The organism is Phocaeicola vulgatus ATCC 8482 (assembly GCF_000012825.1).
In the GTDB taxonomy this organism is placed as follows: Bacteria; Bacteroidota; Bacteroidia; order Bacteroidales; family Bacteroidaceae; genus Phocaeicola; species Phocaeicola vulgatus.
Map to the genome: position 1 here is coordinate 807399 of NC_009614.1, position 57671 is coordinate 865069.

The 57671-nt window shown below is 42.3% G+C and carries 36 protein-coding genes (2 of these 36 cut by a window edge); 12 read left to right on the forward strand and 24 right to left on the reverse strand.

Annotated features, from left to right (window positions below; all coding sequences use genetic code 11):
* The 6 genes from BVU_RS02880 to BVU_RS02905 all read left to right on the forward strand — a co-directional run.
* Positions 1-1102 carry the 3' portion of a VapE domain-containing protein gene (locus BVU_RS02880; protein ID WP_011964805.1) on the forward strand. Its footprint begins 50 nt before the window's first position, so the window shows 1102 of its 1152 coding nt (coding positions 51-1152); the start codon falls outside the window, past its left edge; the stop codon is at positions 1100-1102.
* A gap of 336 nt (positions 1103-1438) precedes the next feature.
* Positions 1439-4840 (forward strand): SusC/RagA family TonB-linked outer membrane protein, encoded by a 3402-nt coding sequence (locus BVU_RS02885; protein ID WP_011964806.1) that lies wholly within the window; start codon positions 1439-1441, stop codon positions 4838-4840.
* A 21-nt stretch (positions 4841-4861) separates the two neighbouring features.
* Positions 4862-6775, forward strand: a complete 1914-nt coding sequence (locus BVU_RS02890; protein ID WP_011964807.1) for a SusD/RagB family nutrient-binding outer membrane lipoprotein — start codon at positions 4862-4864, stop codon at positions 6773-6775.
* A gap of 226 nt (positions 6776-7001) precedes the next feature.
* On the forward strand, positions 7002-8195 hold the full coding sequence (locus tag BVU_RS02895; protein ID WP_011964808.1) for an ATP-binding protein: 1194 nt from the start codon (positions 7002-7004) through the stop codon (positions 8193-8195).
* 192 nt (positions 8196-8387) lie between these two features.
* Positions 8388-11543, forward strand: coding sequence for a SusC/RagA family TonB-linked outer membrane protein (locus tag BVU_RS02900; RefSeq protein ID WP_005850778.1), 3156 nt, complete (start codon positions 8388-8390; stop codon positions 11541-11543).
* A gap of 21 nt (positions 11544-11564) precedes the next feature.
* On the forward strand, positions 11565-13535 hold the full coding sequence (locus BVU_RS02905; RefSeq protein WP_011964809.1) for a SusD/RagB family nutrient-binding outer membrane lipoprotein: 1971 nt from the start codon (positions 11565-11567) through the stop codon (positions 13533-13535).
* 313 nt (positions 13536-13848) lie between these two features.
* Here the strand turns inward: BVU_RS02905 and BVU_RS02910 are convergent, their stop codons facing one another.
* From BVU_RS02910 to BVU_RS02935, 6 genes are all read right to left on the reverse strand, one after another.
* Positions 13849-14313: a hypothetical protein gene (locus BVU_RS02910; RefSeq protein ID WP_005850774.1), complete on the reverse strand. Its 465-nt coding sequence runs from the start codon at positions 14311-14313 to the stop codon at positions 13849-13851.
* 44 nt (positions 14314-14357) lie between these two features.
* Positions 14358-16010, reverse strand: coding sequence for an AMP-binding protein (locus BVU_RS02915; RefSeq protein WP_005850772.1), 1653 nt, complete (start codon positions 16008-16010; stop codon positions 14358-14360).
* Between the two features lie 83 nt (positions 16011-16093).
* Positions 16094-16648 carry a helix-turn-helix domain-containing protein gene (locus BVU_RS02920; RefSeq protein ID WP_005841081.1) on the reverse strand — a complete coding sequence of 185 codons (555 nt, stop codon included), beginning with the start codon at positions 16646-16648 and terminating at the stop codon, positions 16094-16096.
* Between the two features lie 177 nt (positions 16649-16825).
* Positions 16826-17245 carry a DUF1893 domain-containing protein gene (locus BVU_RS02925; RefSeq protein WP_011964810.1) on the reverse strand — a complete coding sequence of 140 codons (420 nt, stop codon included), beginning with the start codon at positions 17243-17245 and terminating at the stop codon, positions 16826-16828.
* 17 nt (positions 17246-17262) lie between these two features.
* Positions 17263-18789: a 4Fe-4S binding protein gene (locus tag BVU_RS02930; RefSeq protein ID WP_011964811.1), complete on the reverse strand. Its 1527-nt coding sequence runs from the start codon at positions 18787-18789 to the stop codon at positions 17263-17265.
* A gap of 35 nt (positions 18790-18824) precedes the next feature.
* Positions 18825-20207 carry an aldo/keto reductase gene (locus tag BVU_RS02935; RefSeq protein ID WP_005841075.1) on the reverse strand — a complete coding sequence of 461 codons (1383 nt, stop codon included), beginning with the start codon at positions 20205-20207 and terminating at the stop codon, positions 18825-18827.
* A gap of 236 nt (positions 20208-20443) precedes the next feature.
* Between BVU_RS02935 and BVU_RS02940 the strand changes: the two genes are divergently transcribed.
* Positions 20444-20740, forward strand: a complete 297-nt coding sequence (locus BVU_RS02940; RefSeq protein ID WP_041174395.1) for a hypothetical protein — start codon at positions 20444-20446, stop codon at positions 20738-20740.
* 391 nt (positions 20741-21131) lie between these two features.
* On the opposite strand, the gene BVU_RS02945 is transcribed toward BVU_RS02940, so the two are convergent.
* The 14 genes from BVU_RS02945 to argR form a co-directional block, all read right to left on the reverse strand.
* Positions 21132-23015, reverse strand: a complete 1884-nt coding sequence (locus BVU_RS02945; protein ID WP_011964813.1) for a sodium:solute symporter family protein — start codon at positions 23013-23015, stop codon at positions 21132-21134.
* A 17-nt stretch (positions 23016-23032) separates the two neighbouring features.
* Entirely contained in the window at positions 23033-23911 is an 879-nt protein-coding gene (locus tag BVU_RS02950) for an alkaline phosphatase (RefSeq protein ID WP_371133269.1), read from the reverse strand.
* A 181-nt stretch (positions 23912-24092) separates the two neighbouring features.
* Positions 24093-25271, reverse strand: coding sequence for a glycoside hydrolase family 130 protein (locus tag BVU_RS02955; RefSeq protein WP_005850758.1), 1179 nt, complete (start codon positions 25269-25271; stop codon positions 24093-24095).
* Between the two features lie 113 nt (positions 25272-25384).
* Positions 25385-27184 (reverse strand): aryl-sulfate sulfotransferase, encoded by a 1800-nt coding sequence (locus tag BVU_RS02960; RefSeq protein ID WP_011964815.1) that lies wholly within the window; start codon positions 27182-27184, stop codon positions 25385-25387.
* 201 nt (positions 27185-27385) lie between these two features.
* Positions 27386-29152 carry a RagB/SusD family nutrient uptake outer membrane protein gene (locus BVU_RS02965; protein WP_008667554.1) on the reverse strand — a complete coding sequence of 589 codons (1767 nt, stop codon included), beginning with the start codon at positions 29150-29152 and terminating at the stop codon, positions 27386-27388.
* A 26-nt stretch (positions 29153-29178) separates the two neighbouring features.
* Positions 29179-32208 (reverse strand): SusC/RagA family TonB-linked outer membrane protein, encoded by a 3030-nt coding sequence (locus BVU_RS02970; protein ID WP_011964816.1) that lies wholly within the window; start codon positions 32206-32208, stop codon positions 29179-29181.
* A gap of 830 nt (positions 32209-33038) precedes the next feature.
* Positions 33039-34553: a glycoside hydrolase gene (locus BVU_RS02975; RefSeq protein ID WP_011964818.1), complete on the reverse strand. Its 1515-nt coding sequence runs from the start codon at positions 34551-34553 to the stop codon at positions 33039-33041.
* 332 nt (positions 34554-34885) lie between these two features.
* Entirely contained in the window at positions 34886-35776 is an 891-nt protein-coding gene (locus tag BVU_RS02985; protein ID WP_005841048.1) for an AraC family transcriptional regulator, read from the reverse strand.
* Positions 35777-35958: 182 nt separating this feature from the next.
* The gene (proC, locus tag BVU_RS02990) at positions 35959-36732 is read right to left on the reverse strand and encodes a pyrroline-5-carboxylate reductase (protein ID WP_005841046.1); all 774 of its coding nucleotides are present in this window, start codon (positions 36730-36732) and stop codon (positions 35959-35961) included.
* 183 nt (positions 36733-36915) lie between these two features.
* Positions 36916-38040 carry an aspartate aminotransferase family protein gene (locus BVU_RS02995; protein WP_011964819.1) on the reverse strand — a complete coding sequence of 375 codons (1125 nt, stop codon included), beginning with the start codon at positions 38038-38040 and terminating at the stop codon, positions 36916-36918.
* Positions 38041-38053: 13 nt separating this feature from the next.
* Complete coding sequence (gene argC / locus BVU_RS03000) at positions 38054-39022, reverse strand: N-acetyl-gamma-glutamyl-phosphate reductase (RefSeq protein ID WP_011964820.1); 969 nt, start codon at positions 39020-39022, stop codon at positions 38054-38056.
* Positions 39023-39027: 5 nt separating this feature from the next.
* Positions 39028-40236, reverse strand: a complete 1209-nt coding sequence (locus BVU_RS03005) for an argininosuccinate synthase (protein WP_005850744.1) — start codon at positions 40234-40236, stop codon at positions 39028-39030.
* Between the two features lie 100 nt (positions 40237-40336).
* Entirely contained in the window at positions 40337-40894 is a 558-nt protein-coding gene (locus tag BVU_RS03010) for a GNAT family N-acetyltransferase (RefSeq protein WP_005841037.1), read from the reverse strand.
* Positions 40895-40916: 22 nt separating this feature from the next.
* Entirely contained in the window at positions 40917-41393 is a 477-nt protein-coding gene (gene argR, locus BVU_RS03015) for an arginine repressor (protein ID WP_005841035.1), read from the reverse strand.
* A 306-nt stretch (positions 41394-41699) separates the two neighbouring features.
* On the opposite strand from argR, the gene rhaB reads away from it, so the two are divergent.
* The 5 genes from rhaB (at position 41700) to BVU_RS03040 (ending at position 47187) form a co-directional block, all read left to right on the forward strand.
* Positions 41700-43178 carry a rhamnulokinase gene (gene rhaB, locus BVU_RS03020; protein WP_011964821.1) on the forward strand — a complete coding sequence of 493 codons (1479 nt, stop codon included), beginning with the start codon at positions 41700-41702 and terminating at the stop codon, positions 43176-43178.
* A gap of 39 nt (positions 43179-43217) precedes the next feature.
* Positions 43218-44474 carry an L-rhamnose isomerase gene (locus BVU_RS03025; protein WP_085930143.1) on the forward strand — a complete coding sequence of 419 codons (1257 nt, stop codon included), beginning with the start codon at positions 43218-43220 and terminating at the stop codon, positions 44472-44474.
* 92 nt (positions 44475-44566) lie between these two features.
* Complete coding sequence (rhaT, locus tag BVU_RS03030; protein ID WP_005850740.1) at positions 44567-45586, forward strand: L-rhamnose/proton symporter RhaT; 1020 nt, start codon at positions 44567-44569, stop codon at positions 45584-45586.
* A gap of 85 nt (positions 45587-45671) precedes the next feature.
* Positions 45672-46481, forward strand: coding sequence for a rhamnulose-1-phosphate aldolase (rhaD, locus tag BVU_RS03035; protein WP_005841025.1), 810 nt, complete (start codon positions 45672-45674; stop codon positions 46479-46481).
* Positions 46482-46689: 208 nt separating this feature from the next.
* Complete coding sequence (locus BVU_RS03040) at positions 46690-47187, forward strand: DUF4251 domain-containing protein (RefSeq protein WP_011964822.1); 498 nt, start codon at positions 46690-46692, stop codon at positions 47185-47187.
* A 106-nt stretch (positions 47188-47293) separates the two neighbouring features.
* Here BVU_RS03040 and BVU_RS03045 read toward each other — a convergent pair whose 3' ends face one another.
* The 4 genes from BVU_RS03045 to BVU_RS03060 form a co-directional block, all read right to left on the reverse strand.
* Positions 47294-48808 (reverse strand): right-handed parallel beta-helix repeat-containing protein, encoded by a 1515-nt coding sequence (locus tag BVU_RS03045; protein ID WP_011964823.1) that lies wholly within the window; start codon positions 48806-48808, stop codon positions 47294-47296.
* Between the two features lie 168 nt (positions 48809-48976).
* Positions 48977-50596 carry a RagB/SusD family nutrient uptake outer membrane protein gene (locus tag BVU_RS03050; protein ID WP_005841019.1) on the reverse strand — a complete coding sequence of 540 codons (1620 nt, stop codon included), beginning with the start codon at positions 50594-50596 and terminating at the stop codon, positions 48977-48979.
* 11 nt (positions 50597-50607) lie between these two features.
* Positions 50608-53679 carry a SusC/RagA family TonB-linked outer membrane protein gene (locus tag BVU_RS03055; RefSeq protein ID WP_005850734.1) on the reverse strand — a complete coding sequence of 1024 codons (3072 nt, stop codon included), beginning with the start codon at positions 53677-53679 and terminating at the stop codon, positions 50608-50610.
* Positions 53680-53819: 140 nt separating this feature from the next.
* Positions 53820-57671: the 3' portion of a hybrid sensor histidine kinase/response regulator transcription factor gene (locus tag BVU_RS03060; protein WP_008667576.1), read on the reverse strand. It continues 309 nt past the right edge of the window; only the last 3852 of its 4161 coding nucleotides appear in the window; its start codon lies beyond the right edge, outside the window; it ends in the stop codon at positions 53820-53822.

Here is a 57671-nt window from a genome sequence, read left to right on the forward strand (position 1 = left end):
TTCATTCCTCACCACTCATTATTCCTTTCGTTACAACCAAATAACAGAACAATGCGAATTTCATGACAAGCACAAGTTCGATAAATACCGTGTGGTGGATGAGCGGGAATTCAACACATTGGTTATTAATGCAATAGAGGAAGGCGTGAACTGTATGGACCGTGATATGCGCCGTTATCTGGGTTCGTCACGCATTCCTTCTTTTCACCCCGTGACAGCCTATTTGGAACATCTGCCACACTGGGACGGGCACGATAGAGTAAGCGAGCTGGCACGCTCGGTAAGCGATGAAACGCAATGGGTGGAGGTGTTTCATATCTGGATGCTGGGCATGGTGATGCAATGGAGCGGTAAAAACCGGATGCATGGCAACTGCCTGATTCCCATTTTGGTTAATCCCCTTCAGGGCCTGAAGAAGTCTACCTTTTGTCGGTCGCTCCTTCCACCAGCGTTACGTGGATATTATACCGATGACTTCGATGTAACTCGCGAGGGGGATGCCCTGCGCAAAATGCGCTCTTTGGCTCTTATCAATATAGACGAATTCAATCGGATGGAAGAAGGTAAACTGGCACGGCTGAAGAATCTAGTCCAAATGAGCGGTCTTAGTATGCGCCGTCCGTTTCAAAGCAGCTATAGCCAGCAACCGCGCCTTAGTTCATTTATTGGCACTTCCAATTTTTGCGATCTGCTGACCGATTCTTCCGGTAACCGCCGTTTTTATCCGGTGATGACCAAAGGGAGTATCCGTTTGCCTCGCATCAATTATAAACAACTTTATGCTCAGTTAAGAGATGAACTAAAACATAACCGCCGCTATTGGCTCTCACCCAAAGAAGAACAGGCTGTCAGCTTGCGTAATGACGCATTTTTGCGCCGTCCCATAGAGGAAAGCCTCTTTTATAGCTGCTTCAGTCTGCCCCGGGATGAGGAGAAGTTTCAAAGATGGACTATCGGCCAGATTTATGAAGTGATGAAAAAGGCCAGTCCTGAAACCATGCGTGATGTCAAGATGAGAGCCTTCGGAAAACATTTGGCTCTGATGGGAGTGAAGAAATTACATACCCGCTATGGCGACCAGTATCTGCTGAACCGGCTCTAACTGATAAACCATTTCGAGGAAATACTGAAAGTTCTGTCACCATATAATATTGAAGTCCAGCGATATGTGGTGACAGAATAAAAAGTATTACAATACAATATTTATTAACCCTATCCTAATTTAAATTTGACTATGGTAACGGGATGGCAGCTAGTAGAAAACTGGTAGAAATCGCAAATTTATTTCCTGTTTGTAAATTCAAGGACAAAGATCATCTTAAAATTACCAAAGTACATATGCTCTGATTATCAGATATATAGCTGCAAGAGTAGTTCTGAAGGAACTAAGGAAACGGAATTACTTGATTTTCAATAAACTTTAAAAAAAATCACAGCTATGTTAAAACGACTAAAATCAGTCAGTATGTTGCTGTTCCTAATGGGTGCCTCTACAGGAGCAGCATACGCGGTCGCCAATCCCGGCGTTGCCGATGTGAAAATCACACAACAGACAGGGACGTGCACGGGTATCGTCAAGGATGCTACGGGAGAAGGCGTTATCGGCGCATCTGTAGTAGTGAAAGGAACTACGAATGGTACTATCACAGGGCTTGACGGTGACTTCTCTTTAAGTAATGTAAAGGAAGGGGATATCATTGTTATTTCTTTCGTAGGTTATGCTACTCAAGAAATAAAATGGACCGGGAAACCTCTAGATGTTCTTTTGAAAGATGATACTCAATTACTGGGTGAAGTAGTAGTTACCGCTTTAGGAATGAAGCGTGAAGAAAAAGCTTTGGGTTATGCAGTAACCGAATTAAAAAGTGAGGAGTTGTATACCAATACGGTCAATCCGGTTGCATCATTGCAAGGAAAAGTAGCTGGTGTAGAAATATCGAATTCAGACGGTGGTATCTTTGGCTCTGCTAAAATCCAAATTCGTGGTGCGTCAACCTTAGGAAGCAATAACCAGCCTATATACGTTGTCGATGGTGTCATTCTTGATAATTCCACTCAAGGACGTGATATGGATGGTGAAGAAATTGATGCGATTGACTATGGTAATGAATTGAAAAACTTGAACCCGGATGACTTTGAAACTGTATCTGTACTGAAAGGTGCCGCAGCCACAGCGCTCTATGGCTCTAGAGGTTTGAACGGCGCCGTGGTCATTACCACCAAAGGTGGAGGAAAGTTCAAAGGATTCGGTGTAGATGTCACTCAAACATTAGGTATCGACCACGCCTACAAACAACCCGGAATTCAAACTGTATATGGACCGGGAGCCCGTCCAGGTAGAATCGGATATGGAGAAAATGGCAATACTTGGATTCCTACTTATTATACCAACGCAAAGGGAGAACCTTCATTAATCGGAGCATCTACTTTAGGATGGGGGCTCCCCTACGACAGTTCGGTAATGATTGAAGACTATGATGGACGCAAAGTACCTTATTCTCCAATCAAAAATAACATGTTAGATATGTATCAATTAGGTTTTAACACTAATACTAATGTATCAGTACGTGGCGGTAATGAAAAAACATCATTCTATAGTTCTGTTTCTTACAAGAAAGTGAATGCCACCACTCCTAATAATACATTTGAACGTTACGCTTTCTTGGTAAAAGGTAGCCATAAAATCAGTGATAGAGTAGATGTTGCCGCCTCCGTCAGTTTCGCCAACTCCAAGCCACGCAATGCTGCTCGTGCCGTAGGTGAATATTTCTACCAGGGATTAACCCCATTATATGACGCTAAGTACTATCGTGATAAATATTTAAGTGAACAAGGCGGTATTGCACGTTCTGGAGATACTTATGCCAATGTACCCGAATCCAGCAAAAGTTATTGGTTTAATATTGACAATATGGACTACAACCGTAAAGAAACCGTAGTACGTCCTATTTTAGAAGTCAATGTAAAAATAGCCGATTGGGTCCGTTTCAAAGGAGAAGGCAATATGAACTATGTATACATTCGTGAAGAAAATAAAGAACTTGGAACCGGAGTTGCTTACGAAGGAGGTAACTATAAATTAGCACAACAAACTAAAGAACAAACCACCTTTGCAGGAACTTTTACTTTTGATAAAGCAATAAAAGATTTCAATCTGGGTGGCTTTATTCGTGGTGAATATTACAACAACTATCAGACTGCTTATTCTGTAGAAACTGATGGTTTGATTGTACCTGGGCAATTTTTCATAGGCAACAGTAAACGACAGGTCAAAGCAAGTGGAAAAATAGAAGGAACTAAACGGATGTTATCTGCGGTATTTGCTTTCAATGCTTCTTGGAAAAATCAATTATATTTAGATGTAACCGGGCGTAATGACTGGTCTTCAGCATTAGTTTATGCTAATAAGAACGGTAATTACTCATACTTCTATCCTTCAGTTTCCGGTTCTTGGCTGATCAGTGAAACATTCAAAGACAAAATGCCCTCATGGATTTCGTTTGCAAAAATTCGTGGTTCATGGGCACAAGTAGGTAATGATACAGGCGCTTACACTATTAATTCCGGTTACAATGTAGGTAATTTGCAGTTAATAGATGGTAGTTATGTATATACAAATTCATTCTCAAGCACAGCCATTTCACCCAACTTAAAACCAGAACGGAAAAATGCTTGGGAAGTTGGTCTGGATTTACGTTTCCTAGACAATCGTATCAACCTAGACGCAACTTACTATAAAGAAAATACAAGAGATCAGATTATGAACATCTCTACACCATCCATTTCTGGTGTTAGCAATCAATTAATTAACGCCGGTAATATTCAAAACAGTGGTGTGGAAATAGCTTTAAATACGATTCCTTTCCGTAATAAAGATTGGGAGTGGAACTTAGATTTCACCTTTACAAAGAATAATAACAAGATTATCGAATTACACCCTGACGCTGCCGAATATATTGGCTTACGTGGTTCTACAGGATGGGGTAACATGCGTATCCAATCGGCAGCCAGAGTTGGCGGACCTTATGGCGTATTGATTTCCGATATAACTCCTAAAAGAGATGACAACGGCAATATCATTCTGAAATGGAGCGATTCTGACCGCTCTGCCTATGCTGATAGAAGCTTGAAAAATGAAGTGATCGGTGATATGAATCCAGACTTCTTAGGTTCTGTCTCGACCGGATTGACTTGGAAAAACTTAAGTTTCAGAATGGCCTTGGATATGCGTTTTGGTGGTAAAGTAGCTGTTTATGGTAATCGCTATGGCACAGCTTACGGATGGACAGAATCTTCTTTAAAATTCCGGGATGAGGCTCATGGCGGTATGACATGGACCAGCCAATATTTAAATGCGGATGGAAGTCAATCAGGAAGTTACGGTGTTACTTATCATGATGGTATGATCCCTCAAGGAATATTTGCTTCGGGCACTCAAGTTACAGGTATAGATGGTAAAACTCATGATGTAAGTGGTATGTCCTATCAACAAGCTTATGAAAATGGAATCCTTGAACCAATGCATGCTGCATCGTATTATAATTATGCCAACCAATGGTCAACAGGTGTAACCAATGACGGATGGATACATGATTTGAAATATATTGCTTTGCGTGAAATTACCGTTGGGTATACATTCCCATCAAATATTGCAGGCAAAATTGGAGCAAAAAGATTGGGAGTAAGTTTCTCTGCACGTAATCTAGGATATCTATATAATTCACTGCCTAACGATGTAAATCCTGAAGGTGTGCGTGGTAATTTGAGTGGTGAATTCCGTATCCGTAGTTTCGACCCATATACAGCTAATTACACAATGACTATAAATGTAGGATTCTAAACTTATAAAAAATTGAAGATTATGAAATTAAAATATATAATGGCAAGCTTTTTAATTGGCAGCTGTGCTTTTATAAGCAGCTGCAAAGATGATTTTGCCGATATCAATACCAATCCGACTATCGTTTCAAAACCAGATCCCCGCTATTTGTTTACTCAAGCATTAGCAAATTTTGATGGTCATGACTATTTTGCCTGGTATTACGATTACAATAATATGCTGAGATGGTCTCAAACAGTAGCTTCAACAGGAGGTAATGAAAACCTGATGACTACCATGTCCAATTCAGGCAAAATGGGATCGCAAGTTTACAATGTAATGAACCAAGTAAATGAACTGACTTATATTGTAAATACAACCTTAGAGGGAGAAGAACAAGCAAAATATACTTATCTAAAAGCACTTTGTCAACCTTTAATGATTTACTTGGCTATGTGGGATACTGATATGTATGGCTCCATGGCATACACAGAAGCCTATCAAGCACGTTACGGAGGAACGCTCACTCCAAAATATGACACACAAGCCGAATTATTTGATTTGTGGGAAAAACAATTGAAAGAAACTGTTGAAACATTAGCCAATGATGTTACTATTGATGGAAATAAAGTAACACAGCAGTCTTTAGGCTCACAGGATATCATCTACCAAGGCGATTATACCAAATGGTTGAAATTTGCCAACTCTCTTCGTCTAAAGCTAGCAGTTCGTTTAATCAACGAAGATAAGGATCGGGCATTGAATATTGTAAGAGATGCTGCCAAGTATCCTATTATGGATGGTTTGGAAGATGACTTCTTCTATAATAAAAGTGCTACAGACCGTCATATGCCTGGTGGAAATTCTATGGATAACCGTGGTGCAGGATCAATGCAATTAATCAACTTCATGCTTGAACATTTTGATCCACGTATCCGTGTCTTTTTTGAAAAGAATGATTATAATTCAATTGTCGTACAAGCATTCTATGACAAAGGACAAAGGCTACCTTCATTTGTAGAAGAAAATGTCATATCAGAAGAAGTTAACGGCAAAAAGGTTTTCAAAGGTTGGAAAGCTCCTGGTGAACCTTGGGTACGTTATTACGGTTTACCGACAGAAGTAGAAGCCGGCTTAGCCGACCAGCACCCGGAATATGCTGATTATTTTGACAAGGCTGGCAAGCTGTGGAAAGTTTCAGATAAAGATGGCAATGGAGAAACAACTTATTATCCATATTCTCCATTAAATCAATATATGTTTGACAAAAAAGTCATTATAGACTATCCGGTTGCTCCAAGTGCGCCAAAAGTTCAGATTACAGATTTATACGCATGGTATGGATTGTATCTATCCACAGCAGAAGTAAACTTGTATCTGGCAGAACTTAAGTTATTAAGCCAAGGACAAGATATAGGTTTCTCAGGAAACGCAGAATCCTATCTGAAAAAGGGAGTAGAATATTCAATGCGTGCTTATGACAAGTTGGCAGGTTTAAATCATATTCCCTATTATGACAATACATTTGGACAAGACAAATTTGATGTAACCATTAAGTTGCAGGAAAATGAAGTCACTAGATTACTAAATGATCCTATTTTGACTTTAGATGGATCTACGACAGAGAATCTGGAAAAAGTATACTTGCAACAGTATATTCACTTCATTTTCTTCCCGGCTGATCAATATATCATGATGCGTCGTTCCGGATGTCCAATGAAAGAAAGTGATTTATATCCCATGCTGAACTTAAATCCTAAAGTCAGCAACTATCCATTACCTCGTAGATTTCAAGTGACACAACCAACTGTAGATGATAAAATGGGAGATATCAAGAGAAAAGCATATCAAGACCAAGGATATTCCTATGGTCCGGAGCCTACAATATTAAATACAGAACGGGTTTGGTACGATAAAAAAGCTCCTCAATTTGGAGAAGGACCTAATTTGAATTAGTAAAAAAACAGTCTGAAATATGACGATAGTCCAAGTTTATTAATTAAAAAGGAAGAGGTTATGTGATATATTCTCTTCCTTTTTATTATACCCCAAAATCATTTGATATGCTGATACCGGCAAAGCATATTATTTATTGCTGCAACTTTTAAAAAAAACTCATTTTGTTTATCATGATGAACAATTTATTACTATTTTTGTAATGTGTGATAAACAAAAAGAAGAAATGGAACGATTATTTGAATCCTTTATCAAGAAACTGGCTATAACAAATACTTCTTTTGTACGTAGCCTGATGAATGAGATAGAATGGGAAGCTCGTCTTATCGGTATAAAGGGGGCCCGGGGAGTTGGAAAAACAACTTTATTGTTGCAGTATATCAAACTGAACCTTCCAATGGATAAAACCGTACTTTATGCCAGTGTGGATAATATCTGGTTCAGTGAACATAAACTTTATGATTTAGCTTCCGATTTTGTAAAGCGGGGAGGAAAATATCTGTTTCTGGATGAAGTACACAAATACCCCAACTGGTCTCAAGAACTGAAAAATATTTATGATGACTTACCTGAACTTCATGTAGTCTTTACAGGTTCGTCCTTGCTTGAAATCTTAAATGCCAAATCGGATTTAAGCCGGCGGGCTATTGTTTATGAAATGCAAGGTTTTTCTTTTCGCGAGTATTTAAACTGGAATGAAAAACTATCATTGCCGATATTGACTTTAAATAATATATTGGACAATCATCTGGCATTATCTGTCGGGATAGTAGACAAAGTTAAAGTTCTGAAACATTTTTCTGATTATTTGAAACATGGGTATTATCCTTATTACAATGAATTACCCTCTCTTTATTATTCAAGAATAAATGAAGTGGTCAATCTGATTGTGGAATTGGAGATTCCACAGTTAAGAGGGGTTGATATTTCATATACAACTAAAATTAAGCAGTTACTATATATCATTGCAGAGTCGGCGCCTTTTATTCCTAATGTCAGCAAACTAAGTGAACGGATAGGAATCTCGCGTAATTCATTGCTGGCCTATCTGGATGCCCTCCATGACAGCTGTCTGACTATGAATCTCCAAAAAGAAGGCTCCGGCATAAGCCGCTTGCAAAAACCTGATAAACTGTTTTTGGAGAATCCTAATTTAATGTATGCATTGTCTGCCAGTCAGATTGATATTGGAAATGTCAGGGAAACTTTTTTTGCCAACCAATTGCGTTATTGCCACAAAATAAACGTTTCTAAAGAGAGTGATTTCTTTATTGATGGACGCTATACTTTTGAAGTCGGTGGTAGACATAAAGGTAAACAACAAATAAATGGACTTTCTGATGCATATATTGTCGCTGATGATATAGAGTATGGAATAAATAATAAAATACCATTATGGTTGTTCGGCTTTCTATATTAGCACTCTTTTCGGTAGAAAATAGATAGAAAATTGTATTTAAAAGTCCTTCTATAGACTTTTAAATACAATTTTTCTTTTTGAGGCATAAAAATAAAACGCACTGATATTCAGATATATAGCTGTAAGAGTAGTTCTGAAGGAACTAATGAAACGGAATTACTTGATTTTCAATAAACTTAAAAAATCACAGCTATGTTAAAACGACTAAAATCAGTCAGTATGTTGCTGTTCCTAATGGGTGCCTCTACAGGAGCAGCATACGCGGTCGCCAATCCCGGCGTTGCCGATGTGAAAATCACACAACAAAATGGAGCTTGTACAGGAGTTGTAGTAGACGCTACAGGTGAAACCGTTATCGGTGCGTCTGTAGTAGTGAAAGGTACGACTAATGGTACGATAACCGGACTTGATGGCGACTTCTCTTTATCCAATGTGAAAAAAGGGGATATCATTCAAATTTCATTTGTAGGTTATCAAACAGTAGAGATTCCTTGGGATGGACAACCCATGAATGTAACTTTACAGGATGACACACAAACATTGGGCGAAGTTGTAGTGACTGCTCTTGGTATCAAACGTGAGAAAAAAGCACTGGGTTATGCCATGCAGGAGGTAAAAGGTGACGCGTTACTTGAAGCTCGTGAAACGAACCTCGCAAATGCTTTGACAGGTAAAGTTTCAGGTGTCCAGATTATCCGTTCAAGTAATGGTCCTGGCGGTTCTTCCAAAATCCAGCTTCGTGGTGCGAATTCTGTAACAGGTTTGAACCAGCCGTTAATTGTTGTCGATGGTGTGCCAATGGATAACTTTACAGGAGCAAGTAATAATGATATTGATAACCCGACATTGGATATGGGTAATGGACTTTCAGATATTAATGCTGAAGATATTGAGTCCATGTCTGTGTTGAAAGGTGCGTCAGCTGCTGCACTTTATGGTTCTCGTGCCGGTAATGGTGTTATTTTGATTACAACTAAAAAAGGAACAAAGCGTGAAGGTTTGGGTATCACCATCTCTGGTTCAGTTTCCGCTGAGACAACATTTATGCTCCCTAAACGCCAAAAAGCCTTTGGACAAGGTGAGAATGGCGTGTTCGACTCAACTAACAGCTATAGCTGGGGACCTGAAGTAACAGGGCAAAGCTATACAAAATGGGATGGTACAACTGCAAATATGCAAATCTTTGATAACGTAAAAAATTTCTTTGATACAGGTGTGAACTTATCAGAAAGCATATCATTCCAGCAGCAGTATGATAAAACATCCATTTACACTTCATTGAATCGTATGGATGACTCCAGCATGATACCGGGTGCTAACTTAAGCCGTACAAACTTAACTTTGCGTGCATCTTCTACTTTTGGTAAAGATGATCGTTGGAGTATTGATGCAAAAGTACAATACATCAATACCCTCGCAGAAAACCGCCCTATCAGTGGTGCACGTGGGAATAATGCATTTTATACTATTTTCAATATGCCTACGACTATTGACATCCGTGACTTTTCCAGCCCTGTCAAAGACGAATTCGGCGAAATGATCTGGTGGAGTAAAGGGGGTATCAACCCTTATTGGTCTAAAGATTATAATCCCAATAAAGATAGCCGCAATCGTTTCCTGATGAACGGATCATTGAAGTACAAATTTACAGATTGGCTGGATGCTGAAATCAAAGCCGGTAGTGATATGTATTTCACTGAGGGTGAAGAGAAATTGTATGCAGGAAGTCCTACTAATAATAAGAACAGCCGTTACAGCACTAGTGAGAAAAAGTTCTTCGAAAATAATTTCAGCTTTTTGATCAGTGGCCATAAGGATGAATTGTTTGGAAAATTTGGTGGTAATTTCTCTTTTGGTGGTAACTTAATGGAAAGAAAATCTACAGGTTTGGATAATTCTATGGGAAAATTGACTGCGCCCGATTTATTCTCTTTAGCCAATGGTGACAAAAAAGATTTGTCAATAACCGAAACCTATATTCATAAAAAAATCAATTCTTTGTATGGAACTCTTGGGATCAACTATAATGGTTGGGCATTCTTGGATGCAACTTTCCGTAATGACTGGTCATCAGCTTTGAATAAAGAAAACCGTTCATTCTTCTATCCGTCTGTTTCATTGTCATGGGTGATCAGTGATATGGTGGGTAAAGTAGGCAAAGGCATGCCCGAATGGTTTACTTATGCTAAAGCACGTGCATCTTTTGCACAAGTAGGTAACGATATGGATGCATATCAGTTATATAATACATATAGTATTGGTTCAGACCCTAATGGCAATACAACTGCCGGACAAGGAAAAACCAAATACGATGCAGATGTACGCAGCGAGTTGATTACTTCTTGGGAAGCCGGTGCTGAATTGAAATTCTTCAATAACCGTTTAGGAGTTGACTTTGCATGGTACAAGACAAACGCAAAACGCCAGTTAATGAATATTCCTTTAAATAACCTTTCCGGTTATGATAACATGAAAGTAAATGCAGGTAACATTCAAAATACCGGTATTGAAATCATGTTGAATGCACGCCCTATCGAAACAGCTCAATTTAGTTGGGATACTCAGTTGAACTTCTCTCAGAACAAGAGTAAGATTATTGAATTATTACCGGGAAAACCAGGTATGCAGTATGCTTTAGGAGGTTCTGACGCATTACAGGTTTATGCAGTTGCGGGAGGTGCTTATGGTGAAATCTGGGGTACCAAATATCAACGAGTAGAAGAAGGAGAATTTAAAGGACAATTATTACTCAATGAATCAGGACTGCCACAGGCCACTAGTGACAAGCATAAGATTGGTGAACAACAGCCTGACTTCCTATTAGGATGGACAAATACATTTAATTATAAAAACTTCACACTTAGTTTCCTGATTGACGGACGTTTTGGTGGCGATATTTTCTCATTCACCAATATGAACTTGCAACGTAGTGGTATTGCCGAATGTACTGCTCCAGGCGGTAAACGTGAGGATATCGTTGTAGCGGGAGTTATCAAAGATGGTAACGGTTATAAGGTAAATGATCAAAGTGTTTCTTTAGAACGTTATTACAAAGCTTTGGCTACAGGTCGCGCCGGCATTTCGGAAGCTTATATTTATGATGCAACCAACATCCGTTTGCGTAACATCGCCTTGAGTTATCGTTTCCCGTCATCTATGTTGAAAAAGACTCCGTTCCAACAGGTTAAGCTTGGTTTCACCGTGAATAATGTATGGATGATTTCAAGCCATTTGGACGGTATTGATCCGGAATCAGTATATGCTACAAGCACTAATGCAACAGGTTTGGAGAACTCGTCAGCTCCGACATCACGTTCTTACCTGTTTAATGTAACTCTTGGTTTCTAATCATAAAAAAGAAAAAGAACAATGAAAACAATGAATAAATTATTTTTGGGGCTTGGCTTTTGCGCCGGATTAGTTTCCTGCTCTGACTTTGATGAAGTCAATACCAATCCCACAGCCGCCGGTGAGGAATATGTAAAACCTCAATATGCATTGAATAATTCTATAGGACAGGCACAGATGAATCCCGGTACCGCAGAGCGTATAGTAGTCTATAACTGGGCTAGTGCTGCCAGAATTTGTGGAGAAATGAGTTTTCTGAACGTAGGCCGCTATAGTGATGATTACACATCTTCTTATTATTATCCTGATCTCAGTGCCAGTATTAAAAATGCTACGTTGGCTATTACAGCAGTAGAGAACCAGCTCGAAGCGGCCACTACCACTGCACATGAAAAAGAATTTTTCCCGAACGTAAAGCAATTTGCCCGTATCTGGCGTGCCTATCTTATCAGTGAGTTTGTCGATAATTTCGGACCTTATCCTATTGAAAGTTTCCTAGGGGAAAATCCTGTTTTCAACTCAGAGAAAGATGATTATGAATTCATTTTAAAGGAGTTGAAAGAAGCCGCAGCAGCTATCAACACCTCTGTCCTGCCTGTTGAGGCAGAAGGCAAATGCGACCCGTTTGACAATGTAAAATATGATCCTGTGAAGTGGCAGAAATATGCAAATTCACTCCGTATGCGTCTGGCCATGCGTTTATCAAACATCGACAAGGCAACTGCACAGGCCGAATTTGAGGATGCGGCCAAAGGTAACAAGATTTTAACGGCTGATGATATGTTTGCAGTAAAAGAAAATGATGGATGGGATGTCTTTTCCGGAGTATATACCCGTTCATTTGACGATCAGGTTCTTTCTTCAACAGTTGCCAATCTTCTGACTAATTTAGGTGGTGTTAAAGTAACAGAACAACGTTCCGATTTGGCTAGTTATGTTAAACCAGCTAATTATTTAGGTATTAAATATGACAGACATTATGTTGCTAATACAGATAATCCTACTAAACAATATTGGCTGGATGGTATGCCGGAAAATCTTGACCCGCGTGCATTAAAGATATTCTGTCTGCCTGATGATGAAAATGCTGAGAACTACATAGATAAATATAATGACAGGACAGCTAAAGATTTCGTTCTTTACACAGTAGACGAAAACGGAAATCCGATTCCTAACAAGGATAATCCCGGAGAAATAAAGATTGATGCAACTCGTTGTTGGAATGGTTATCCCGCTGGTTCGCGTGGTGGATGGTCGCCAACCTTGGCTTATAACCAACTGGTGACAAATGGATATGGCCCCGGCTGTACTCTTCCAATGTTGGGTAAAGACTATTGTAAGGGAAAATCTCGCATATTCTTTGCAGCATGGGAAACGTATTTCTTGCTAGCAGAAGCTTCATTGTATGGTTGGAACACTGGAACAACAGCGAAAGAAGCCTATGAAAACGGTATTAAAGCTAGTTTTGAATACTTTGGTGTTAGCGAATATGTGAATGATTATCTGAATTCCACCAACTACAATCGTGTAGGTACTTCGGTCAAATTTGATCATACCACTGAACCTACTGCTGAACAAATGACTTATGTGGATGGATACAGCAAGGAACAGAAGACTGTTACTTATGAATATCCTACAGCTTCTAAAACGTTATATGGAAAAGCATTGAATGACCACCTGACTAAAATTATCACTCAAAAATTCATTGCACAAACTCCGTATTTGGTATTGGAAATGTGGTCGGATTTCCGCCGTTTGGGATTACCATTCTTTGAGATTCCTGCAAACGAAAGTTCAATGACCGGTTCAGACATGGTTAATGTCTGGAATCCTAATTCTTGGAAAGACGGACAGAAATGGGAATTTTATCCACAGCGTATGCGATATCCTTCCAGTCTGGAGAATGCAGACCCCGAAGGCTATAAACAAGCTGTAGAGTTATTAGGAGGCTCAGATAATATCATCACCCCCTTATGGTGGACCGGACGTTAATGCCTTAACCTGAAACATTCATAGAATAATAAGTTAGCCAGCTAATGCATACTTAAAGTATTACGAATTAGTTGGCTAACTTATATTATTTTCTGAATGTCCCTTATTATGGCCCAAAATCATTTGATATTCTGATGTCGGCAAAGCATATTACACATGAATCATAGATTCCCTAAACATTCATAACTACACAAAAAAGAAGGACTACCTTCTCACGAAGCCAGTCCTTTCATTTGCTATTAATAATCTAGTAATTTTCTGGTAAATTTTGAACGCTTTCTTATCTAAGAAACAAGCATTAACGCTCTTTTGTTTATTCCTCCATTGTAAAACTTTTCAGTATTTTTTCGGCAATATTTTCATTTTCCTTGCTATAGATAATAGATATATAAAATCCACTACCTGCCGCCTTAGTCATCAGACAAGCATAAAGACAATGATCTGTTTCGCAGCTTCCTTTTAAATAAGTACCGAAAAACTGTGGTAACTCAAACTCCTGCACAGCCGACTGGTCTTTCACCCCATCATCATTGGCATAGTCTTTTAATACACTCTTCAAGTCACTTTTTGTCATACCATCCGAATCCAAAGACTGAATGGTAATATAAAACCTGGAATTGTTCAGAAGAAAAGTCTCCTCTGTATCCTCCTCCACCAAAATCCCTTTTGGAGCCTCAAAAGTCAGACCATAGGCTGTCCATGTAATAGGAACCAAGGCTTGCGCACTTGCTGACAACCAGGTCAGACTTAAAAACACAAGAAGTAAAACCTTTTTCATTTTTAATTATTTTACCAATAAAACTCCGATCAGTCCACAACTGATTATTTATCCTTTTCACGGATTTCCACACGACGAATCTTTCCACTGATGGTCTTTGGAAGTTCTTCTACAAACTCTATGACACGCGGGTACTTGTACGGAGCAGTCACACGCTTCACATGATCTTGCAACTCCTTTACCAACTCAGGTCCTTCCTTACCCTTAAAAGTTTTAGAAAGGACAATCGTCGCCTTTACTACCTGACCACGGATTTCATCAGGCACACCGGTAATGGCACATTCCACAACAGCCGGATGGGTCATCAAAGCACTTTCCACCTCGAACGGGCCTATACGATAACCCGAACTCTTGATCACATCGTCAGCACGGCCTACAAACCAAAAATAACCATCCTCGTCACGCCAAGCCACATCACCTGTATAATAAATACCATCATGCCAAGCATCTTCCGTTAATTCCGAAGCACGATAATATTCTTTGAACAATCCCAATGGTTTGCCCCTATCTGTACGAATAACAATCTGACCTTGTTCTCCATCCTCAGCAGAACGCCCGTCGTGTGTCAACAAATCTATATCATATTGAGGATTAGGTACCCCCATACTTCCGGGTTTAGGCTCCATCCAGGGAAAAGTACCTAAAGTCAATGTAGTTTCCGTTTGTCCAAAACCTTCCATCAGACGGATACCTGTGATTTTCTTGAACGTTTCATATACAGAATAGTTCAAAGCCTCTCCCGCCGTAGTACAGTATTCCAAAGAAGAAAGATCATATTTACTAATATCCTCCTTAATTAAAAAACGATAAATAGTAGGAGGAGCACATAAAGAAGTGATATGATAATCCTGAATCTTTCCAAGAATATCTGCCGGTGTAAATTTTTCATGATCATACACAAAAATATTGGCTCCTGCTATCATCTGTCCATAAAGTTTTCCCCAGACAGCTTTCCCCCAACCTGTATCGGCAATGGTAAGATGAAGACTGTCACGATGCAAATTATGCCAGAAACTGGCAGTTACAATATGTCCCAAAGGATATGTAAAATCATGTGCCACCATCTTAGGTTCGCCTGTAGTGCCCGAAGTGAAATACATTAATGAAGTATCTTCATTCGTATTGGGATGTTCCGGTTTGACAAAAGGAGCAGCTTTTTCAATACCTTTATGAAAATCTTCAAAACCCTCCGGAATATCCGGTCCTACACTGACCAGTTTTCTTACTGAAGGACAATCGGGCATGGCATCTATAATATGCTTTGTTATCACATCTTCTCCTGCAGCTACAATCATCTTGATATCAGCAGCATTACAACGATACACGATATCCTTTTTTGTCAACAGATGAGTTGCAGGAATAACCACAGCTCCTAACTTATGCAAGGCAATAATAGAGTACCAGAACTCATAACGACGCTTTAAAATAAGCATCACCATATCACCATGACCAATACCAAGGCTCTGAAAATAAGAAGCAGTCATATCCGTATACTTTTTCAAGTCTGCATAAGTATATTGTATATGCTCCCCTTTATCATTAGTCCATAACAATGCTTTCTTATCGGGTTCTTCGGCAGCCCAGGCATCTACTATATCATAACCAAAATTAAAATTTTCAGGGATTTTAATCTTTAAATTCTTTATAAAGTCCTCTTGTGAGGTAAATGTGGTCTGTTCTAAGAATTTTTCTACCATAATCTTATTCAATTAAAAATTGAGAACCAAAAATTAGAAATAGTTGCGGTCAATGACAACGCTGTCTTTTTAATCTCAATTTATTATAATATTACTGCCAAGAATTTCACAGTCTTATCATCCAATGCCATCATACCATGTGGAATAGAAGAATCAAAATAAAGACTGTCACCTGGATTCAAGATCAATTCTTTTCCATTTATATTAAGTAACATTCTTCCTTCAATAACCAAATTGAATTCTTGTCCCTCATGTGAGTTAAAATGAATCGGAGTATTTTCCGGTTTCGGTTCTACAGTCACAATAAAAGGATCAGCCTTACGCCCGCGAAAACCGGAAGCCAATGACTGATATTTATACGCCTTGGTCCGTTCTACCGACACTCCTGAACCACAACGGGTCAGAAAATAAGAACTCATCTTAGGTTCTTCACCAAACATTAATACATCCAATGCGATACCGTATTTACGGGCTATTTTCTGTAAAGCACTGACAGAAATATCTTTCTCCCCGCTTTCCATACCCAAATACTCTTCCACTGAAAGCTGGCAACTTTTAGCCACTTCATCAGGAGTCAGTTCCAGAACGTCCCTTAATCCCTGGAGACGCTCAGCTATTTGTTTTATCTGGTCACTCATAATCTTATTGTTTTATGCTTCAAAGATAATGAAGATTTAAGAATTCCTAGCAAAATTTCATTAAGTTTCGAAGAAAACCATCTGACAGACAACATTAGTTAAGATTATATGCAAAACGTTTACTCTCCGAACGTACAGCATCATCAGCACATTTGAAACAAGACAAGAACCACGAAGTTAGCTTCCGAAGCTCCTCATCCTTTCCACAAAATTCTGAATCACCGGATACATAGCCTCAGGCGATTCCAACTCATAGCAAAGAGTTTCCAAAGGACACCAACCTGTCCGGTTTCTGTTCCAAATACGAGAAACTATTTGAACACACTCCACCCTAATATTCGCCTTGTGCAATACAGCCAATGCAGGCTCACTGATGATATCCGTATAAACCTCCCGGACACCCCCCAGCACCATCAATGCGGCAGCTGCTTTTCCTACCACCTTGTCAGCAACCTGCGCTCCATGCAAAAAGGCCGGATGCTGATTCAGCAAATCATATAAATCGGCTACCCCGCGTTGGGTAAAAGTACGGATCTCTTCCTTTCTGATAACACAGGAATAGCCGCCTTCATGCAACAATCTGATTAATTCATCCATCTTCCTTTCTATTTCATTCAGATAATACGATGCATCTCATGACCTTCTACATAAATAGCACTAAACGGGCGGCTCGGACAAAGATTTTCACAAGCGCCACAACCGATGCAACGTTCTGTATTCACAACCGGTATCTTAAGTGATTTTCCATCATCGGCATCTTTAGGAACCATCAAGATAGCCCCCGTAGGACAATGACGGGCACAATTTCCACAACTTACCCCATCTGTGTTCACTATACAATTCTGAGCAACCCACACAGCATGACCAATCTGTACAGATGACTTCTCTGTCAGATCAGCCAAGTGAATAGCATCAGTAGGACATACTTCTGCACATTTCGCACACTCAGGACGACAATATCCACGTTCGTAAGACATCTCGGGCTGCATCAGATGTTTCAAATCACCGGACGGACGCAATACCTGATTAGGGCACACCGACACACAAAGCTGACAAGCCGTACAGTGCTGCGCAAAATGACGGAAACTCAATGCTCCCGCAGGAACAATAGGAGTGGCACGCTTGGGAACTTTCTTATCTATAAGAGGAGCCAGACCGCCATCCACTTTCTTTTCCTGAGCTTTTACGGCAACACTTGCAGCAATCAAAGCCGAAACCGTAAAGAACCCACGCCGTGCAGTATCTACCTTTTCTTTGTTTAAAGACGCCTGAGAAACCTGTTTGCCAATTCCTTCACTTGCCGGAGCCTGTTTCTTCAGAAGCATCTGCCCCGATACATATTTTATTGCCCCTTGGCGGCACTTGCCTAGACAATCCATACAAGCAACACAACGGGAATAATCAATCTCATGTGCTTTGGGATTAATGCAGGAAGACTTGCAATTACGAGCACAAAGTCCGCAACCATTACATTTAGACGTATCAATAACCGGTTTAAAATAAGAATATCTAGATAAGAATCCCAATACTGTACCCACCGGGCAAATGGTATTGCAATAAGTTCTTCCTCCACGCCATGCCAAAATAAAAAGCACAATCACAGTACCCACTGCAACTGCAAAAGTAGAAAGACCTTTCATCCAAACATCTACCGAATAAAAAGCATAACTGTCCACACGCTCCGCCCATAGGACAAGTACATTGTTCCCCCACTGATACAAAGGTGTCAGCAGGTTAGAAACGATACGGCCGTATGCACTGTAAGGAGCAATCAACGCCGCCAATGAAACCGCCCCTGCTACCAAAGCGACGACAAACACTGCCAATACCCCATAGCGTAACCACGACAAAGCAGGCGAGTAGCGGAAACGATTCTTCTTTACCTTTCCCGAAACCCAGGAAATGATATCTTGAAACACCCCTAACGGACAGATAACCGAACAATAGACACGCCCCAAAAGCAGAGTCAACAAAACAAGGGCTATCACCACCCCCACATTCAATGCCAGCACGGCAGGAAGGAACTGTATTTTCGCCATCCAGCCAAACCAACCATGCACAGTTCCAGTAAAATCCAAAAACAGCAACGTGATCATTGTAAAGAACAAAAGGGCGGCGGCAAGTCTTATTTTACGTAACATAAGCATTCGTTATTTTATCATGTTTATCCATTCCATTATAAAGTCTCTTGTTTCAACTGTTCCACATATGCGTCTATGCGATGCAGTTCTTTGGGAATATCAATGCTTTGAGGGCAATGCGGATTACACTGGTTACATCCGGTACAATGGCTTGCCTGCCGCAGTTTGGGCACACTACGATCATAACCTATCAGGAAAGCACGCCGTGCACGGCGGTAATTCTCATCCTGACTGCTTTTAGGCACATTTCCTTCGTTGACACATTTATTATAATGCACCAGAATCGCCGGAATATCCAACCCGTAAGGACAGGGCATACAATATTTGCAGTCATTGCAAGGAATCGTAGGGAACTTCAGCATCAATTGGGCTGTTTCTTCCAAGAACTCTTTTTCTTCCTCATTCAAAGGTTCCAAGGGCGAATAAGTCCGAAGGTTATCCTGCAAATGTTCCATATAAGTCATTCCACTCAGCACACACAACACGTTGGGATACGTACCGGCAAAACGGAACGCCCACGATGCCACACTGTTCTCCGGGCGACGCTGCTTCAAGCGCGCCACCAGGTGGTCGTTCAGTTTAGACAAACGTCCTCCCAACAGCGGCTCCATAATCACAGCCGGAATTCCACGCTTGGCCAACTCTCCATACAAATATTCCGCGTTAACATTTCTACCCGAAGCATGGCGCCAATCTACATAGTTCATCTGAATTTGCACAAAATCCCATTTCACATCCAGCGACAGCAAATAATCAAACACTTCCACCGATCCGTGAAATGACCATCCCAAATTACGAATACGGCCTTCTTCACGCTCTTTTAGTAAAAAGTCAAGAACTCCATTGTCAATATAACGGTCATGGAAAGTCTTGATCCCTTCCCCTCCACCTACGGAATGAAGCAAATAATAATCCAGATAATCCGTCTGCAATTCTTTCATCGACTGATGGTACATCTTGATGGAATTCTCACGAGTATAGTTTTGGAAATTGGACATCTTTGTCGCAATCAAGAGCTTTTCGCGGGGATAACGTTTCAAGGCCGCACCGGTGGCTCTTTCAGAAAACCCTTGGCAATAAACAGGAGATGTATCGAAATAATTCACTCCATGAGCGATAGCATAATCCACCAGTTCATTCACCGCATCCTGATCTATCACATTTCCATCGCTGTCCGGTGCAGGTTTCAACGGCCAGCGCATACATCCATATCCTAAAAGTGAGACACGCTCCCCTTTGGGGGAAACGCGATACGTCATTTTATCCACAGGCACTTCGCCCAATACAGAAGCCTCGGATGAAGCCGGTTTCCCTTCGGATGCACAACCATACAGGGCTGCCGCCGATGCAGCCGCACTGACGCCTACTATCTTCAGAAACTTCCTGCGGCTCATTTCCTCTTTATCTCTCTTTTCCATAACCTTTTTTTATACTTAAGCACTGATTACCAATATTCGCAAAGATAAAAAGATTCCTTGATATTTATTGCGGCAAAGCACCTCATAATTACATAAAATGCGCACATAGTGCCACATGAATAATATTCTATCATAAAATGCCAAAAACTTCTTTCATTTTTGCATAACTCCAAACATACAGATCATTATTCTTCAAAAAAATACCATCCCATGAAAAAACTACTTCCGGCAAACTTATGCCTCTTCTCTTCCTTTCCGCTCCGGGTATAGGAACAAGATATTCTGATAGCTACTCCGAACACCTCCCTGCCGTTGTCCGTTCCCGAAAACGTGAAGCCATTATTACCTACAAGAAAATCCGTCCGATGATACAGCTGGGCAATTTATCATACCGTCTCATCTCGCCTTACAATGATAGAGGTGCTTTCTCACTGATGCTCTACACCCCACAGAAAAAACATGCCGTGTTCTTGCCTACAAGATTCAGCATTATTGCAATCAGATTGTTCCCCGTTTCCGCATGGACAGGCTGAAAGCCGACAAGCAATACCGCATCACGGAACTAAACCGGAAAAGATGCCCGTCCGCTGCCACTGGACAACAAAATGTTCTCCGGAAGAATACTGATGAAACAAGGTGTCGAGCTACCGCTACAACATGAGTACGCCAGCCGCATACTGGAGCCGCCCGAAGTGAGCTAAACCTTCCGGTTGATATTGACAGACAAAAAGAGGATGTCAAAACTCTGTTTTTGAAAATATGAACTTATAATCTGGCATTTGAACATCCTAAAAGGCTAAAGAAAGGGCCGTATCATTACTCAATACAGAGCTTGATACGACCCTTTTTTAAGTGTTATAAATACGATCTGTAACTTTGCGGGGTAGCCATTTTAGTTTTGACACATTTACCCTTTTTTGTCTATCAGTCCATTCCGATACGTTTCATCAACTCATCATATTCCTTCTCTTCCCTGCACAACGGCCTGTACCAGGTATATTTCAACACCACGGTGGTCACCACCAGCAGCAACACCGACGCAATGAGTCCCCCCGTACCGCGCACCACCAGATACATGGGCACAATAGTGAGACAGCACTGCCACACGATACCAATCGCCACATTGAACATATCCCGCTTGAAATGGCGGTTGCGCGTCACCTGCGGATAGCGTGCTACCGCCTTGGCCGCCACCGGTTTCCACCACCCCCACGGACGTACCCGGATATAGAAGTTCACCAGCGTCTCCTCGTCAGTAGGAGGTGCCGAGTACGTACCCACGATACAACCCACCAGCGAAATGCCGAACAACACGGGGAAAAAATAAAGTACCAACGAATCGGGTACCGTGAACTTCATCACAATGGCAGCCACCACACCCGAAGTCATTCCCCAGAAATACCCTTCACCATTAAACCGCCACCAGTGCCACTTCAACACATTGGCGGCAATATATCCGCCGAACAACGCGCCCACAATCCACTGGAAAATCTCGTTGATGTCCTTCAGAAAAAAGCCCATCACCGTACTGATAACCACCACCAGTACCGAAACGAGGTAACTCGCCCGTATCTGTGTCCTGACGGAAGCCCTTGGGTTGATATACTTCAGATAAATATCATTCACCACATAGGCCGGTGCCGCATTCACCGTAGAAGCGAATGTAGACATGAATGCCGACAGCAATCCTGCCAGTAACAAACCCGCCAGCCCCACCGGCACATACTTCGTAATCAGGTGAGGAAGAATTGTTTCGAAATCCGTGTGGACAGCCGTCATCTGTTCCAGTCCTCCATCCACTTTAAAGAAATAGATAGCCAGCAACGCAAACCCCATAATCATCAGATAACGCGGAATCAGCAGAATGACCGATACCGAACCGCTCATCAGCGCCGCCTCCTTGGGTGACTTGCACGACAGGATCTTCTGCATGTCATAGTTCGGAGCAGGTCCCGCCATGCTCATAAAAATCCCTTTCAGCAACGCCATCATCACAAAGATACCCATCAGGCTGTAAGGCTCGTCCGCCATGCGTTCCGTCAGCAAACTCATCCGTTCACTCCAGTCAATGTCCAGCGTCCAGCCGAAGAAAGGCGACTCCCACCCTGCAGGCACAAATTCCCGGATCATTTCAGGAGCCACCATGTTCATCCCGATAATGGCAATGACCACACCCGCCACCGTCATGATGAGGAACTGCACCACATCCGTCCACACAATGCTGAGCATACCGCCCAGCATCACATAGAAGGTAGCAATGGCCGTAAAGAAAATGCCGTAAAAATGAGGCACATATTGTACCGGAATATCCCAGGGCACATACTGCGACACTACCTCCCACGGAAAAAAGATCTCCATGAACTTGCCGATTCCGATAAACCCGTAGCTCAAGAAGCCCAGCACGCTGAGCAGAGCAAAGACAATGACAATAGTATGCGAGAGCGTAGCCCCCCGCCCCTGCCCGAAACGGGTCTTTATCCATTCGGCGCCCGTCAGCACATTGCTCCGGCGGAGCCACACCGACAGATAGACCATCAGGAAAATTTGATTGAACACGGGCCACAACCATGGAATCCACAGACTTTTGAACCCATAAGCAAAAGCCCAATACACCATCAGCATGGTGCCGGTAATATCAAACATGCCCGATGCATTCGACAGCCCCAACATATAAAACGGCAACGACTTTCCGCCCAAAAAATAAGAATCCATATTCTTTGCCGCCTTCTTTTTCAAAAACAACCCGATGGCGACAATAACCATCAGATAAGCACAAATAATCAGAATATCAACGATATGCAATTTCATAGTATCCGCTTCATCTTTTATTCAAACACCTGTGTCATGGGGCGTCCTATCCACACCTGCGGTTGCTCCAGATTGAAAACAGATGCTATAGTAGACGCACAGTCAAACTGCATCATGCTCTCTTCGAAAGCTCCCCCCTTCTTGATGTTCTTTCCGGCGATAATGAACGGCGTTTCCATCTCCTCCATGGTCTTTCCGCCATGTCCCTTATTGATTCCCCCATGATCAGCGGTGACAATAATGATGCTGTTTTCATAAATACCCGCTTCCTTGATGGCATCCACAATACGGCCCACATAGCCGTCCAGTTCTCTCAGTTTGGCATAATAAGCCGGAGTATCGTGTCCGTCACCGTGCCCCACGTGGTCAGGGTTGTCGAAACAGAAAGCACTCAACACCGGTTTTTTCTGCATAATATACTCACAGGCCATGTCACACAAAGCCGTAGGATGCGTGTTATAGTCGGGTGCCTGCGCATGATGGTTCAAAGCCAGCGTATCTACCAGATACTTGATACCATCCCATTCATACAGTACGCCCATCTCGGCATCGGGAGCCGCCTTGCGCAACTCGCTGAACACGGTGGGGAAAATGCCATGCTCGTTCAGCACACGCGAAGGTAGTTCGGGCGTTCTTGATCCCCACTCCGTGTACCCGTGCAGTTCAGGACCTGCCCCCATAAACATGGAAGCCCAATTTACAGCACTGGATGAAGGAAGTACACTGCGTTTTTTCAACGTGTAGCATCCGGCATCCATCAACGCCTTCACGTTCGGCATATCCGCCTTTGCCACACTGTAGGCGCCCCATCCGTCCAAACCGATGACAAACACATGTTCCGCTTTCCATTCCGGAGCCTTCCGGCAACCCGACAACACCATTACGGCTATGCACATAGCCCATAAAGCAATCTTTTTCATACAATATCTATTTTGGGTTTATAATTACAAAATTAGCCATTTATTCCCTTTCGACAAGAAAATAAATGGCATTATCCACTTCTCTTTCCACCTAAAAAACAGCCATTCCGCATTAAAAACGACTTTATCTTATCAATGCCTTTATATTCCTTCTATTTTACCCGTTCAGAAATGCCTCGTTGCGATCTATCAGCGCGTTCACCGCTGCCACTGAAGCTGCGGAACGCAATCCGTCGGCAGGCGTGTGCAGACAGTAGTCCACCAAGCGATCCACCGTAGAGACCGCCACGTGCATCCGCGTGTCGCTGGAGGCATAATAGATGTATACCGTACCGTCGTCATCGGCTATCCATCCGTTCGAGAAAAGCACATTGGACACATCGCCCACCCTTTCCCCCGCCAGCGGAGCCAGCAGATAGCCGGCTGGTTCAGCTATGACGCGCCACGGTTCATCGGCTGCGGTCATATAGAGATAGAGCACATAGCGCAGTCCGGCGGCACATCCGCGTACTCCGTGCGCCAGGTGCAGCCATCCTTGGGAGGTGCGGATGGGGTGCGGTCCCTCTCCGTTCTTCACCTCTTTGATCGTGTGATAATAACGGTGGTTTATTATCATTTCCTCCTTCACCTCCGCCCGGGTGATGTCGTCTATCAACGCCCATCCTATTCCTCCCCCATTTCCGGCATTAATAAAATCATCCTGCGGACGGGTGTAGAGGGCATATTTCCCATTCACAAATTCGGGATGCAACACCACATTGCGCTGTTGGCTCGCCGCTTTCAAGTCGGGCAACCGTTCCCAGTCCACCAGATTGCGCGTGCGTACGATTCCCGCCTTTGCCACCGCCGCCGACAGATCTCCCGCCGGTGCCTTGTCATCATGGCGTTCGCTGCAAAAGATACCATAAATCCATCCATCCTGGTGAGCGGTAAGACGCATATCGTACACATTGGTTTCCGCCGGATCCACATCGGGCAATACCAGCGGACGTTTCCAAAAGTGGAAATTGTCCACCCCGTTAGGGCTTTCGGCTATGGCAAAGAACGACTTCCGGTCTGCTCCCTCCACACGCACCACCATCAGATACTTTCCGTTCCATTTCAGGGCACCACTGTTCATGGTAGCATTAAAGCCGATACGCTCCATACAACAAGGGTTGGTGGCAGGGTTGAAGTCATAACGCCATTCCAGGGGAATATGCTGGCGTGTCAGTACCGGATAAACATAACGGCGGATGACACCGTTCGTTTCTTCCTGCATTTCATTAGGACGTTGCAACAACGCTTCATGGCGTTGGCGCAATGCTTCTATTTGTTTTTTGAAATATCCGTTCATATCTTATTTTCTTTTCATTGTTATCAATCCATCTTTTACAGTAAAAGAATGCTATCCAAGCATCTAGAATTATACTATTTTATCAAAAATCAATCATATTCTATACAGTGTTGTTATTGGTTCTCAGGATAAAGAGACATACGGTAAACCCGCTGGTAAATCGCATCTTCCAATTCCAGCTCAAACACAACATCCTGTGTTTCAGGATCTACTTCTGTCACGCGTGCACCACGATTGCCATTGCTAAGCACATTGCTCATTCCCGGACAAATTAATCTGTTACCCGTTTGTTCCAAATATTGCACCCCGGAACGGGCCGGAGTAAAATACGCGGCACCACGCTCTTTTCCATACTGCCAAACTTGGCGAACCGTACGGTTCACTTCATCCACTTCATATTCTATGCCGCAAGTATAAATATTTTTCCTGTCTGTAAAATCCAGTTTGAAGTTACGCCCATAACCATTATTGAAATAAAGAATGTGTCCATTAGGTAATGGGACAGCTGTATGACATCCCCAAGGCCATTCAAAATCATCACAATTCTTCGTTCCGGCTATCACCTCAGGATCAGTAATAGGAGTCCCGTCGGCATGAAGAGGATTCAATAATAATTTCAAGTATTTATCTCTCCAATACCCATGAGGCGATATAATCCACTCAATACCTCCAGCTTTATTAAACTTAAAGATTCCTTGATAACGAGCTGTAGCCAGATAATCATCTCCCCACTCTACTATACCATTATTATGCGCCCAATTACTGGCACTTTGTGCAAAAGGGTCTGAGGTTAGATCATAATCGGTCATTCCATAGCGAGCCGAATCCAACATGTGCACCAAATCCCATTCTTGCAATATCTCCCCTTTTTCGGGATCCATCATAATAATAAAATCATTTATCCGTACATCTTTCCCATTGGCGATTTTAGCGGAAGTCTTGCTCACAGTCGCTAATATATTGCCTTGCTTATCTTGAGATATGGCATGATGCATAGTGTATCCCCTTTCCAGCATATCCCAATTATGAATTGTATTTCCCATCATATCCACCTCCACCATCCGATGATGGTTTCCGTCACCGGTCATATAATGTCCGTTCTGCATCCGGATCAATCCGCACCCGATTCCGATATATCGATGTTCATCCGACTTCTCCCAATCAAGAATCCAACGGATTTCTCCGTCTGCATCTATCATATAAGGGATAGAAGTGTCTGTTTCATCCTGTCCGGGGGAGTTTACCAAATTCATGCCTGGCTCCATTCGGTCATATTGAGCCTTTACCACTCTGATTTCCTTAGGCAGCCTTCTGCTTTCCAATGTTTTCGTCTGAAGCTTTAGATTGGACCGAGCACGTTCATTTCCTTGCAAATCCGTATAAATTAAAGTGATCTGGTTATTATAATTGGGATAAAGTCCCAATACCGGAATATTCTGTTTTAATCCTACATCTTTAAATGTATATTCCACGTCAGGCGTATGCTTTCCCGGTTTGCTGTGTACAATCAGTTTAATGCGTCCCAATACAGGTAATTTTACAACTACACTGGCCGATAATGGATTGCAACCGGAAGGATTGACTGTAGAACTCAATATCAAGTTGTCAATCGAAGTACCTAAGGTAGGTATAACATAAGTGCTTCCATTGGCAAATGTCAAAGTCGTTTTCCAGTTTTCCGCATCCACATCTACACTTTGGATTAACTCTTGCGGAAAAATTATCTTATTGGACTCGAATAACAAAACACATTGTTCACGTTCTTGAGAAACAGATTTCAATAAATCATTTTCCTTCAACTGGTTTTGTATATCCTGCATAGCTTGGGTACAATCCTGTTCTTCATCACGACATGACAAAAATACAAATATCATAACCAACAAAGAGCATAAATAATATCCTTTCCTTTTCATTTGGCTTCATTGTTTTTATGGGAGTGTGTCAAAACTAAACCGGGCCTATCCCATCGTCAGTTGTAGGGGAAGGGTTTGCCTGCCCGAAGACACAAAGCAAACTGTTTTCGGGCGAGCGGACCTCGCCCCTGCGAACTAAATGATGGCATTATCCACGTTTTGACACACCTCTCATACTTTTTAATTATCAGTTCAATACAATCATCTCCATTCCGGCTTTTGCTCCAAATTCAAATTAGCGTCCACCTCTGCCTGAGGTATCGGGAAGTACAAGAATTTAGCTTCAAAATGGTCAAATCCTTGTGTATCCGAAATGCGGTCTGTCGGTTTATATCCTACCAATTCCTTTTCACCACTTTCATTTTCTTCGTAAAGCAATTCATAATGTTGAGAATCGGTCTTGCGTTCGTGCATGATAGCTTTCAACTTAGCAGGATCATTTCCGTACCAACGAACCATATCATCCCAACGTATATTCTCTCCGGCAAATTCCAGCAATTTCTGTTTCTGGAGTTCTGTCATTATAGCATCTTTTCCACTCAAGTTTTTCTCCGGCAGCCCGGCACGTACACGAATCCGGTTAATATCTTTCATTGCTCCGCTTTCATCATTGGTTTCCAGACAAGCCTCAGCGTGGAGCAACAAAACTTCTGCAAAGCGCATAATACGTAAATTGTTGATACGTCCGGCATCGTTAGAATACATCGTACATCCTGTGGGAACCCACCAAGCTGCAAACTTCTTCATCATGAAACGCCCTTGAACACCCTCGATAACCGGATAAGCAGGAGCATATCCTTGCTTGGCAATACCATATTTGCCATCGCCTTCGGGCAGTACCGTCCATTTAAACATATCATCAAATTCCACTTTACCACCATAGAATTTTTCATCCGGCTTCACATCACCGAAATCAGAATATTTAAAGAAGCACGTAGTGTACAAACGCTTATCCCATTTGGAATCAGATCCTTCCGGACGCTGCTCGGAAATGAATTCTTTTATCAAATAGGGAGAAGGCTGCATCTTATACCAACCACCGCCAATATTCTCACCTTTCAGTGTCGGGCCAAAATAATGAGCAAGGTTGTTTCCCATAAACGAGTCGTCACTAGTGCCATTGCCCCAAGAGTCACCCGAATTACCTTTGGCATCATAATTGATTTCCCAAATAGATTCAGCATTAAATTCCGTATCGTCACGGAAGTTGTCCTCATACTTTTGAGTCAAATCGTAACCATAACCATTCATTATAATTTCAAACTCATCCTTAGCGGCCTGATAATCCCCTTTCCAGATATAAGCTTTACCCAACATGGCAATAGCCGCACCTTGAGTTACACGACCGTTCTCATCGCTTGAACGAAGCTTAGGCAAACGAGACTTGGCTTCCTTAAAGTCTGAAATAGCCTGTTCCAGCACTTCATCACCGCTAGACAGTCCATGAGTTTCCGGATCTGCATCCTGCGGGAGAGTACGGATAACCGCATCACGATAATCAGTACGCAAACGGAAGTACCAGAATCCACGTAAGAAATAAGCCTCACCTATCATTTGCTCACGTTTGGTTTCGTCCATATCAACCGTAGCCGCACGATATATGAATTCGTTTGCCATCTGAATGCCTTCATAGATGTTTCCCCAGCTCAAATCCTTTGTATTCGTTGTGTTGACAAACGACAAATATTCCCAAATATAAGGTTCTTCTCCGCGAGTGGGGTAAAGGTCGTCACCGCGCATCTGAAGATGCATGATACCTTCCAACCCGCCATAATATCCACTGGTCATACGGCGGAAAGGATTATAAACTGCGGACAAGCCTTTCATCACATTATCCTCGGATGTCCAGAAAGTGGTCGGAGTCTGACGGTTAGGATCAATCTCATTCAGAAAGTCATCACTACAAGAAGACAATAACATTGGAGCTACAGCCAATGCAGCTATGTATTTTATAAAATTCTTTTTCATATTCTGCAAATATTACTTATTCCTAATTAGAAATTTACTTGTAAACCAAAGGTGATAGTACGTGCCATCGGATAACGACCGTCATCACAACCACGGGTCATTACACCCGAACCACCTGATGTACCGGCACCATCGGCATCTACCATACCCAAGTCAGGAGTATATCCTTTATAATCGGTTATAGTGAAAAGGTTTTCCATAGCCGTATAAACACGCACATTCTGCAAACCGGCTTTAGATACCCATACTTTGGGCAACGTATAACCTAATTCCAAAGTCTTCAAGCGCAAGAATGAACCATTTTCCAACCAACGGTCCGTATAGCCCCAGTTTGTACCATTAGGATCGCTAGTACCAAACAAACAGCGAGGAATGTCAGAATGATTGTTTTCAGTCCAGCTGTTCATGCGTTCTGCATATTGGTTTCCCGTTGATTCATTATAAACCGTACTATAATACTGGGCATTGTAAATCTTGTTGCCAAAGTTTCCGTCAAAGAACATATTCAAATCCAAACCTTTCCATTCAGCACCCAGACTTACACCCAAATTAACTTTCGGGAAAGCAGAGCCTACATCCTGACGGTCATTATTGTCAATCTTACCATCTCCGTTATAATCCACGAAACGCAAGTCACCCGGTTGTGCATTAGGCTGGATCTTATTACCGTTCTTATCCACATACGCATCAATTTCTTGTTGGCTTTGGAATACACCATCCGTCTTTATCAAATTGAAATAACCTATGGAATGACCGGTCTTGGCATAAGTGATCGTTCCTTTGGCATGAGGATTGAATCCCTGCCATTCATCACGACTTCCGTTTACTTCCGTCAGTTCATTCTTGATAAAGGTGGCATTGACACCTACATGATAATACAAATCGCCTACATTATTACGGTGATTCAATGAAATCTCAAATCCTTTGTTTTCTACTGTACCTGCATTTACTGTAGGATTCCCACTCAAGCCAAAACTCAAAGACTGCGGCATAGACAACAACATATCTTCTGTTTTCTGAATAAAATAATCAGCACTGACACTGAACTTATTGTTCAAGAAAGCAAAATCCAAACCCAAGTTCAAGGTCTTCGTCTTTTCCCAAGTCACATTCATGGGTGAAGTCCATTCCTTACCGGTAATGGCACCTTCCCAAAGTTCTGTGCCCATCATGTTATTCATACCTTTATAAACAACAGACTGGGTAGCATAATTGCCAATGCCGCTCAAATTACCCAATACACCATAACTGGCACGAATTTTCAATTCATTCATGGTTTCCTTGATATTTTCAAAGAAATCTTCATTCATCACATTCCAACCCAAAGATACAGACGGGAATGTGCCCCAGCGGTTTCCATCTGCAAATTTGGAAGAACCGTCCCGACGAACAGAAGCAGACAGCATATAACGATCGGCATACGAATACATCACACGCCCAAACATAGAAATCATTGTATTGGCCCACGCGCTACCCGATGTATTTTGTGAAGAAACCGAACCGGCGTCAATCACAGAGAAACCTTCCGGGAAACCCTTACGTCCTGCACCAAAACCACGCGCATTGTTACGCTGGGCAGAATAACCCACCAAAGCAGAAACCGTATGATTGCCAAACGTATTATCATAATTGATTGTATTTTCAATCAACCAATCGTTCTCCCAGTCTGTACTTTCCGACAATTCCGCTTCATTCTTTTGTGAAGTAGAACTGAAATAATAAGGAGAACTATAGGCATAATTACGTCTTGTATATTTGTTTATACCTACATTGAATTTATATTTCAATCCTTTCAAGAACAAATCCACTTCGGCATAGCCATTCAATAAAATGTCTATCCCATGTCTTTGGTAATCATAGGCTTCTGTCCAACCCACAGGATTATCTCCTCTGGTCCATTCCGGAGCGACACCCCAAGTGCCATCTTCACCATATACATTCCACATAGGCACAGCTGTCAGAGCGGAGGTATATGAAACATCTTCGTACTTCTTTTTATAGAATTTCATCATCAACGTAGTCCCCATACGCAAATGATTATTGAAAAAAGAAAAAGTATTCTTAGAACGAATGTTCCATGCCTCATAACCGGTAGTATTCACAATACCATCCTGGTTAAGATAGCTTCCCGAAAGATTATAGGTCGAAGTCTTGTTTCCTCCAGATACATTCAAGCTAACCTTGCTCACCATAGCCGAGTTATAAAGTTCTTTCTGCCAGTCTGTTCCAGCACCTCCATTCCAATTCAGCAACCCTTCTGCCGAACTATAACCGGTAGCCTTTGCCAAATCGCGAAGCTGATTACCATCCATTACATCAATGTATTTGGCAACCATCTGAACGCCTGTATAGGCATCCACTGTTACACGGGCAGGAGTTTCCAAACGACCGCCTTTAGTAGTGACCAATACAACACCATTAGCAGCACGAGAACCATAAATAGCAGCAGCCGAAGCATCTTTCAACACTTCAATAGACTGAATGTCAGCGGGATCAACCATATTGATATCACCATACACACCGTCAATCACATAAAGCGGACTGGTGGCACTCAATGAACTGATACCACGGACATTAATATTCAAGCCTTCCCCCGGCTGACCGTTGGCAGCCGACACAGTAACACCGGCAACTCTTCCTTGCAAAGCAGCTGAAGCACTACGTGCAACATTTGCCTGTAACTCTTTACCGGAAACAGAAGCGACCGCACCTGTCAAATGGCTTTTCTTCACTGTACCGTAACCGATAACCACCACCTCGTCCAACAATTCACCTTCCGACAATTTCACATTAATCACACTGCGGCCATCAACCTTAACAGTTTGCTCCTGATAACCTACATAAGAGAATTTCAAAGACTGACCGGAAGCGGCCTTAATGGTATATTTGCCATCAAAATCGGTAATCACGCCATCCGTAGTTCCTACTACAACAACAGCCGCACCAATCAACGGATTATTCTCCGCATCCGTCACTGTTCCGGTAACAGTAATTTGCTGAGCATAGGCACATATACTAAGTATGCACAGCAACCATGTAAATGCAATTTGTTTCATAAATAATGTATTAGAGTTTAATTAAAAAATATTGCTGTAAAATTAACTAAAAATAGATTTCCAACACGTTATTGCTTTCGCAAACAACGGTAATGCCCCATGGATGGAAGAATAGCAGCTGAAATTAAGAATGTCTTTGTTTTCATAGTTATTTGAATTAAAAATTAACATTGCAAAGATGGCAATTCAAGCAAGCAGGAACAAATACAATTCAAGCATTAAACAATGAAATCTTATCAATATCAAAAAAAAATTCTTCAAGACAATGGAAAACACATCTGAATTGAACGTGAAATATAAAATTTTTCCTACACAGTATTCTTCTAATTATCAACCAATTACTGTGAAAAAACATCCATAAAGGCTCTCAACCGGTAGGTAAGCGGCGGTATCGTTCATCAATGTACAACACAACAACCGCCACACACAAAATGACAAAACTTCAATAGATGTATTTTATCAACAGGATGCAACCGTGAAAACAGTCTTATGACTTTATTGCTTCACCTTGGTGAAGCAACCGTTTCACACAGGTGGCAACGGCACTTCACTTGAGTGAAAAGGCACGTTCAGCCGAGTGGTGCAACAAATGATGCAGTCTTCTTGCATGGAAACTCCCATCCCCTTGCACGGATACTGCCGTACATATATCAAGATTACGTACCCGACATGGAAACCGATATCCGACGAACCGGCTTCTGCAAGGAAAAAACGAAAAAGCACTTCGTGGAGATACAGGAAATTCCGTCACCTCATATTACTGTTTATCAGCGCAATACAATGACGGAACAAAAAACTATTGCAGCGTAGAAATAAAAACAGAATCAACGTTACAAAGACGAACTACTCAACACAGTTCCGGTATAGGAAACCACGCTACGGGCCGGCAATGTCAAGATATAGACACCATCGGCAGGTTGAACAGCTTCCACCGGCTCCCATTTACGGGTGTCATCGGTGACATAGCCTTGCAAAGCACCGGAAACCTGAGCGCTTTCAAGAGCCAACGAAATAACTACTTCATGATCCGCAGGGTTGATGGCTACAACCGTGTAACCGTTGTCACCATATTTATAGCCAGACACCATATAGCCTTGTTCGAAATCATATTGCGCCGAGATGCGCTTGCTTCCTACAGGGATGTAACGGGAGAAGTTGCCGAACACCTCGCAACGCTTGGTCACTTCATAGTCCACGCGGTTCTTTTCAATGTTAATCAGCCCCTCGGTGGTTCCGCCATCCGGTATAGCACCTGCCCACCACACAATAGCGCCGGTATTGGCCTCACACAAGAAACGATGGAACTTCTTCGCCCATTTCAAGCCACTGGTCATGGTAGCATCATAACTTTCCGTAGGATCGCTGATTTCGGTCAGCCACACGGGAATTCCCTTCGATTCGGCTTTGCTGAACGGTTCAATGGCAGGATCTTTCCCGGTCACAGGATCCACATAGCCATGTCCGGCGGCAATGACGGGAAAGTTGGTGATTTTAGGATTCAGGTTCAGAATGTCGCGCACATAATTTTTACTGCCCATGATAAAGCCCAGAATGGCAGACCACTGGGCATTCTCGCCAAAGATAATCCGGGTTTCGGGATGGGTCTGTCGCAACTTGGGACCTAAGTTATTCACAATGAACGGTCCCAGCGTAGTGGTACCGGGAAGCCAGAGGCATGAGTTCCAGCTTGCCGCATACTCGGGCTCGTTGGCAGGAGAGATGGCATAGACAGGCAGACCTGCCGCTGTGTAGGCATCACAGAAATTGGAAAGATAGTCGGCAAAGGCCTGGTAGCTGCCGCGTTTCAAAAAACCTTGCGAGGTACTGCCGTTGCTTTTCATATAAGCCGGAGCAGACCAAACGGAAAAGATGAGTTTGTCCACACCGTATTCCTGCTTCGCTTTTTTCATGATCCACAACTGTCCGTTGCGCTGTGCGATGCCTTCGGCAACACGATTCTCATCACGGTTGAAATCAATATCGAAAAAAGGATCGTCCAAAGACAGATTGATATCCTCGTCCATATTAAACGTGGTTTCATCGTAATGGGGGAATACCTCGCCCCTAAGGATACTGAGGCGAAGCCCGTCCTGTCCGAACATCACATCCATAATCTCCTGACGCTTGCGGTGGGCATAAAGATAGTCGGACCAGCCGGCCTGCGCCACACCAAAACCATCGATGGTTTGTTCTTCGTTGTTCCACTGAAGAACTACGTCGGCCCCCAAGGTACTACGTGCATCGGCCGGGATTTGTTCTGCCGGAAGAGCATCGGTAACATCGGTACAGGCACAGAGGCAAGCGGCGGAAGCCGCCACGGCAAAAAGGTAAGATAGCTTTTTCATGACACTTGTCTTTTTTAAGGTTAGTATTCAAAGTTTTACCAGGTTGTAACCCAAAGGCAAAGATGGAAATTTACCGACAGACAAACCAATACTATCCGAACATATACTTATGATATTTTATCAAAATAGAGACCGTCAATATGAGAAGCCTTGTTCTGGCTATCCGAATAAAGAAAAAACAACTTACAAGCCGTTCGTAGTACCGCAAAAAGACACGGAACATTATTTCCAGGCATTCAAATCCTACAATATCCCCGAACTTTCAGAAAATCCGCTTTCTTTTAGTGCTGTCAAAATCAGGCAAGTCCATGAGAAAGTTCCGGCCGAACCTTTTAAATGATAGTCTTGTTCTTACGATAATTATCACGGAACTCTTTAGGAGTCACTCCTTTTTTCTTTTTAAAGATACGGTTGAAATTGGATAGATTATTAAAGCCACAATCATATCCTATTTCAGCTATTGACAAGGAAGAATCAACCAAAGCACGTGAAGCGGCCCCCAAGCGGATATCAGTAAGGAAATCGATAAAACTTTTGGAAGTATGCTGTTTGATAAAACGACAGAATGAGGCCTCGCTCATATTTACCATTTTAGCCACATCTGCAAGACGGATCACTTCCGAAAAATGAAAATGAACATAATCCAGCACCTTGTTCAACTTCTCGTTAGTATGCTCTTTGGAAACAGAGTTAATGGCAAACTGCCCGGTTGACAGCTCACGCATCCCTTTGTCCAATGATAATTCATGAAGAATAACAAGCAGTTTTATCAAGGAATAGAAACTATCGTTCTCACAAGACAGCGTTTTCAACAACGGACGGACTTTCGCGATAGTCTCCCTGCTGAACACGATTCCTTTACGGGCACGGTGGAAAAGTTCCCGAATGCTGATCATCTGGTTCCTGTTCAGAATCTGGTCGGAAAGCAGATCGGAATGAAACTGAATGGTTATTTCATGGATATTCTGCGGCTTGTTGTTATAATCCCTCCAAGCATGTTCCAATTGAGGATTGGTGACCAGCACCAGTTCCTCTTCTTCTATTTCTTCTATGGAGTCTCCCACAATGCGTTGTGCGCCTTTTGCATTCTCAATATAGTTCAGTTCATATTCGGGATGTATATGTATAGGAAAATTAAAATTCGATTTCTGACGCTCTATCAAAATAAAGCAATCCTTGGCCGACAAAGGTGACACTTCTTTGAACAATTCTGTGTTTATCATATTTCTCTTTCACATTAGATCTGATCTTGTATAGCAAAGATAACATGAAATATGAAATCGGAAACAAAAAAGTGAACATATTTTTATACTAAACCTGCAAAAGTACCTTCTATAAAAACGTAGATAACACAATACACAAAAACGAGAACCGTGTTATCCACGTCATTTCCATGAGGTTGCTTCTATTTCAGACAAGCCTTCATTGCTTTAATGATCGCTGAGTCAAACCCTTCGTGATCCAATTCATTAATCCCCTTGATAGTCATACCACCGGGCGTACACACCTTATCTATTTCCACACTGGGATGAGTATCATTATTCAATATCAAGGAAGCGGCTCCTTTCACAGACTGGGCAACCATTTTCTGTGCATCTTTCGGATAGATCCCCAATTCAATACCTGCCTGCATAGCTGCCTGAATATATTTCAAGACATATGCGATACCACATGAAGTCAAAGCCGTAGTAGCAGCCATCTGACTTTCAGGAATAAGCATAGCCAATCCTAATTCATTAAAGATATCCAGCATCAGTTGTTCTTGTTCCTTACTGGCGTTACGACTGGATATCAAAGTCATACTTTCCAACTGAGAAATAGCAGTATTGGGAATCAAACGGAATATGGTCTGTTCCGGACCTACACTCTTTACCAGCTGTTCGAAAGTTACACCACCTGCAATAGAAACCAATACTTGCCGGGGAGTCAAATGAACCACACTCAACACTTGGTCTATCAACCACGGCTTTACAGCCAGAATAACGATATCGGCATCCTTTATCGCTTTCGGATTTTCCGTTGTCACATTAATCTCCGGATAATCCGCCTGTAGAGTTTCCAGACTTCCGCTGAACGGATCGGCTACTGTTACATCACTCGCTGGAATGATAGTGCCTTGGGCAAGGCCGCGAGCAATGGCCCCTCCCATATTTCCCGCACCAATAATTGCTACTTTCATATTATTAAAGATTAAGTCTATAGCTACAAAGATAAGGGAAAAAAGGAGAAGAACGTATTATGAAAAGCTAAAAATAAAATTACTTTGAAGAAGATGAAATCAAAAAGTCTCGCCGGAACCGAAATGTTTCCTGACGAGACCTTATTTTCTTTCGCTGATTATTATCCCTCTTGAATCTCCAGCTTATACCAACACTTTACGAAAGCGTCCAATAAATTCATCAGCCTCAGCCATAGTCAGACACAAAGGCGGGAGCAGACGGATTACATTCGTACCACTGACTCCGGTAAATACTTTCTGTTCGAACAGCAGACGCTGACGCAGTTCCTTAATCGGTTCGTCAAATTCCATACCGATCATCAAACCTTCGCCACGCACCTCTTTAATCTGTGGGAATTGTTTCAATTCTTTCAGCAGATGAGCACCTACCTTGGCAGCATTCTCTACCAGGTTCTCACCTTTCATAACATCCAGCACCGCGATAGCAGCAGCACAAGCCAGGTGGTTACCACCAAAAGTGGTTCCCAATTGTCCATATACGGGTTTGAATTTCGGACTGATCAGGACACCAGCCATCGGAAAGCCATTGCCAATCCCCTTTGCAACCGTAATCATATCGGGACGGATACCTGCATGTTGGTGAGCAAAAAATTTACCGCTACGCCCGTAGCCGGATTGTATTTCATCCAAAACAAGTACTGCATCCACTTCTTCGCAAGCCTTACTCAGTTCTTTCAAGAATTTCACTTCCGGAACCTGAATACCGCCTACTCCTTGAATACCTTCAATAATCACCGCACAGACATCTCCTTTTGCCAATTCCGCTTTAGCTGCTTCTATATCGTTCAAAGGCAGATAAGTCACATGCCCATTGTCATTGATTGGGGCTATAATTTTCGGATTGTGGGTTACCTCCACTGCCAGTGAAGTACGTCCATGAAATGCTTTGCAAAAAGAAAGCACACGTTTGCGACCATTGTAAAAAGAAGCCAGTTTCAACGCATTTTCATTAGCTTCGGCCCCACTGTTTATCAAAAACAATTGATAATCATCATAACCCGAAAGTTTCCCTAAACGGTCTGCCACTTCCTGTTGTAGCTTGTTAACCACCGAATTGGAATAAAATCCCAACTGTGCAACCTGCTTGCTTATCATTTCCACATAATACGGATGTGCGTGACCGATAGAAATAACCGCATGACCACCATACAAATCAAGGTATTCCGTACCTTGATCATCCCATACATGACAACCTTTTCCCTTGACAATGTTTATGTCAAAAAGAGGATATACATCAAATAATTTCATAAACTCTTCTTTATTAAAAAGCAGACGGTTTCAACCTCAGCCCTACGGTTTCTTCCAGATTGAACATGAGATTCATATTATGGACCGCTTGTCCGCTTGCCCCCTTCAACAAGTTGTCAATGCAAGAGATAACCAGCAGTTTATCGCCATGCTTCTCCAAATGAATCAAACACTTGTTGGTGTTCACCACCTGCTTCAAATCTATATTTTTGTCTACAATATGAACGAAAGAATCCTCGGCATAATAGTCTTGATACATCTTCACCAGTTCTTCCAGTTCCACCTTGCATTTGACTACCAGAGTAGCAAAGATACCACGCGGGAAATCACCCCGGTAAGGAATAAAATCTATTTCAGCATTAAAGCTGTTTTGCAACTGTTTCAATGATTGCTTGATTTCGGGAACATGCTGATGAGAAAACGGTTTATAGATGCTCATATTATTATTACGCCAGCTGAAATGGCTGGTAGCACCCGGTTTCACCCCTGCCCCTGTACTTCCGGTAATGGCATTTACCATTATATCCTCGTTCAGTAACAGATGTTTGGCTAACGGCAATAAACCCAATTGAATACAAGTGGCAAAACATCCCGGATTGGCCACGTGCTTGCTATGGCAGATAGCACGACGGTTCAGTTCCGGCAAACCATAGATGAAGTCATGGTCATCACTCTTGATACGATAGTCCATACTGAGGTCTATGATTTTCAAATCCTCGGGTACATTGTGACTATCCATAAACTTCTTTGTATCTCCATGAGCCGTACAGAAGAACAATACATCAATCTCATCCAAAGGAAGTTCGTCGGTAAAAACCAAATCCGTTTCACCATAGAGTCCCTCATGTACGTCGGTAATCTTATTGCCGGCGTTACTGCTGCTGTTTATAAACTTTATGTCTACATCAGGGTGATTAATCAGCAGACGAATCAATTCGCCCGCCGTATAACCTGCCCCACCGATAATTCCTGCTTTAATCATACTTATTAAATTTCTTCGTCCTTGTGGTTATTATAATAAACACGCAAAGGTGTAGAAGTCACTTTGATAAAGCCTTTGGCATCTTCTGCTGTCCATCCCTTCTGCATTTCACCATATTCACCGAATTTGGTCTTCACCAGGTCGTCTTTCGATTCAACACCCACAGTAGAGAATGAAAGCGGACGGAGTTCCAAGATAGCTGTACCGTTTACATTACGCTGAGATTCCTGCAACATTGCCTCAATATCGCGCATTACCGGTTCCAGATACTGACTTTCATGCAAGAACATTCCATACCAGTTGGCAACCTGGTCTTTCCAGTATTGCTGCCACTTGCTCAACGTATATTTTTCAAGGAAACGATGGGCTCCGATAATCAGCATAGGAGCAGCAGCCTCGAATCCTACACGCCCTTTGATACCGATAATGGTATCCCCAACGTGCATGTCACGGCCGATACCGTAGGGTGCACCGATCTCTTCCACTTTCTGAATAGCCTTGATAGGATCATCAAACTTCTCGTCATTAACAGCCTTCAGCTCACCTTTTTCAAATGTAAGACGAAGCTGTTCGCTTCCTTCCTTGGTCACCTGTTTCAAATAAGCACTTTCGGGCAAACCCTGCGCAGAGTCCAATATTTCCCCACCGCAGATAGAAGTTCCCCAAAGACCTACATTATAAGAATATTTCAATTTTGTAAAGTCAGCGGCAAAACCATGTTCATTCAAATAATCAATTTCCTGCTGACGGCTTAATGCCATGTCACGGGTCAATGTGATGATCTCAACCCCCGGAGCCAATACCAAAAAAGTCATATCGAAACGAATCTGGTCATTACCCGCACCAGTCGAGCCGTGTGCGATAGCATCCGCACCTATTTCATTAGCATAACGTGCTATGGCCAACCCTTGGAAGATACGTTCAGAACTTACAGAAATAGGATAAGTACCATTACGGAGCACATTACCGAATACCATATATTTCAAGCTCTTCTCATAGTATTCCCGGGTCACATCCAATGTCACATACTTCACAGCACCCAGTTTGTAAGCGTTCTCTTCGTTCTGCTTCAGCTGCTCCTCACTGAAACCACCCGTGTTTGCACAAGCAGCATACACTTCATACCCTTTTTCCTTAGCCAGATACATTACAGTGAAAGAGGTATCAAGCCCCCCGCTGAATGCTACTACTACTTTTTTCTTTTTTTCTTCCATAATGATATTATTTTAATTGAGAATTAAAAATTGAAAACTGAGAAATAAGTACATGAACGCGCAGCCATCTTTTAATTTTTAATTCTTAATTTTTAATTTATTAAATAGTGTCTTCTTCGTGCAAAGCCGGATCGTAAAGCATGGCTGTACAAATACAGAACTTACGGTTCTTTGCCACTAATATATCGTGATTGATACAGCCTTCACAACCTTTCCAAAAGGCCTCATCATCAGTCAGTTCATTGAAAGTTACAGGAACATATCCCAGTTCTGTATTCATTTTCATTACCGCCGCGCCACTGGTCAGACTGAATATCTTCGCTTTAGGCCATCGCAGACGTGCCAATCGGAACGAAGCCGCCTTTATACGCTTGGCCAAGCCCATCCCACGATAATTGGGATGCACAATCAATCCCGAAGTTGCTACATATTGCTTGTTTCCCCATGACTCAATATAGGTAAATCCTGCAAAATCCTCTCCACATAAGGCAATAATCGCCTTTCCTTCTTTCATCTTTGTAGTCACATATTCATGTGTGCGTTCTGCAATGCCTGTTCCGCGTACCTTAGCCGCCTCTCTAATAGTATCTAAAATTTTATCAACGTAAACTTCATGTGAGGCATCTGCCACCATCACATCCACTTGTTTAGCATCCATTTCCTTTTTTATCTATATTATTTTATTGTATATTCGGTATAATCAATGAAAGCGCATTCTTCACTCCCGCTCTTGTGCAGCCTTCACGAATGACAAGCATAATAGTATCATCACCAGCAATAGTTCCCAATATTTCATCAAAGTTCCGGTTATCAATATCATAAGCCAAACTACTAGCATATCCGGGACGAGTCTTGATTACTGCCAGATTAGCCGAAAATTCAATGGAAATAAATCCATTATGCATCAACATCTCACTGGCCGAATGTTGCTCAGTCATACGTTTGTACATGGTATTGTTTGGCAATACATATACATAATTTCCGTTCATACTGGCTGCTTTCGCCACTTTCAACTGCTTCAAGTCACGAGACAAAGTAGCTTGGGTCAATCGGAATCCTTCTTTCGCCAATTCCTGCAACAACTCTTCCTGGCTACCTACTTCCTTGCTCGAAATAATAATCTTAATGGCATCAAGTCTGCTATTCTTGCTCTTCATACTGCATAATTATTCTGATTCGACTGCAAAATTACAGAATATTCGGGAATATAGATACAAAAAAGAGAATATTTTTGCGACTTTATGCATATTTTCAATAAAGCTCTTATCCATCATCCCAAGAGTAAACCAAAATCACACCAAATTCTTCTTTTCAATGCGATCTTCTTAAAAAGACGGTAATATTATGTTTTACGGCAGGTACAACCAAATCCAACAGTTATAATATCAAAAAAACAAGGACGACTTTCGGGGAATAAACTATTTTTGCATCACTATTAATTCCTTAAAATCAAAAATAAAGGCATGGAACACACTTATTTCTTTGCGGTAGACCTGGGTGCCACCAGTGGACGTACCATCTTAGGTTGCCTGGGAGAAGGCAAAATGGAGTTGAAAGAACTGACTCGTTTCCCTAATCATATTATAGAAACCGGAGGACATTGTTATTGGGATATTTACGCCTTATACAATGAAATTATCAGGGGACTGAAAGTGGTAGCCAAAGACAATCTGCCTATCCGGTCCATCGGTATCGATACTTGGGGGGTGGATTTCGTATTCGTGGGCAAAGACGGAGAGTTACTCCGCAATCCTTATTGCTACCGCGACCCTCACACAACAGGTGCACCTGAAGAATATTTTACCCATATTCCCCGTGAACGAGTATATGACATCACTGGAATTCAAATTATGAATTTCAATTCCTTGTTCCAATTGTCAACACTCCACCGCAATCATTGCTCGGCCTTGGAAGCAGCCGATAAAATACTGTTTATGCCGGATGCCTTAAGCTATATGCTGACCGGTAAAATGGTAACAGAATATACCATCGCTTCTACTTCCCAGATGTTGAATCCGCGCACCAAACGCTTCGAAAAGGAACTGCTGGATGTAGCAGATATCAAGGAAGAACAGTTCGGCCGTTTCGTTTTCCCGGGAGAGCCTATCGGAGTACTGACAGAAGAAGTGCAGAAAATCACAGGTCTGGGAGCTATTCCAGTCATTGCCGTTGCCGGTCATGACACAGGTTCAGCCGTGGCTGCCGTACCAGCACAAAACGAAAGATTCGCTTATCTGAGTTCCGGTACGTGGAGCCTGATGGGAATTGAAGTGAAAGATGCCATTATAAATAAGGAAAGCTTTGAACAGAACTTCACCAATGAAGGAGGTGTGGAAGGAACTACCCGGTTCCTGAAAAACATCTGTGGCATGTGGCTGTTGGAGCGTTGCCGCAAAGAATGGGAATCAACCAACAACTATTCTTACACAGAACTGATAGATGCCGCTCTGACAGTTCCCGCTTTCCGCAGTCTCATCAATCCCGATGCCCCCTGCTTCTCCAATCCGACATCTATGATTCAAGCCATCGGACATTATTGCAAAGAAACCAACCAACCTGTACCACAGAGTTATGGCGAAATCACCCGTTGCATATTCGACAGTCTTGCCCTGCGCTACAAACAAGTATTCGGCTATTTGCAACAAATGGCCCCGTTCCCCATCGAAAAGCTGCACATTATCGGTGGAGGCTCACGAAACAATCTGTTAAACCAGTTCACTTGCAATGCAGTGGGCGTACCTGTCATAGCAGGTCCCAGTGAAGGGACAGCTATCGGTAACATTATGTTACAGGCAAAAGCCAACGGGCTGGTAAGCGATATCGCGGCTATGCGCCAACTAATCAGCACTTCCATAGAAACCGTTTCTTTTGAGCCCCAACAAGCAGAAGAATGGGAAGAAGCATATAAGAAGTATTTAGCTCATTATAGAGAAGATATTTAATATTCACCTTGAAATTTATTCATTAAACAAACAAATAATATCATGAAAGAAGAATTGATTAATAAAGCGTATGAGATCGCAAAAGAACGTTATGCCGCTGTAGGTGTCGACACAGAAAAAGTAATGGAAACCATGCAGAATTTCCATCTGTCACTGCATTGCTGGCAAGCAGATGATGTAACCGGCTTCGAAGTTCAGGCAGGTTCATTGACCGGTGGTATCCAGGCTACAGGTAACTATCCCGGCAAAGCCCGCAACATCGATGAACTACGTGCAGACATTCTGAAAGCAGCTTCATATATACCAGGTACTCACCGTTTGAATCTGCACGAAATTTATGGCGACTTCCAAGGAAAAGTCGTAGATCGTGACGAAGTAGAACCCGAACACTTCAAAAGCTGGATTGAATGGGGTAAGGAAAACAACATGAAACTGGATTTCAACTCTACTTCATTCTCTCATCCTAAAAGCGGTGACTTGTCTTTATCAAATCCCGATGAAGGTATCCGCAACTTCTGGATTGAGCACACCAAACGTTGTCGTGCCGTAGCCGAAGAGATGGGTAAAGCCCAGGGCGATCCTTGTATCATGAACCTGTGGGTACACGATGGCAGCAAAGACATCACTGTAAACCGCATGAAATACCGTGCTTTGTTGAAAGACTCTCTGGATCAGATTTTCGCAACAGAATATAAGAACATGAAAGACTGTATCGAATCAAAAGTATTCGGTATCGGACTGGAAAGCTATACAGTAGGTTCTAATGATTTCTATATTGGCTACGGTGCCAAGAACAACAAAATGATTACCTTGGATACCGGCCATTTCCACCCGACAGAAAGTGTTGCCGACAAAGTTTCTTCCTTGTTGTTGTATGTCCCCGAACTGATGCTGCACGTAAGCCGCCCCGTACGTTGGGACTCAGACCATGTAACCATCATGGACGACCCGACTATGGATTTATTCAGCGAAATCGTTCGTTGCAACGCCTTGGATCGTGTACACTATGGACTTGACTACTTCGATGCTTCCATCAACCGCATTGGTGCATACGTTATAGGCAGCCGCGCGGCTCAAAAATGTATGGTACGCGCTTTATTGGAACCGATTGCCAAACTGCGCGAATATGAAGCAAACGGACAAGGCTTCCAACGTCTGGCTCTGCTCGAAGAAGAAAAAGCTTTGCCTTGGAATGCTGTATGGGATATGTTCTGCTTGAAGAACAATGTACCCGTAGGCGAAGAGTTCATTGCAGAAGTAGAGAAATACGAAGCAGAAGTCACTTCGAAACGCTAATCAATATCCAACTACAAGATTGTCTTCCGTAGGGGCGGCCTCAAGTGCTGCCCCTACCGGGAACATAGTTGTAGCCTTAAAGAATATAAACAATGGAAATCATTATCGGATTAATCATCATCGCCATAGGAAGTTTCTGCCAATCCAGTTCATACGTACCTATAAAAAAAGTGAAAGAATGGAGTTGGGAAAGTTTCTGGCTGCTACAAGGTGTATTTGCCTGGCTGGTATTCCCGTTATTGGGTGCGTTGCTAGGTATCCCTCAAGGAAGCAGTTTATTTGACCTTTGGGGAACAGGAGGTGCTCCGATGAGCATCTTTTATGGTATATTATGGGGAGTAGGCGGTCTCACCTTCGGTCTTTCCATGCGTTATCTGGGAGTGGCCTTAGGACAAAGTATCGCACTGGGCACCTGTGCCGGATTCGGCACACTTTTTCCCGCCATTTTTGCCGGAACCAACCTGTTTGAAGGAAACGGACTTATTCTTTTACTGGGAGTATGTATCACTTTGTCGGGTATTGCCATTATAGGATATGCCGGCAGTCTTCGCGCCAAAAACATGAGCGAAGAAGAAAAACGCGCGGCAGTAAAAGATTTCGCTCTGACCAAAGGACTGTTGGTAGCCCTACTGGCAGGTGTGATGAGTGCCTGTTTCGCTTTAGGACTCGATGCCGGAACGCCCATCAAGGAAGCTGCATTGGCAGGAGGCGTAGAAGGGCTTTATGCAGGACTTCCCGTAATCTTCCTGGTAACATTAGGCGGTTTCCTGACTAATGCGGTTTACTGTCTGCAACAAAATATAGCCAACAAAACCATGAGTGATTATGCCAAAAGCAATGTATGGGGAAATAACTTGATATTCTGTGCTTTGGCAGGAGTACTGTGGTATATGCAATTCTTCGGTTTGGAAATGGGTAAAAGTTTCCTGACCGGAAGTCCTGTACTGCTAGCTTTCTCATGGTGTATATTGATGGCTTTGAATGTTACTTTCAGTAACGTATGGGGTATTTTATTAAAAGAATGGAAAGGCGTATCTACCCGGACTATCACTGTTCTGATAACCGGACTGGTAGTTCTTATCTTTTCTCTCGTATTTCCTAATTTATTTTAAAAGAATTACTATATTTGTAGCATACTGTTATTCAGAATGAAAAAGATGAATAACAATATCCTATGAACAATCAAATAAAAAAGATATGAAATCAATCTTAGACAATCGCCCTGAATTGGCCAAAGAGGTGAATAAAGTAGCCGAAGTAGCCGGATATTTGTGGCAAAAAGGATGGGCCGAACGTAACGGAGGTAATATCACCGTCAATATCACCGAATATGTAGACGATGAAATCCGTCAGATGCCCGCTATCAGCGAAGTAAAACAAATCGGTGTAACACTGCCTCACTTGAAAGGCTGTTATTTTTATTGCAAAGGAACCAATATGCGTATGCGGGATTTGGCGCGTTGGCCTATGGACAACGGTTCTGTCATCCGTATTTTGGATGACTGTGCCAGCTATGTCATCATTGCCGACAAACCGGTTCAACCTACTTCGGAAGTTCCCTCCCACCTGAGCGTACACAATTACCTCATCAGCATAGGTTCTCCTTACAAAGCATCCGTGCATACACACCCCATCGAACTGATTGCCCTGTCTCACAACAAAAAGTTCATGGAAAAAGATGTGGCAACCAACCTGTTATGGAGTATGATTCCTGAAACAAAAGCATTCTGTCCGCGTGGCCTGGGCATGATTCCTTATCAATTGCCTAGTTCTGTAGAATTAGCCGATGCAACCATCAAGGAACTAGCCGATTATGATGTCGTTATGTGGGAAAAACACGGCATTTTTGCCGTTGACCGTGACGTAATGGCCGCATTCGACCAAATCGATGTTTTAAATAAATCCGCATTGATTTACATCGCTGCCAAGAATATGGGATTTGAGCCGGACGGTATGAGTCAGGAACAGATGAAAGAAATGAGTGTGGCTTTTAATCTACCCAAATAATATTTTATAGTCTTCCCCTAATGGGGAGATTTTAAAGATGATTTGACTCCGCATGGGGACAAATCATCTTTTTTATTATCGGGACTCAAAAGATAAATCGCGTACTTAACTCATTGACAGTTTGATTATCTTATGTTTTTTTCAGAACAATGAGTATTCTTTTTGGCTATCTTTGGCAAAGACAGATTCACTAAACCTACAGAGAGATATGAAAGCAAATAAATTATTCCTTTTGGCAAGTCTCCTTCTATCAGGCAGTATGATACCTATAACGGCTCAGAACAAGAAAGAGAAGAAACAACAAAGAGAACAAGCAGTACGCGAGGCTGTTGACGCAAAGGCATACAAAATCAATGTGGACCGGGTAATGCCTATGAAAGGAGGCAGCAAACACCTGACTTCCGATTATTCTTTAGAAATAAGAAACGATTCGGTATATTCCTATCTGCCTTATTTCGGAGTGGCGTATAACGTTCCTTACGGAGGTGGAAAAGGATTAAATTTTAGTGCTCCTTTATCAGAATATACTTCAACATATAGCAAAAAGGGAAATGCTAAAATCACACTAAAAGTACGGAACGAGGAAGACAATTACCTTTACAATATCACCATTTATCCCAATGGCAGCAGTAACATACAGGTCACCCCCACAAACAGACAATCTATTTCTTTCTCCGGAGAAATGGATCTAAAGAAGAAAGAATGAACCATAAATAAAAAAGGGGAGGTGTCAAAACTAAAACAACCTATCGAACTATATGATCAGGTCATTTTAGTTTTGCTCCCCTCATTAAATTACAGCTATTATTTACTTATTTCTCTAACCGGCTAAAGAAATTCTCAATGGCTTCCTTATTGACAAAAACTCCTTTTACTCCGGTCACTTCCACCGTATCCATCAACAAAGCCAAGCCCTGATAACCGTTTTCATCCTTTGCCAGTACTTCCTTCTGATAAATTTCAGCTGATTGGCAGGCTTTACCATCTTCAGGTAATTTCTCGAACCGGCCAAGGTAATAATTGCCTTCAAAGAAATTATGTGTAGATTCTGTCAACTGGAATCTGCTGGATTCGGGAGCATAAAAAATATTCCCACTAATAAATGTACTATCCGGATATCCGCCCCATGAATCCAAAGTAATCATAGTACGGTCGATATCAGCCGCAGGTTTACGGTTCACATGAATAATGTTACGGGTAATGCGACTATCCTTTACAGGACCTGCCAGATGAACAGCCGGTGAGAACATCCCGGCACGAGTCGGTTCAGGCCGCACTCCGTCACCTATACTCACATTGTAACGGACTATAGTGCCCAAGTTACCTACATTAAAAGATGCGTCGGCCGTGCCGTCATTGCAAACCAATACCAAGCCACCATAGTTATCATGACTATAATTGTACTGAATGACCGTTCCCCGGCAATTCCAATCCGAATCAAATCCCTGTGCATCCCACGGAGCTTTATGACCACTTACTTCATTAAACTGCACCAAAGTATTATCACAACTCCACGGCCAAATACCTGCTGCCGCCTCTGTGTCAGGAAGCATATCAGGACAGTCACGCATTACATTGTATTCTATCAAGGTACTGTCACAACCGATAGGTACAATACCATCCCCTGGTACTTCCTCTATCAAATTTCCCCGTATCACGGTATGCTTGCTGGGATGCCAGTTCTGCCGGTCGCTATAAGCAGCCCAAATCATAGCATTACGGGTACATCTCAAAATATGGCAGTTCTCTATGGTTAACCTATTGAATGTTGAAATTTTCTTTTCACCGCCATTCACTATATAAATACCGCACCCTCCGCCTTTTTCTTTTACCAACGAACCATTGACATCCCGTACAGTCACATTATTGACAACAATGTTCTGCGATACGCCATAATCCATACACTCTATCTTCAAGCCCGAACGATAAGGCAGAGGCTGCCTGCCTGTATTCACGATTTCCAAATTCTGCATCGTTATATAGTCCGAATTACAGATACGGGCTGCATACAAGGAAGTATCATATCCCACAATGCAAGGTTTCCGTTCATCATCACCATAAGCATCTATATAAATACGATCTTCGGGTATACCCTGTCCGGTGATTTCAAGTTCGCCATTAAAAACCTCACCGCGCTTCAACAAAACTTTATTGCCCGGCAGTAATTTCACACCACGTAGTTTTTCCAGACTTTTCCATGCTTCATCCGGGGCTAACCCACTATTATTATCATCACCGCCGGTAGCATCCAGATAATAGCACACTGGACTATCAGAACATGCTACCAACAGGAAGGAAAATAAAAGAAGGATCATTGTTTTTCTCATTTCTCTTCCGTTTTTAAAAAGTTATCAATTTTATTCCAGAAGTTGTCAGAACAACCAGGCTTCACCACAGATTACGCAAATTCACACAGTTTTTTGATTTAAAGGTTATTTGCCTCCTACTTCTTTGTGACAGTCCGTGTACCCTGTGATGAAAACCTGCACTCCACATTACTTCCACAAGTCGTGCTGAACCAGTTTCTTGTTAGTATCCAGTTCGGCAGTCGGCAAAGGCCATACATAATCCCTCTCACCGTTGAACTTACGTGCTTCATAAGCCAAGCCATACATAGTGCGTTCATTCTCTATATTGGCTACCGCCTTATCCAATTCCTTCCAACGATAAAGGTCAAACAAACGCAAACCTTCAAAAGCCAGTTCCACACGACGCTCATGCTTAATGACTTCCAACAATTCATCTTTAGAAAGAGAAGTGCCTTCCACTTCCTCTACTGTGGGCATGTTCACATCCGCACGTTGCCGCACTTCATTAACCAAAGCAGTTACATCACTATAAACATAGCCTCCTTTCTGTACCATCGCCTCCGCCAAAGATAATAAAACTTCGGCATAACGCACCACATAAAAGTCTTGTCCATTATCCCAAGAGTTAGAAGTATCCGTAGGATCAAAATACTTATAAACATATACGGTAGACAGAGAAGCGGCAGCTCCGCCATATACATTGGCATACGGATTTGAAGCCGAAGTATCTATACCTCCTTTACCGTTCCAAAGCATACCGGGAACAAACAAAGTGCTATATAAACGCGGATCACGATTCTCAAAATGAGCAGGATTAGGCTTGCTGACATCCAAGCCACCCCCACCGTTCAGTTCGGCTATCTTCGTATCGGTAGTCGGTTTACCGTCTTTGCAATAATAAGCATCCGCCAAATCTATAGTACCATTCATTGCTTCCAGCGGAGTATTCCAATGCGCATTAAAAGCAGCACCTTCACTCATACCCGGTCCTTCATAACGGACTGCAAAAATGATTTCAGGAGAAGTTTCTCCACTTTGAGTAAACAGTTTGGCATAACTCGGATCAAGCGAGTATCCCAAACCCTGCACCTGCTTATAAGCAGCAATCGCGTCATCCCATTTTTCATTATACAAAGCCACACGCCCCAGTAAGGAAAGAGCAGCTCCTTTGGTGATATGACCCCGTGAAGACGCGTTTTGCGGAAGTACTTCAGCCGCATCCTGCAAATCAGTCATAACATGAGCCACAATAGCCGCACGGTCCGTCTTTTCACATTCAGCCTCGTCAATGGTCAAAGGGGCGGTCAGGAAAGGAACATCCTGATACGTCATAGTCAAGTTTATATACATCAATGCACGTATGGTCTTTGCCTCAGCCTGATAAATCGCCTTTTGGGAAGCATCCATATCCACTCTATCAATATTAGCAATCAGCACATTACAACGGCTGATCACTTCATAGCAATCTTTCCAATAACTGCCAATGATAGAAGAACTTGGGGTATGAATTCCCATAGCCATATCATAACCTTCCATCCAGCCACTCCAATTAAAATGCCCGCCATTATCTGATATACAATCCATATATAAAGGGCCCAATGAATATTGGTCGGAATTATAAAGCTGATTGCTCTGCAAAGCATCATAACAAGATGCCAACGCCATCAAAGCATCATCCGGCGTCTGCCAAAATGTATTGGATGAAGATTCTGTCAATGAGTCCCTCTGCAAAAAGCTGTCAGAGCAAGAAGTCAGCAAAGCTCCTGACAACAGAGCCAGCCCTATAAAGTTATTAATTGATTTCATAGTTGTTGCTTTTAAAATTTAACGTTAACACCAAATGAATAAGTTCTTGTATTGGGATGTACATCATTACGGGAATCTGTACTCAGTTTTTCAGGATCATAATCGTCCAAGGAAGTGAAAGTAAGCAAATTAGTTCCTGCCAAATAGAGTCTGATACTCTGAACGCCCAACTTGGTCAAAAACTCTCTTTGCCTGAAAGTATATCCGATTTCCAAATTCTTCAGACGCAAATAATCACCTTTTGTCAACCAAAATGAAGAATAGTTATTATTAATAGTTCCTCCCAAACGAGGCATGCTTCCATTCGGATTACTTTCAGACCATCTGTCCAACCAACGGCTAGTCTTGTTTCCACCGTTGGAAATAGTAGTTTCATCCCAATTATAACGATATACACCTGCAATGCCTTGCCAGAATGTATTGACATCAAAATCTTTATAAGAGAATCCCAGATTGAAAGAATACTGCATTTTAGGGAACGGATTTCCGATAATAGTACGGTCAGCATCATTTATATTACCATTATTGTCTATATCTTCATACATGATATCACCTAATTGCGGTTCCTGGTTGTTTTGCAGAATCTTCTGTCCGTTCGCATTTACACGGTCCAAATCTGCCTGGGTACGATAGATACCGATGGCTTTCAGCCCATAATAAGAGCCGATGGCTTCACCTTCACGATTGATCGTATTATCCTTAATGTCTTCTACCCCTTTCATATCAGTAATCTCATTTTTCACACCTGAAAGCGAGAAACCTGCCTGCCATGCCCAGTCACCTTTCTGATCGAAATAATTAGCAGCCAGTTCCCAACCCCGGTTACGAACCTTTCCCGCATTCTGATAAGGAGCATCCAAAGATCCCAGGAAAATACCCGGCATAGCGAGCTTCATCAAAATATCCGAGGTATTTTTCTCATACCAGTCAAAAGTGACATTGATCTTTCCACCCCAAAAAGCAGCATCAAAACCAAAGTCTGTAATAGTAGTTGTTTCCCATTTAATGTTCTCATTAGGTATCTTGGCAGTCTTCATACCAATCTGTTTGCTATCACCGAAATAGTAACTGCCACTAGCCGCCAATGTAGCCGCATAAGCATAGTTACCAATTTCCTGATTACCCAATTTACCCCAGCTACCACGCAATTTCAATGAGTGGAGGAACTTCACATTCTCCATAAATTTCTCATTTGTCATGATCCATGCACCCGAAAATGAAGGGAAGGTAGCATAACGATGTGCCTTGGGCATACGTGACGAACCATCGTGACGGACATTCATCTCTAACAGATAACGGCCTCCGTAATTATAATTCAAGCGTCCGAAGAATGACTGCAAGGAACTCTCTTCCGCTGATCCGGTCACATGGTCATTCATAGTACCTCCATCCATTTCATAAATATTATCGGTAGCGAATCCCTGCTTGGACGCCTCATTCTTGTCCCAACGGGTAGCCTGGATAGAATGGCCTGCCAACAGATTGAACGAATGTTTTCCTACAGAAAAATCATAGGTCAGAATATTTTCATTAATATAAGTCGTTTCCAGATAATGATAATCTGTCAGTTTATTGGTACCGACTGTGGTCAGCGCATTTCCTTCAGCATCGTATCTTATATTATTCTTCGGATTGAAAGTAGTCACATCGTTCATATAATATTTATAAGCCAGACTTGAACGGAACTTCAATCCTTTTATGATATCAATTTCACCAAAGAATTTACCATCAAAACGATAATGCTTGTTATCTTTATAGCCCATATTCAAAGCTTCAATCGGATTTTTGAATACGGATTGGGAAATATTGGGATTTCCATCCAAAAATCCATAATGTCCGTTAGAATAACGCACAGGAACAGTAGGACGGGTAAACCAAGTAAGGTAGCGCATCAAACCTTCACCGGTAACACTGGTAGTAGGCTCATCAATGTTCTGACGGCTTCCCGAAAGATTCAGACCTAATTTTACAATACCCAATTGTGCATCCAGATTGGAACGGAAATTAAAACGTTGATTGGCCGTTTCACGCAAGATACCATCCTGCTGGAAATACTGAGTGGAAATCATGTAATGTACCGCTTTACTACCACCGTTCACAGACAAATGGTGTTGGTGCATGGCTGCTGTACGAAACATTTCCTTAGCCCAATCGGTATTGGCAAAATGATCGGGGTCTGATCCGTTTTGCAACTTTTGTAACATTTCATCCGTGTATGCTTTGGAAGGCCAGCATTCGTTATACATCTTCGCCCATTCATAAGAATTCACATAATCGGGCAGCACGGTAGCTTCTTGCAAAGCGATACTACCGGAATATGTAATGGTAGGTTTCTGCTCACCGCCCCGTTTGGTAGTCACCAGAATAACCCCGTTGGCAGCACGTACACCATAAATAGAAGCCGAAGCCGCATCCTTCAATACGGAAACACTTTCAATATCATCTGCAGGGATTTCCGCAATCTGGCTTACCGAGCTTTCCACTCCATCGATCAAGACCATCGGATCATTGTGTTCAAAAGTTCCTACACCACGGATACGGATTTCGGGACTGTCATGACCGGCCTGGGCACCATTGTTGGTCAACATAACACCCGGCAAACGACCCTGAAGCATATTGGCAGTATTCGCTACCGGCATAGAAGCTACATCCTTGAAATTTACAGCAGCAACAGAACCCGTCAGATTTTCCTTCTTCTGCACGCCATAACCGACTACTACCACTTCGTCAATCATTTCCGTATCTTCCTTCAGATTTACATTCAGCACCGTATTGTCTTTCGAAATACGATATTCCTGATCGGAATATCCTATAAAAGAAATGACAATAGTAGAATTAGAAGCCACCGTGAGATTGAAATTACCATCCAAATCAGTCACCGTTCCATTGGTTGTTCCTTTTTCAACCACACTGGCACCGATGACCGGTTCGCCTGTGGCATCTTTTACAATACCGGAAACTTTAAACTTGTCTGCTTGCAGACTGGAAGCGCTCACATTCATCGCAGGGATGAAGAAGCAGAGACACAGCAATAGGCTCAGTACCCGGAATGTACTGGTTTCTGTCAGAGTTTTCATGTTCATAATACTTTTTTTAAAGGTCTAACAAATAAAGATAATTCGTTTTATTTGCCAGCAAAAGTAAGAGGAACAGAAAAGAAACAGGGAGAATTATTACCGGAAAAAGGCTGTTTATTCCCTATAGAGCCTATTTCCGGTAATAATCAGCCATCATACTTCATCATATACTCTGTAGGAGAAAGTCCGAATTTCTTCTTAAAGCAGGAACTGAAATATTTAGGGTCGTTGAAACCTACGGCATACGCCAAATCGGCTATACGGATTTTCTTTTTCTCGTCTATCAGCCGACAAGCCGCTTGCAAACGGACATTGCTGATAAATGCAGAGGGAGTAAGTCCGGTCAACAGTTTCAATTTATCTGCTAGTGTAGTCCGGGCCATACCCATCTCCGCCATAAACTGTGCATGTTCAAAATCACAATCACTCAAATGGGCATTCACACAATCCACCGCTTTCCGAATGAAAGCTTCGTCCATCGAGGTGTAATTTAATTCTTTGGCTTCAAAGACCAACTGCTTACGAAAATCCACTCCCATACGTTTGCGCCGTTTCAACAAGTTATCTATCTTGGCAAACAAGACAGAGAGGCGGAGCGGTTTACAGATATAACCATCGGCCCCAGACTCATACCCTTCCACATGGTCTTCATCACTAGTCTTGGCCGTTAACAAAATCAATGGAATATGGCAGGTCTCAAATTGAGTCTTCACCCGGCGGCACAATTCCATACCGTCCATTTCGGGCATCATAACATCGGAAACAATTAAATCCACTTCCTGTTTGGCAAGGATCTCCAAAGCTTCCGTTCCATTAGCGGCCTTCAGAATATGGTATTTGCCATGCAACAGACGAACCATCAAAGCCAATAATTCCTCATTATCCTCCACTAACAAAATAGTCGATGCTGCCGGTTTCTCTTCCAACATATCAATCTCCGAGACATTCTCCATTTCATCTGCCGATAAAACAGCATAGTCCACATTTTCAGTATTCTCGTCTACCTCATCTTCAGCAAAAGCCTCACGTCCTATAGGAATTTCAACCACAAAAGTATTCCCTTCCTCCTTATCGCTAAATACCTGTATCGTTCCATGATGCAACAATACCAAATCTTTAGTCAGCGACAAACCGATACCCGTCCCTATGGTATGGAATTTACGATACTCCCCTTCATAGAATCTCTCGAACATATGATCCAATTTCTCTTTTGGAATCAACTCGCCGGGATTGTTCACACTCAATTTAAAAGTCCTCTTTTCCTCATCATGAGCCTGCGACACCACAATAGTTCCTCCTTCAGGAGTATATTTAGCGGCATTGGAAAGCAGATTGTACACCACTTTATCCAATTTATCCACATCAAAATATCCCGAATATTCTTCAGACAAATCAAATTGTATGGACAATTTCTGCTTTTTAACCAAAGGAGCGAAAGCCGACACTGATTTTTTCAAGAACATACTGACATTTCCATGCGAAACTTTTAGCCGCAACTTGCCATTCTCCACTTTCCTGAACTCTAAGATTTGCTGAATCAACCGGATTAACCGCACAGTATTATCAGCTATTACAGAACAAACCGACGAACTTGCCGGTACTTCTTGTTTCAGTTCATCCACCGAAGCCGATATAATAGAAAGCGGAGTCAGCAACTCATGAGTGATATTGGTAAAGAACTGTAATTTAGCATGATTGATTTCCTCCATTTTCTGCCGTTCTATCTTCCCCATCTCTATGGCCTGTTTCATCCGGATACGGTTTCTGACAATCCGATAAGTATACCATGCCAATGAAACGAACAACAAGACATAAAGGCAATAAGCCCACCACGATAACCAAGGCGGCGGAAGAATAGTTATACGCAGACATTTCATATCCGGAGACCAGATTCCATTCTGATTGGCTCCCTTTACACAAAAAGTATAAGTACCTGCCGGAAGATTGTTATAATAGGCAAACCGACGTCCAGCCTCAACGGACAACCATTCCTTGTCATATCCCTCCAACCGATATAAATAACGGTTCAACTCAGGATTGATATAGTTCAATATTGAAAAATCAAGACTGAAATTATTCTCCCGGTATCCTAATACAATTTTATCAATAAAATCAATAGCTCTGTTTGCAGCAATCCCCTCTCTGACGGAAAGAGGATAGGTACGTACCGATACATTATGTACCTTTATATCTGTAATTACTACCGGAGAATAGGCAGTATCCTGAACTATTTTATCAGGATAAAAACTGTTCAATCCACGGAATCCTCCGAAGAAAAGTTTCCCATCCGCACCCTTGAAGCAAGAATTCCGGTTAAACATATGGTCTTGCAAACCATCATCTACCGTATAGGTATGTATTTTCGGTGCAGCACCGTCCAAAGGTATATCAATGTGATACATTTCCGCATTGGTAGTAAGCCATAAAGTATGCTCATCATCCTCCAGCATGCTGAAAACAACATCTCCATTCCGGAAATAATCATTCAAGACTGAAACAAAACGATCATTCTTCCGGTCATACAAATCGAGTCCGTTACCATTCGACCCCACCCATACCCTGTTGTATCCATCCACACAAACACTCATCGCCCCGACAGTGGATAATGTACCATCCGAAGGCGTATAAAACTTAACCTTATATGTTTCTCCGGATGTATCTATCCGCCATACCCCTTCATTACTAGTCGCTATCCAGATAAAGCCATCTTGATCTTCCGCCATTTTGAAAATAGAAATTTGGGGCAATGCCTGATTTGTCAAAGTCACCAGTTCATTCAAAGAATGAAGTCTTGATTCCGTATCCAAGATAAACACTCCCGAACGTGTCCCCAACCACAGATTCCCTTTCGAATCTTCCAACAAAGAATAAATACAAATATCACTCAGTTCCGGATTGGTAACGGTATTTATCACGTGTGCTTTCCCGGCTTTGACATTATAGAACCACACTCCGTCATCCCAAGTGGCAAAACACAATTCATTTGTCCTTTTACGATAAATAATATCATTGACCGTCGATGTATATCCCATATTCTTCAATACAGGATGAGAGCGGTAAGGAACAATGGTATGCTGTTTCATATCATAAAATACCAGACCGAATCCCATGATTCCCATCCACAGATTCCCATTATCCTCCTGATAGACACTGCGGACAGAGCTGGTAGGGCAATGCTCACGCAAAGCCTCCAAAGAATCATAATTAAACCGGAACTTATTTGTATTTACAGTACAAACACCTCCTCCCAACATACCCAGCCACATCAGCCCGTCTTTACTGCACAACAGAGAGTTCACCTCATTAAAAGGTAAATCTCCTTGAAGGTTGCCCGGAACAATATTGGTAAAATTCCCGTCTCCCGATTCATCTTCCAAAATACTGACCCCACTGCGTGAACCGATCCAGAGCTTCCCGGAATTTTTATCCTGAGCAATGGCGTAGATAATATTATCCAACAGAGAATGAGAATTTCCCTTGATGTTCCGGAATGTTTTAAATGAGAAATGTTCCGAATCATACGGATTAATGAGTTTCACCAGTCCATACCGCCAGGTACCGATCCAAATATTCCCGGCTTCATCCTGAAATATGACATGCGCCGAATTACCAGGGTTAATCCCGTCGTAAGTATAATACAATTCCTCTTGAGGACTATAACGCAGCAGCCCCTGTTCCCAAGTACCAATCCATATTTGACCTTTCCGGTCTTCGACAACAGACTTTATATCCATGTTTTTTTCACAATCGAAAGTACGGCTGCCGGCTTTTCTGCGAAACAATCCCTTGTTGCTTCCCACCCATAAATCTCCGTTACTTGCATAAAGGATACTTTCTACATTGCTTACCTGTAACAAAGGACTGATTATTTTCTCTATCTCATCCGTTTCTTTATGCAACACGTATAATCCATTGTGCGTACCTATCCACAAATTATTCTCCTTGTCTTCGGCCACCATATTCACAAAACTATCAATGGAACGTCCATGATTCACTCC

Bases quoted from the DNA above. Each gene is read 5' to 3' on its own strand.
- BVU_RS02950 (WP_371133269.1), bottom strand. From the start codon at position 23,911: ATGTGCATAGCCGTAATGGTGTTGTCGGGTTGCCGGAAGGCTCCGGAA.
- BVU_RS03010 (WP_005841037.1), bottom strand. From the start codon at position 40,894: ATGGATGCTAAACAAGTGGATGTGATGGTGGCAGATGCCTCACATGAA.
- BVU_RS02945 (WP_011964813.1), bottom strand. From the start codon at position 23,015: ATGAAATTGCATATCGTTGATATTCTGATTATTTGTGCTTATCTGATG.
- BVU_RS02905 (WP_011964809.1), top strand. From the start codon at position 11,565: ATGAAAACAATGAATAAATTATTTTTGGGGCTTGGCTTTTGCGCCGGA.
- argR (WP_005841035.1), bottom strand. From the start codon at position 41,393: ATGAAGAGCAAGAATAGCAGACTTGATGCCATTAAGATTATTATTTCG.
- BVU_RS02915 (WP_005850772.1), bottom strand. From the start codon at position 16,010: ATGGTAGAAAAATTCTTAGAACAGACCACATTTACCTCACAAGAGGAC.
- BVU_RS02895 (WP_011964808.1), top strand. From the start codon at position 7,002: ATGGAACGATTATTTGAATCCTTTATCAAGAAACTGGCTATAACAAAT.
- BVU_RS02910 (WP_005850774.1), bottom strand. From the start codon at position 14,313: ATGAAAAAGGTTTTACTTCTTGTGTTTTTAAGTCTGACCTGGTTGTCA.
- BVU_RS02935 (WP_005841075.1), bottom strand. From the start codon at position 20,207: ATGGAAAAGAGAGATAAAGAGGAAATGAGCCGCAGGAAGTTTCTGAAG.
- BVU_RS02955 (WP_005850758.1), bottom strand. From the start codon at position 25,271: ATGAACGGATATTTCAAAAAACAAATAGAAGCATTGCGCCAACGCCAT.
- rhaB (WP_011964821.1), top strand. From the start codon at position 41,700: ATGGAACACACTTATTTCTTTGCGGTAGACCTGGGTGCCACCAGTGGA.
- BVU_RS03040 (WP_011964822.1), top strand. From the start codon at position 46,690: ATGAAAGCAAATAAATTATTCCTTTTGGCAAGTCTCCTTCTATCAGGC.
- BVU_RS02995 (WP_011964819.1), bottom strand. From the start codon at position 38,040: ATGAAATTATTTGATGTATATCCTCTTTTTGACATAAACATTGTCAAG.
- BVU_RS02885 (WP_011964806.1), top strand. From the start codon at position 1,439: ATGTTAAAACGACTAAAATCAGTCAGTATGTTGCTGTTCCTAATGGGT.
- BVU_RS03050 (WP_005841019.1), bottom strand. From the start codon at position 50,596: ATGAAATCAATTAATAACTTTATAGGGCTGGCTCTGTTGTCAGGAGCT.
- rhaT (WP_005850740.1), top strand. From the start codon at position 44,567: ATGGAAATCATTATCGGATTAATCATCATCGCCATAGGAAGTTTCTGC.
- argC (WP_011964820.1), bottom strand. From the start codon at position 39,022: ATGATTAAAGCAGGAATTATCGGTGGGGCAGGTTATACGGCGGGCGAA.
- BVU_RS02930 (WP_011964811.1), bottom strand. From the start codon at position 18,789: ATGTTACGTAAAATAAGACTTGCCGCCGCCCTTTTGTTCTTTACAATG.
- proC (WP_005841046.1), bottom strand. From the start codon at position 36,732: ATGAAAGTAGCAATTATTGGTGCGGGAAATATGGGAGGGGCCATTGCT.
- BVU_RS02920 (WP_005841081.1), bottom strand. From the start codon at position 16,648: ATGAGTGACCAGATAAAACAAATAGCTGAGCGTCTCCAGGGATTAAGG.
- BVU_RS02960 (WP_011964815.1), bottom strand. From the start codon at position 27,184: ATGAAAAGGAAAGGATATTATTTATGCTCTTTGTTGGTTATGATATTT.
- BVU_RS03045 (WP_011964823.1), bottom strand. From the start codon at position 48,808: ATGAGAAAAACAATGATCCTTCTTTTATTTTCCTTCCTGTTGGTAGCA.
- BVU_RS02925 (WP_011964810.1), bottom strand. From the start codon at position 17,245: ATGGATGAATTAATCAGATTGTTGCATGAAGGCGGCTATTCCTGTGTT.
- BVU_RS02965 (WP_008667554.1), bottom strand. From the start codon at position 29,152: ATGAAAAAGAATTTTATAAAATACATAGCTGCATTGGCTGTAGCTCCA.
- BVU_RS02890 (WP_011964807.1), top strand. From the start codon at position 4,862: ATGAAATTAAAATATATAATGGCAAGCTTTTTAATTGGCAGCTGTGCT.
- BVU_RS02985 (WP_005841048.1), bottom strand. From the start codon at position 35,776: ATGATAAACACAGAATTGTTCAAAGAAGTGTCACCTTTGTCGGCCAAG.
- BVU_RS02940 (WP_041174395.1), top strand. From the start codon at position 20,444: ATGCCTCTTCTCTTCCTTTCCGCTCCGGGTATAGGAACAAGATATTCT.
- BVU_RS02975 (WP_011964818.1), bottom strand. From the start codon at position 34,553: ATGAAAAAGCTATCTTACCTTTTTGCCGTGGCGGCTTCCGCCGCTTGC.
- rhaD (WP_005841025.1), top strand. From the start codon at position 45,672: ATGAAATCAATCTTAGACAATCGCCCTGAATTGGCCAAAGAGGTGAAT.
- BVU_RS02970 (WP_011964816.1), bottom strand. From the start codon at position 32,208: ATGAAACAAATTGCATTTACATGGTTGCTGTGCATACTTAGTATATGT.
- BVU_RS03055 (WP_005850734.1), bottom strand. From the start codon at position 53,679: ATGAACATGAAAACTCTGACAGAAACCAGTACATTCCGGGTACTGAGC.
- BVU_RS03005 (WP_005850744.1), bottom strand. From the start codon at position 40,236: ATGGAAGAAAAAAAGAAAAAAGTAGTAGTAGCATTCAGCGGGGGGCTT.
- BVU_RS02900 (WP_005850778.1), top strand. From the start codon at position 8,388: ATGTTAAAACGACTAAAATCAGTCAGTATGTTGCTGTTCCTAATGGGT.